This window comes from Sporofaciens sp. JLR.KK001, from assembly GCF_036941055.1.
In the GTDB taxonomy this organism is placed as follows: Bacteria; Bacillota; Clostridia; order Lachnospirales; family Lachnospiraceae; genus Sporofaciens.
The window spans coordinates 57,672-115,342 of record NZ_JAYMNO010000002.1; the positions used below are offsets into that span (position 1 = coordinate 57,672).

Sequence of the window (57,671 nt, forward strand, 5' to 3'; positions counted from 1 at the left end):
GTATGTACAAGATAGCAAAAGCAATATTAAAAAACGATGAGGACACCGCCGACGCCATCCAGGAAACTGCCCTGACATGCTGGGAAAAGATCGGAACATTGAAAAAGGATAAATACTTTAAAACATGGCTGATACGGATCCTCATCAACCATTGTAATCAGATATACAGACAAAGAAGCCGCATGATCTCAGAAGTCGTTCTGCCGGAAGCAGGAAGCGCCGAAGACAGCTATGCGGCCGTAGAGTGGAAGGAATTCCTCCAATGCCTGGACGAGAAATACCGCACCGTCACGATCCTGTATTATGTGGAAGGCTTCAAGATCCGGGAGATCGCCCAGATCCTTGATATAAATGAGAAGACGGTAAGCGGCCGTCTTGCAACGGCTCGCGACCGAATGGAGAAGCAGTATGCAAAAGAAAAACCGCCGGCAGTCATCTATAAGCTGACCGGAAAAAATATGAAGCAGAAGGAGATGTATTATGACAAGGCTTGAAGATATGATGAACAAAATCGGCAGCGATAACAAAGTGCCGAATCGTATATGGGAAAAATTAGACTATGCACTTGACACTCTCCCGGATCATGAAAAAGATCACGCACCGGGCAATAAAACCTTCAAATATGCCGCAGCAGCCGCGGCATTGACCATGGCAGCCGGCATTACGCTGTGTTACTCTAATCCCGCACTGGCGGCTAAGATTCCGTTTATCGGGAAGATATTCGAAGAAGTAGAGCATGAGATCCCATTTTCAGGAGATTACAGCGAGAAAGCCGGGATTCTCGCAGAGACGGCCGGCAAGGACGAAGACGGGAACCCCATAGCGGCTCCCGGCATCGAAGTATCCGACGGGGGAATCACGGTTACCGCCTCAGAGATATACTGTGACGGACTGTCCGTGTTCCTGACCGCACAGATCGAAGCAGAACAGGGCGGCCTTCTGAATATACCGGGACATTATATCGGCGACGGGGACGGCACGGCTGCCATGATGTATCTCAGAGGCGAATGGAATCTCTCCGAAGACAGCGAACCGAACGCCCTGTCGAATGATAATCTGGAAGGCAAAGTAATCGACGACCACACATTTGTAGGCATGCTGAAACTCAACCTGCCGGATTATAAGTCTGAGAACGGGGAACTAAGCCTGCGCCTGTCCAGTATCGGGTGGGATGATACGACGATGGCAGATGCGGAAGATATCTCAGAATCGCACCGGATCGACGGGCAGTGGGACTTTGATATTCCATTCAGTATAGACACGGAATCGGTCAAAGAATATCCTGTCAATAAGGAAGGGAACGGCTATACCCTTAAGAAGGTATTCGTCTCTCCGTATCAGGTCGTGTCCTATGTGGATGTCCCTTCCGTCAAACGAGAAGTCACACGGGAAGAATACGAAGAAGTGATGGCGGAAAAGACAGGCGGAACCGAAGATCCCGGCATAAGCTACGAAGAATACGCCATGCAGGCCGGACAGACGTATCCGTTCTGGAGCACCGTCATCTGCAATCAGGACGGACAACTGCTCTTCTCCAATCCCGCCGGAAACGGCAAGACCGTAGCCGCCGTGGACGGCAAGAAGATATCTGCACTGCACATCTTTGTATTTGACGATATGGACGCCGACCTTGAAATCGAAAAAAGCCGTTTGGATAATGAGAACGGCGCCGTCGACCTTGCGAAGGCGCGCGAGAAAGCCGTGATTGCAGCAGAGGTTCCGATCGATTAGCAGAACGTCTGCAAAAACGGGGCTGCCGTGAGTATTCTCCGGCAGCCCCTTATAATAATATTTTTACTATTCTGCAGTAATCTTCTGAATCATAATCAGCGTTCCAACCATCAGTACAATTCCGATCGGAAGACAGATAAACGCATTCTTCACAAATCCGGCGATCAGATAGGTTACAAATGATACCGCCGCAACCGTAACCGCATATGGCAGCTGTGTTGTCACATGGTTAACGTGATTACACTGTGCGCCCGCGGACGCCATGATCGTGGTATCAGAGATCGGCGAGCAGTGATCGCCGCACACCGCACCCGCCATACATGCGGAGATGGACATGATCATCATCGTCTCATTGGTTCCCGCAAATACATTTACAACGATCGGGATCAAGATTCCGAAGGTTCCCCATGACGTACCCGTTGCAAACGCAAGGAAACAGCCAACCAGGAAAATGATCGCCGGAAGCAGGTTCACCAGCCCGTCTGACGCAGATTCCATCACACCGGCCACATACTCTGCCGCGCCGAGGCTGTCCGTCATCGCCTTCAGTGTCCATGCAAATGTCAGGATCAGTATCGCCGGAACCATGGCCTTGAACCCGTCAGGAACACACGCCATGGATTCACTGAACTTAAGCACTTTCCTTACCGCATAGAACACGATCGTAATTACGAGTGCAAAGAAGCTTCCAAGCATCAGGCCTACGGACGCGTCACTGTTGGAAAAGGCTTCCACAAATCCGGCGCCTCCGAAGAATCCGCCTGTATAGATCATCCCGATCACACAGCAGACGATCAGCACAACGATCGGAAATACCAGATCGACCACCGTTCCCTTACTCTCGTCTACGTCTTCCTCCGCATTGGCATACGGTCTGTCCGGAGTCGTATAGAGATCGCCGCTTAACGCATTCGTCTCATGCAGCTTCATCGGGCCGTAATCAATCTTCATAATAACGATCGTCACCATCATCACGATCGTCAGTATCGCATAATAGTTAAACGGAATCGCACGGATGAATATAGAAAAACCATCCTCACCCTCTACGAACCCGGTCACTGCCGCCGCCCAGGAAGAGATCGGCGCGATAATACATATCGGAGCCGCCGTTGCGTCGATCAGATAAGACAGCTTCGCCCGGGAAATGTTATGCTTATCCGTCACCGGACGCATCACGCTTCCCACCGTCAGACAGTTAAAATAATCGTCAATAAAGATCAGCACACCCAAGAGGATCGTCGCAAGCTGCGCGCCTGCACGGCTCTTAATGTGTACGCTCGCCCAGCGTCCGAATGCCGCGGAACCGCCCGCCTTGTTCATCAGGCAGACCATGACTCCGAGCACTACCAAAAATACCAGAATACCTACATTGTAGCTGTCCGACAGCACGCCCACGATACCGTCCTGGAATACATGGGTGATCGTAGTCTCGAACGTGAAGCCTGAATAGAACAGCCCTCCGATCAGGATTCCGACAAATAACGAGCTATACACTTCCTTCGTGACCAACGCCAGCGCAATCGCCACCACCGGAGGTATCAGCGCCCAGAATGACGCATACATCTTCGGCACATACTCTGCTTCCTCTGCCGCAAACACCGTTATAGAACTGCAGGCAAGAATACACAGAAGCGTAAATACACTTAAGATTACTCTTTTCTTTCCTTTCATTGTTAAAACTTCCTCTCTTTCCCTTCTTAGAATCCGCACAGAATACCTCTGTACCGTTCCCCGCCTTTACTGCATATAAAAAGCCATGAACAACACTTTACCGGGCGCGTTCATGGCATAACAATACCTATTGCTCTGTATAATCTTATACCTATGATAGCGCTCCACTGATGTGACAGTCCGCAGCATATTCTGCCTGCGTCCCAGGAGTGCAGTCCGGGATCTCCAAAGAACGGTTAACTGCCGTTCCTTATCTTACACTCCTTCGGCGGTCTCCCCTTTCAGCCAAAACAGTCTCCCAAACTATCGCTTTGACATACTGATGAAACCCGCGCCTCTATCAAGTCCGTTTATTCACATAGTGCATTTATATCACTTTTCGACAGGCTTGTCAATCATTTTCCTGCATTTTGCCGACGCCAATCTTAAACTCCATGTAAGATTCTCCCTTCATCAGTCTGGAATATTTGTGAGCTGTATGGATTTACTCTATCATAAGAACTGTAAAATATCAATCCGTATAAAAGTCAGCACTTGATTCTGTTTCCCCAAAAGGATATACTGAATACAACACCGCCGGGAATCTGATAAGCATCACATCTAACCGGGGTTTTGAGAATAGCAGAAGGAGGATATATACATGGGACTTTACCTGAACAGCAGACGCCCAAGGAATAATTATCTTGAGATTGTAAGATCAGATTATTTTACAGATAAAACTATGATGCTCAAAGAACTGTTCCCCCTTCTGGGAAACGGTGACATTGTATGCTCTCAAAGCGACGAACAGACTGGACAAAGCAGCAAATATATCTGTATTACAAGGCCCAGACGTTTTGGAAAAACGGTTGCGGCAAGCATGATCGCTGCATTTTTCGAAAAAGGATTTGACAGCCGCAAAATTTTTGGCGGCTTAGAGATAAGTACATGCAGACAGTATGAGGAACACTTGAATCAACATAATGTGATCTACATCACTCTTAGCGAATGCCCTGACGAATGCAGTACCTACCGTCAATATATTTCCCGTATCAAGAGACGGATCATGAACGACTTAGCTCATGAGTTCCCGAATGCTTGCATTGATACCGAAGATGCACTGTGGGATGTTTTCAACAATATCTATGAATTAGAAAGAGAAGTAAAATTCATCTTTGTTCTGGATGAATGGGATTTTGTATTTCACAGAGATTTCCTCACGGAGAATGATAAGCATGAGTATCTCAGCTTCTTAAGTAATCTCCTCAAAGATCAGCCCTATGTGGAACTGGCTTATATGACAGGAATTCTCCCAATTGCCAAGTATTCCAGCGGTTCAGAATTGAATATGTTCCTGGAATACACCATGGCGACTGAAGAAAAATACTGTGAATACTTCGGATTCACAGAGACAGAAGTAGATGCCCTGTACCAAAAATATATTACCCGTACCAGGAATGCAAGGGTTACCCGTGAAGGGCTGAGGCTGTGGTACGATGGTTATCACACCAGGACTGGGAGACATATATACAATCCCCGTTCCGTTACTGCGGCGCTGACAAATAATAATCTTGGAAATTACTGGACAAGTTCCGGCCCGTATGATGAGATCTTCTATTACATCAGCAAGAATATCGATGATGTCCGAGACGCACTTGTACTCATGATATCCAAAGAAGCCGTACCCGCAAAGGTTCGGGAATATGCCGCAGTTTCCATGAATCTCACAACAAAAGAAGAAATCCTCTCCGCAATGGTCGTTTACGGTTTTTTAACCAGTGAAAATGGCAAGGTATTTATTCCGAATAAGGAATTGATGGATCAATTCGAGACCATGCTGTTAAAAGAACCTTCCTTAGGGTATGTTCACCGTCTGGCGAAAGAATCCGACCGAATGCTCCTCGCTACTCTTGCGGGAGATACTGATACAATGCTTGAAATACTGGAATACGCCCATAATACAGAAATCCCGCTTCTTAGCTACAATAACGAAACTGACCTGACGGCAGTTGTAAATCTGATATACCTCTCCGCACGGGATACTTATAGGATCGAAAGAGAAGACAAAGCCGGCATCGGTTATGCAGATTTTATCTTCTATCCTAAGAATCCAAAAGACGACGGCATCATAATAGAACTGAAGGTGAACCATACACCCGCCGAAGCGATCCAACAGATCAAAGACCGGGGATATGCCCTTAGATTCAGCGGAAAGCTGGCAGAAAAAAATGAATATACCGGACGGATCCTTGCAGTAGGAATCACCTATGACAAAGCAATAAAAACTCATGACTGTAAGATAGAAGTTCTAAAAACTTTCTAAGAAGGTTATTTCTTCCACTCATATGTCAAAAACAGAGCCGCGCCTACCGCGCAGCTCTGTCCTTCAGCGGATCATCTGATCTCCTGATCTTCCGGCTTATTGATCGAAACACTCCATATCAACATCACTTAAAATTCGATCCCGCGCCCCAACGCATCCTTAAGGTAGGTGTTCACTTCCTCCAGCTTCCGGATCATCTCCATCTTCTCCTCCCAGTCTTCCCCTTCCATCTCTTTATTCACCAAACGCTGCTGAATATTCTTGATTTCTTTGATCATTTCTTCTGTCATAATAATTCCTCCCTATGATCTGCCGATTTCTTACAAGAATATTTTAACACATAATCTGCCTCTAATGTATCGAAAATTTACTCCAAACCTCATTTTCCACCCCTATTTCGGATGAAACGAACCGTTCTCCGCCTGTTCTGCTATAATCCTTCAAGGCCGCATAGACATATTTCGCCCCAATGAGGATGACCGGCGCATTCACAAATACAAGCGCAATATTGATAAAGTCCGTAACATTCCAGAGATTATCTAACTCCTGTCCCGAGAGAACGCACAATACACCGATCGGAACAAATATCAGAGACCCGAGCGCGCGGACCAGGTTGGTACATTTTGCGGATTTCGTAATCCTTGTTCCGGCGATAACCGCAAAAGACACAAGCCCCAGTAAGGTAGTGAATGCAAACAACGCATAACAGATACAGACGATAAACGCTACTATGGAATCGCCTGCCGTTCCCGGCACTAGAGCCTGGGTAGACTGAAGAAATACATCAATAGTAGAAGACTTCAGGGCTTCCCAGTCATAGGCTGCATTGTCCCAAAGGTGCGCCCCGCATACCACATATCCGGTAAGCGTACAGATAACGATCGTATCCAGAAAAACGCCGATCGCCTGTATAAATCCCTGTGAACAAGGATGATCCTGTTCCGCAACTGCCGCCGACATCGTAATCGTACCCTGGCCGGCCTCATTCGAAAGCAGCCCTCTCTTAATACCCTGGGACAGCACGACGCCGAATCCTCCGCCAAAAACTGCCTGCGGTTTAAACGCGCCGATAACGATCGCCTGCATAAACGACGGAAAATACTGGATGTTAAGGATAACCAGGATGAGAATGATTCCGCCGTAGATCACTGCCATTACCGGAACCATCTTATCTGTGATAGCGGTAACTCTCTTTATCCCTCCGAAGACTACCCCGGCAATACCCACGATCAGAATCACAGCAATTACATAATACAGCGGAGAAGTTCTGTTGGTTTCAGCCCCGGTCAATGTCTCCACCGCTTTTCCTGTAGCTGTAAATACATGGAAGGTCTGAATCGGAATACTCGACATCGCATAAGCGATAAACGCCACGGCTAACAAGACTCCTACGCCTTTCTTATTCCCCAATAGCTTCTGCCCGTAATAGGGAAGGCCTCCCACATATTCGTCCCCGTCTTTTTCTTTGAAAATCTGCGACAGCGTAGCTTCGATGAATGAACTCGCCATCCCGAATAACGCGGATATCCACATCCAGAATATAGCTCCCGGGCCGCCGACTGCCACGGCTCCCGTTACTCCCGTCAGATTGCCGGGTCCTACGCGCATCGCCGTACTTAACAGAAACGAAGCCAACGGGCTTACACCCACGTCGCCTTTCTTTTTCTTCGTCAGGCTCTTCATTCCCGCCTTAAAAAACCGGAACTGAACGCCTCTTGTCTTCCATGTGAAGAAGATTCCCATCCCAACCAGCAATATAATGGCAAACGGGAAATTGCCTATAACAGGAATTCCCGAATACCATTCAAGATTCGTCGGGAAGCTCCACAAAAAGTCTGTAACCGGAGCCATTGCGATAAACCAGCTGTCTACTATATCAAATATTTTCTGCATATTATATCTCCTCTTATCCTCTTACTCTACATTCCTTTACCGTTATCTCATTCTGTTTTCCATGCAATGATCATAGATCTCTCTGCCTGTTGCGAACCACACGTCCTCATGCCCTGTCATAAACTGCAGAAATTCCCTTATCAGCGCTGTCCGTCCCGGGCTTCCTGCCGTCTGCGGATCTAACTGCATGGTATAGCAGAGGTTGTGATGATAGTGTCCTGTGAATTCATCCTTCCAGTTGGAGAGGACATTGCTGTAATTAGCGATACGCCCCTGTCCGGCCGGGAACGCCGGCCTGTAGTTGAAAGCGAAATACGGAAGATCAAAATTAGCCCACTGCATCGGGATCTGAAGTATCTCGTCCCCCTCTTCGCTGACCTTCATAAAATACGGTCTGTCGTCGTCAAATAGATCGCTTGAATATACCATCCCGCATTCTCTTGCAATATTAAGGGTCTCAAGCATCAGGTCTCCGAGCGGCGCACGGAACCCTTCCGGCTTCTTTCCGCATGCTTCTTCAATAGCCTTTGCCGCCTTGACGATCCGTTCTCTCTGCTCGCCATAGCTAAGAAGAGAAAAGTTCTCATACTCATACCCGTGGCAGGCGATCTCATGCCCTCTGTCCACTACCTCTTTGACCGCTTTCGGATAGACTTCTGCCGTCCTTCCCGGCACGAAGAACGCAGCCTTGATCTGAAATTCATCGAACAGGTCAAGAAGTCTCGGAAGCCCGTGGGTCATCCCGTACTGCCCAAGAGAAAGGGTCTTCGGCATATCTGCAGCCTTCTCATCCAGAGAGAGCCAGAAAAACTCTGCCGAAAGATTCACCGTTATAAATGCCGCGCACTTTTTGCCTTCCGGCAGTTTCATACCTTTTGCGTACATATTCTATGCCTCCTTTCCTCCGCCGTCAGGCGTATTCCTTCTGCTTCCCGGTTTGTGACTCTGCTGATTCTTCCTTGGATATGCCTGTTTCCAATATTTTGCGATCTCCCTGCCGGTCGCTATCCATACGTCCTCATGCGACGTTATTTCCTTAAGAACCTCTTCCAGTACAAGAATCCTTCCCGGCGCTCCCGATATCTGGGGATGCATCAGGAATACGATACAAAGCCCCATATCATAATAGCCCCTGAATTCACGGATATCGTTATCCTGCACATTCCTGTAACAGCTGATCCGGTCAAGGCCTGACGGCTCCGCCGGATATACGCTGTACGCCTGCGCCACATAATCGTCCAGTTCCCATTTGGAAGGGATCTCAACCAGGTCTGACTCCTCTCCGTCAAGAACCGTATAATACGGCTTGTCATCACCGCGCATGGAACTGGAATAGGCGAATCCCATCTCCGACAAGATATACGGAGTACGCACATGCCAGTCTCCCGACGGGGTACGGAAGCCTTCCGGTTCCTTTCCCGTAATCTCCTTGATGATCCGCTGGGTTTTCCCGATAATCGCCCTCTGCTCTTCTACCGTCTTCTCCACAAACCGCTCATGGGTATATCCATGATTCCCGATCTCATGCCCGGCATCCGCGATCCTGCGAACCACTTCCCGGTTATGCTCTGCTACGAAGCCCGGTACATAGAATGTCGCCTTCACCTTGTACTTGTCCAGCAGGTCAAGTATCATATCCACACAGCGGTTCGGCCCGTACTGCCCGATAGAACGGGCGCGTATCAGCTTCCCGGCGTTCGGCTCGTCCGCCGACATGTTCCGCCAGATAACGTCCCCGTCCAGATCAAAACTGAACATGACCGCGCTTCTCTTGCCTTCCGGCCACTTTACTCTCTCCATCATATCGCTCCTCTCTGCTCATACGTCTGATTCTCTTTTCTTATAACTTAGATGCTTAGTCACTTAGTCTCTAAGTTATTTATAAACTACACCCGTTGATCCGTCAATATCTTTTGTCATTTTCAACTTATTGTTTCAGACAATCGATCGAATCCTGAAGATGTTCATACATCAGCCTTCCGGCACGCTCTTTGTCCCTGTCTCGGATCGCCTGAATGATCCGGCGGTGTGACTCCAGCTCTTCTTCACCGGAAACCTTCTCCAAAATATCGGAAAATTTCCCGTACATCATATCGAAAATCGCGTTTAACACGATTTCCAACGTCTGCGTCATGAACACGCTGCCCGTCTTCGCAGCGTATAATTTGTGCAGCTTGAACTCTCCCTCTGTCCTTCCCGTCTCCTGAAAATGCTTTTCAAGCGCTCTGTATGCATTCTCCAGGTCTTCGATATCCCTTTCCGAAGCATTGCGGATGATCAGCTCCACCCCTCTCACTTCAAGAGGCTGCCGAACCTCATAAGCCTCTATCATGGAACAGCGCTCAAGATTCTTGCTGAGACTGTCTGTACTCCCAATTAGCTGCGACTGCTTCCTTAAGAACCTTCCCTTCCCCTGATGCGATACAATGACTCCTCTGCTCTCCAATACGCGGAAGGCTTCCCTCAGCACGTTCCTGCTGACATCAAGCTGTTCCATCAGCTCCCGCTCCGGCGGCATCTTGTCGCCGGGCTTTAGATGCTCGTCATCGATCATCTGATACAGGTCTTTTACCACTTCTTCATACAGCAGCGTTCTCGCTGCCCTGTTCCCAATCCCCATCTTCAATCTCCAGTCCCATCTCTCATCTGCAGCCCGTACACCACATGGCTGAGCACATACTGTCCGCCGTTGACAGCCGTACACCCATACATTTTTATATGACCATTATACCTTCTTACTGCTCATCCTACAAGTCCATCCTATGACCGATCCCTCCCCCAAAAAAAGAAAGGCTGTTATATAACAGCCTTGTCTGTATCGTATTTATTTTACCGCACCGGCAACCACGCCTCCGATAATCTGCTTCTGGAGTACCACATACAGAATCAGGATCGGCACGACGCACAGCAGAAGTCCTGCCATAATGGTTCCGTAATCCGCCGAATAGGTCCCGTAGAAGCTATAGGTAGACAACGGCAGAGTCAGTAGCTTCTTATCCGTCAGCACCAGAGACGGAAGCAGGAAATCATTCCAGAATGCCAGTGAATTCAGAATCACCATCGTGGATATGATCGGCTTCAAGAGCGGAAGCACGATCTTAAAAAATGTCTGGGAATGGGTACAGCCGTCAATATACGCGGCCTCCTCAAGCGCCATGGGCACATTGCCTTTGATAAACCCATGGAACATGAACACAGACATCGCCATCGAGAATCCGGTATGCATAAATATCAAAGTAAGCCTGTGGTTCAATATATTCAGCGTTCCGCCGTAGATACTGACAAGCGGGATCATGATCGCCTGGAAAGGAATGATCATGGACGCTACCATAAGGGCAAATGTAAGCTTCGAGATCCCGTTATTGTGACGAACAATATAGTATGCAAGCATTGCCGCAAACAGCGTCACAAGTACCGTTGCCGATACGGTCACAAGCAGCGAATTCTTAAAAGCATTGATGAAATCCATCTGTGTAAATGCCTTAACAAAATTATCAAAGGACAGTCCCTTTATAGTGAACAGCCATGAAAACGGACTCTTAATGATATCTCTCTTCTGCTTCAGAGAATTGATCACTACCATGATAAACGGGAACATATATGCTATGAAGATAATGACCAGCCCCGCCATTGCAAGCGCATTCATCACTTTTCTCTTCGTACCGCCGACTGTTGTCTGTTTCATTATGCTTCCACCTCCTGTTTCTTCGTTAAGTAAACTTGAAGACCGCTGATCACCGCAACGATGATAAACAGGATCAGCGCCTCCGCCTGGCCTACGCCGAACTGCCTTGACGTGAACGCCTTCTCATACACATGCATCGCCGCCATCTCCGTTGTTCCATAAGGCGCGCCCGCGGTCAATGACAGGTTCACATCATATACCATGAACGCACGAGACAGGGTCAGGAACAGGCAGATCGTGATCGAAGACATCATAAGCGGCATGATAATATTCTTAAGCTTGACGAAGCCTGACGCCCCGTCGATGCTTGCCGCCTCCATCACATCCTCGCTCAGTCCCATGAAGCCCGCCACATAAATCAGGATCATATAACCGGACAGCTGCCACACAGATACGACCACCAGCGCGATAAAAGCATTGGTCGGATCAGACAGCCAGGAGACCTCGAACAGCTTCCAGCCCGTACTCTCTCCGATATTTACAAACACTCTGGAAAATACAAACTGCCAGATATATCCAAGCACGATACCGCCGATCAGGTTCGGTGTAAAGAAGCCTGCACGGAAGAAATTCTGTCCCTTGATCCCTCTTGTAAGAAGATAGGCAATGCCAAACGCAAGTACATTTACGATCAATACCACGAAGATCACATACTTGAAGGTAAGGAGCAGCGACGTCCAGAATTGCCCGTCCTGCATCACACCGCCGAAATTCTTAAGGCCGATAAAATTCTTAACCTTCGATACACCGTTCCAGTCTGTAAGTGTCAGATAGACACCATATACAAAGGGTATAATGACAACTGCAAAGAAGCAAAACATCCCTGGCAATGCAAACATGCAGAAATCCTTCCCGTTATTTTTTGATCTCATATTCCGCTCCTCCTATTCCTGCTCATCCCAGTATTCCTGAATAGACTCTGTAAGCTCTTCCCTGTCGCTTCTATCCACAAGGTACTTCTGCATTGCCGCTCCTAATACCGCCCAATGATCGTTCGGCACGATCGCGGATGCATTGAATGCCTTTCCTTCATGGACCTTCTGGTATATGTCCGCGCTCAGCGGATCGCTTGGTTCATATGGGTTATTCTGAAACGGCGGAATGATATTGCAGGTCTTAACAAGCATCTGCTGTCCGATCTCGCTGAACACGATCCAGTTCAAGAATTCCTTCGCAGCCTTCTGCTCCTTCTCTGTCGCGATCTGCCCGTCCAGCATCACCTGCTTGGACGGAGACGCCTGGATCTGCTGATTCACAAAATCATCCTCGTCATCGTTCAGGAAATACGGCAGGAATCCATATTCATCCTCTTCTTCGGCGCCGGCCTCTGAGATGTTCGGCCATGCCCAGTTCCCGTTGAACCAGAATGCAGTCTTACCGTCCGCCAGGTCGATCGCCATCTCATCGTAGTCCGCCCCGAGAGGATCTCCCTTCGCCACGTTGTATTTCTTCAATATGTCGAATGTATCAAGGAACTCTGACAGCCTGTCATAGGATGCAAGGTCAAGCTTACCCGCTTTGATCTTCTCGATCACTTCCTGCGCTCCTTCGCTGGTTCCCTCGTATGTCTCATAGATATACTGAAGCTGATGGGCGCCGAGCGACCAGTCTTCCTTCGCCATAGATACCGGCTTCTCCATCCCTGCGTCCACCAGACGGTCAAGAAGCTTCAAGAAATCCGCCTGGGTCGTAACGGAATCAGCGTCAAAGCTCTCGCCAAGCATCTCCTCGATCACCGCCTTGTTGTAAATGATGCCTCTTCCTTCGATACAAAGCGGAAAACTATATACCTTGCCGTTCACCTCAGTAATATATCCTTCCGCTTCCTCAACCCACGGTTCCTCCGTAAGATCCGCCGCCTTCTCTTCGGCAAGTGCGATCACGTCCGTCGTGTCCAGAATCGACGCTGTCGGAGGCGTCCCGGAATTATAGAGGCTTACCACCTTCGTATACGGAGAATCGCCGTCCGTAACCGGCATTACTTCTACATGGACGCCGGATTTCTTCTCATACTCGGCTCCCATCTTCTCCAATGCCACCTGGATCTCAGCCTTGGAATTCAGAAGCGTGATATTGGTTCCGCTTAAGGACGAATCGTACTCGAATGTATCCACCGACGTATCGATCGGCACTTCCTTCTCCTCCTCGTTGGGATCGTCCGGATCGCTGGCGAACCCAAAGCGGCAGCCCGTCAGCATGGTCGTCAGCAGTACCGCCGCCAGCACCGGCGGGACTGCCTTTGTCACCAATTTCTTTCTCATGACTCATTCCTCCTGTTTTGTAATATTTGCCTTGAATAACCGGTAAAGTAACCGGTTATTTTATGTGTATAATATCATTATTACATACATCCGTCAATTGTCAAAATCAACTTTGTGAATTCCATCCAAATCCAATATTTTAAAATTGTATATCTTCCACAAAACCGGTTACTTAACCGATTATTGATTGTCTGTTTCACTGGCTTTTGATATACTAGTGTATTATGATACGGTTGAAAAATACCAGAAAGGTTATTGTTATATCAGACATTATGAGACACAAAAAGAATGTTACATTCAACGATATCGCCAAGTACACCCATTTCTCCAAGACTACGATCTCACGGTATTTCAACAATCCGGATTCGCTGACCCTTGAAAATCAGGAAATTATTGCGAAGGCTCTTGTGGATCTCGATTATAAAGAAAATAAAGTCGCACGTATTCTCGCCAACGGGAAGACCGAATTTATCGGCATTATCATCCCGAATCTGTTCTTCCACTATTATTCCGAGATGCTAGACCAGATCCTTGCCACGTACGAAACCTTCGGCTACAAATTCCTTGTCTTTATCGGAAACGGACAGGAGGAAACGGAGCGCAACTATATAAAGGAACTGCTCGCTTACAAGATCGAAGGACTGATTATCTTAAGCCATACCATTCCTTCCAGAGAATTGTCAGAGCTTGGAATCCCTATCGTGACGATTGAGCGCGAGGACAGATATGTATGCAGTGTGAATACCGACAACTACATGGGCGGCTACCAGGCAGCCAGCCTTCTGGCCAGGCATCGCTGCGATGTCATCATTCATATCAATTACATTAAGGCAACCGTCCATTCCGAGATCCCTGCTTACGGACGTATAGAAGGATTTCTTGACTGCTGCAAAGAACACAGCATCCGGCACGAGATGATCCTGAAGGAGATGGATGATACTTACGAATCCACCTCGCGCTATCTGTCAGATGTTCTGGAAAATATTGCCGGGAAATACCAGGGCCTTAAAAAAGGATTGTTCGTATCCAACGATACGCACGCAAACGTCCTGGTCAATCTGCTCGTGAGAAGGCACGGGAAGCTTCCTGATGATTTTCTTCTGGTGGGCTTCGACAATTCGCCGATCTCCCGGGAAGCAGTCATTCCCATCAGTACGGTCGGACAGCAGGTTGATAAGATTGCCTCTGAGGCGGTCAGTCTCTTGGTGGAACAGATGAATGAACGCAAAAAGAGGCGCCCCATTCCGCTTGAGGCGCCGATCCATAAGGTGATTCCACCTATACTTTTCAGACGGGAGACTACCGAGAGGTAGCCTCCCGTCCGGCTTATCTCAGTCCCATGATCCGGAACTCTTCCGCTTCCTTCCCAATCTGGCAGAGCAGCCGCTTCATACCTTCCTCCTTCACATTGCCGTCAAGACTCATGGTAATCTGCTGTCTTCCATTCTTAATCTCCAACTGCATCCCGCAGATTCCTACCCGGTTCAGCTTCGCCATATTCACGAAAAGATTCAGATCGCTGTTCTCTAAGCTGCAGCTAAAACCGATCTCCACATTTCCATGGTCCGCATCTGCCGAAAGCCCCGCCTTATCAAGCGCATCTGCTATAACCTGCTCCTGCAGACTGCCTAACAGACCATATTCATATCTCCTGCAGACACTCATGAGATGCTTAAGGAATGTTACATACTCCTCACGGATCCCGGCGTACACGTCCGAAGAACGCCGTTCGATGACCGCACGCTCCCGTTCCGGCACATACACATCCCCGCCCAAGACAGCCTTCACCTCTGCCACATGCTTTGCGCATTCCATCCTTCTGATAAATAACGGCTTGATTGCACTGTCAATGGAATCAATCTCTACACGGATTTCCTCTAAAGTCATATCTCTTATACTCCTTATCGAATAGCGCTCTACATATTCATCCGCGCAACAACCTCTGCCGCTCTCAGGCTTCCTGCCACGCCGCCGATCCCGGTCTCGCGCAGGCTTACATCCATCTTATCTCCGACTTCCTTCATCGCATCGATCACCTGATCCACAGGGATCTGACTCTCTATCCCGGCCAACGCCATATCTGCCGCCGCGATCGCGTTGAACGCTCCTCCAACATTTCTCTTCACACACGGAACTTCTACCAGACCGCCCACCGGATCACAGACCAGCCCCATCAGATTCTTAAGCGCCATCGCACAGGCATGGCCGATCTGGGGCGTACTCCCGCCCTTAACATGACAGATGGCAGACGCCGCCATCCCGGAACCGGAACCCACCTCGGCCTGACATCCGCCCGATGCGCCCGCAAGGTATGCGCGGTTCGCAATGATCTGCCCGATTCCCGCCGCAACATACAGCGCTTCGATCATCTTCTCTTCCGGGACGTCATACTCTCTGTAATAGGTCACAAGAACCGCAGGCATCACTCCGCAGGCTCCCGCCGTCGGCGCCGCAACGATCCTCTTCATGCAGGCATTGTTACATCCCATCTTAAGCGCATTGCTCATGACCTTCGCCATAAAATCACCGCACAGGGTATCGCCTGCCGCCCGGTATGCATCGACCAATCCTCCCTCTTTTCCCACCATCCGGCTTCTGGACATAAGTTCCGGGTCATAGGCGTCCAGGCCGTCCAGCATCGCCTGCCACATGCGCTTCATCTCTTTCCAGGAATCCGCTTCCGTCACACCGCGCTCATCCGCATCCTCAAGCTGTACCGCCTTCCAGAATTCGATTCCTTCCTTCTCGCACCTTGTCTGTGCTTCTTCCATTGATTGATATGACATATATTCTATATCCTTTCTCTCTTCTCTACATTATTGACGAAGTCTAATTAATTAGCCAGCAGAAACTTCACTCTGATGATTCCCTTCTTGCTCTCCAAATCCTCCATGGCCTCTCTGGGCACGATCTGATCCGTCTCAACCACCATGACCGCATAGCCGCCCCGCTTGTCGCGGAACACCTGCATCGTGGCAATATTGATCTGTGCATCACTGAGCGCCGCCGCTACCTCCTTGATCCTTCCCGGCTCGTCCACATTACGGATGATCAGAGTATTACTCTCTCCGCTGAAATTCACATCAATCCCATCCAGCTTGCAGACCCGGATCCTTCCGCCCCCGATGGAATACGCCTGGATCTTCATGGTATTCACCCCTTCGGCTTCCATGATGATCTGCGCCGTGTTCGGATGCGCTTCCTTGATCTCCTTTGGCTCAATGGTGAATTCCATCCCCTCTTCCTTTGCGATCTCGAAACTGTCCGGAATCCTCATATCGTCCGGTTTCATTCCCAGAAGCCCCGCGATCAGCGCCTTATCCGTTCCGTGTCCTTTTCCCGTCGCCGCAAATGATCCGTGCAGATATACGGCTGCCTTCTCCGGCTGTCTTCCGAAAAGCTGTCTGGCAATCATTCCGATCCTTGCCGCTCCCGCCGTATGAGAACTGGAAGGGCCTACCATAACAGGTCCTAAAATGTCAAATATACTTCCCATTCTTCTCTTCCTCTTTCTTCTTCATAGTTTGACATGTATCTTCTTCTATTATACTTGCAGCATCAATTGTTGACAATCTTCAAAACATAACTTTTTATTATTTTTTATATCCATCCGCCGTCCCTCCGCATACAATGCAGTAACTACTATAAATATGACAGAGGGACGATTATTATGTATATGATTCTACCTTGTATCCTGTTTCTGCTCATCATCTGCTCCTTTCTGATGATATGGCGCAGGAAATGCATCACCCGGAAAATCTGCTGTATGCCTATCCCCGAGAAGCTTAAGAAATTAAATGAACTTACGCATCCTTTCGGCTTCGAATATCTTTTGTCACAGGACATCTTTACCTCCTGCGAAGATGCCTGGCAGAGAGACTTAGGCTACTGCTGGTTCTACGACCGCCATGCCGCTGCCTTTGGCATGGTGCTCGACTGTGAAACCATTTACTTTGATTACGAAGGCTGTACCTGGCTCATTGAATTATGGAAGGGACAATACGGTATCAATATCGGAGCCGAGATTGGGATCTACCGTGCTGACTCTCTTGTCCCAAGGAACCAGAGACATTCCACGCTGTTCCACACTGTACCGGACGAAGATCTGCCGTTCTTCGAATATACTCTGTACCGCGGGGATACTCCCCTATACAGGATTGCTAAGCGTCATTGGTGGCTGACCGGATTCCGTATGGGCGAATACAGCGAACCCGGCGATCTCTTCTTAAGAGTCTCCATCACCTTCCCTTCAACAGAAATGCAGGTCGCATTCGTGAAAGGCCTGATCGGCCGCAATTATACGCCTGAAGAGATCTGCATCCACCGTCAGGAGGTTTCTTTCAACCTCACTGTGCCGCACACCAGACAGCCCCGGAAAAAACGCCCCGTCCGTGCCGCTTATTCCCAATGGAAGAACCGGATATTCCTCAGGCTGTACTGCCATGTTACCAAACATTTCTGCCTGACGTTGGATAAATTACTGTATCTGTATGAGTATCTGCCGTTTGCGTTCCGCCATATGCTGCACATTCGTTCGTCCCGCCGGACACGCCGTCTTAAGTTCCGGCAAGGCAGACACCTCCGCCGCAAGAAATCTGGGAGAGGACGCAGACATGTCTGCTGACAGCCGGTTAAACGCCGCCTTCGCACATGCTCCCACATTTCCCCTCTGCCGCTCCTCCCGCTATGTCCTGTTCAGCGATTGCCACAGAGGCTGCGGCACCAATAACGATAATTTTCTGAAAAACCAAAACCTGTACTTCGCGGCTCTGCAGCACTATTATAACCGCGGTTTTACCTATATCGAGCTTGGCGACGGCGACGAACTGTGGGAGAACCGCTCATTTGAAGCGATAAAAGGAATCCATAACAATACCTTCTGGCTGCTGTCACGTTTCTATCAAGAAGACCGGCTGATCATGCTGTACGGGAATCACGATATCGTCAAACGTAAGAAAGCTTTCGTCCATCGCTCCTGCTCTTCCTACCTCTGCAGCACCAGCCAGGAACGAGAACTGTTCCCCGGTATCATCTTCTATTCCGGGGCAATCCTCAAGAATACAGACTGGGGCAGGGACGTTTACCTGACCCATGGCCACCAGGCCGACTTCTTCAACAGCGTCCTGTGGCGCACGTCCCGTTTCCTGGTCCGATATATCTGGAAACCTTTGGAAGCTACTGGTTTCCTGGATCCTACCAGCGCCGCGAAGAATAACACGAAAAAAAAGAAGGTGGAACGTACCCTGACCGAATGGGCCGGGAAGAACGACTGCATCCTGATCACCGGACATACACACCGTCCGATGCTGGACGAATCCGTCTCCTACTGCAACACCGGAAGCTGCGTGCATCCCCGGTGCATTACCTGCATGGAACTTGAACAGCTTAAGCTATCGCTGGTCAAATGGACGCTTGGAACACATCCGGACCGGACCCTCTATGTGGCGCGCGAGGTGTTGGCCGGACCGTTCTATCTGAGGTAAAGAGCTGTCAAGTCTTCCAGAGAGCATATGGACTTGCAGCTAAGATTCCTGACAGAGCGCATAGACTTGCAGCTAAGACTATCATATCAGCCCCATGCTTCTCAACAGATAGAGCCACCCGGTCAATGTAAATGCACTGAATAAGGTTGTCAGCATCACGACACTGGAAGACAGCACACCTTCATGCCCCATATTCTTCGCCATCACGAAACACGTAACCGTGGTGGCCGAACCAAGCATAACCAGGATCGCCACCAGCTCTTCCTCCCGGAACCCCAGCCTTACCGCAGCCGGGAGAAATACCGCACAGAACCCGATCAGCTTGATAAATGCCGCAGTAACCGCAGGCTTCACTTTGGCAAATGCTCTGCGAAGATCGAATACCGCACCCATCGCCATCAATCCCATCGGGGTCGTCACTCCTCCGACGCTCGATATCATCTTCCCCATGATCTGCGGCATGGGGAGACGAAGCGACGACCACAAAAGCCCCGCCGCGATCCCAAGGATGATCGGATTCGTCACGATTCCCCAAAGCGTCGTCTTCATCACATCCCGGTCAAGGCCCCTCTGCCCCGGCTTGAAAAGCGACAGGACAAGCACCGCCATCACATTATACAGCGGAACACTCCCTATGATCATAAGCGGCGCCATCCCCGCCGTCCCGTAGATATTCTGGATAAACGCAATCCCAAGAATCGCCGCACTGCTCCGGTAAGACGCCTGAATGAATTCACCCTGAATAGATCTGTCCTTCCACAGAAATGATATGCCCGCCGACACTGCTATGCTGATCACCGTCACTCCGAAGCAGAACGATACAAACTTCATATTCCACACCCGGGCAAAATCTACCGCCGCCAGATCCCCGAACAGAAGGACCGGCAACGGCACCCGGAACACGAACCGATTCATCTTCGATGCAAATTCGTCGTCCATCCATCCGATCTCATGCAGCACATATCCAAGAACCATCATCAAGAATATTGGAACCGTCGCGTTCAGGCTGAATATTAGATTTTCCATATGTCATACATTCCTTTCCGTTTCTCTTCACGATTCCGGCAGATATTTATACTAAATACTTACAGATTCCAGAATATGCCCGGTAAAGCTCCTCATAGGTCATCCGGCAGTTCGCCGGACTTGTGGACGGCAGCGCATACGCCTCCATCCCCGTCTTCGGATAGCAGTACCTCTTGTATAACTGCGCCGCCTTAGTTCCGGTCGTGAAGATCGCTTGAATATCCGCATATTCCAATATCCGGCTCATATCATTCGGCACCGGATTGCGGATACTGCTGTCGTCCGCACCTTCGATCTCACATCCCGCCAGCACGTCCCACACCGCGATCTTATTGCGAAGCGCAAACGCAATCTTGTCCTCCCGTGCAACCGGAAGCTTCTCCCCGCACACATCCGACACTACCTTCCAGAAACGGTTGCGCGGATGGCCGTAGTAGAAGCCTGTCTCCCGCGACTTAGGGGACGGCATGGTTCCAAGCATCAGGATGCGCGATTCCTCGTTAAAGACAGGGGCAAAATCATGTGTAACCTTCATCATCCCTATTGATCTCCTCGTAATTGATCAGAATAAACTGTCTATATTTTAAAATATATTTGTCTCCGAGCCGTAAAAAATCTTGCAGATTTTCTTATAACATGCAATTCCATACTTGTGAATAGTCTGCATCCCATCCTGCTTCAGAATATCAGCATATCCGTTGGCTTCAATCTGTTCCATTGCAGCATTACATGCCCGATCATACGCCCCATTCTCCGCATACTTAATTTCAAATACACATCCGATCTTCGCCGCCGGCACTTCCAGGCATATATCTGTGTAACCATTGCCTGATTCCGCATTCGATATAACGCTCCAGCTTCCTTCTGCACGCAATAATCCAAGCAACATGCCATGGAAAAAGTTTTCTTTCATTTCTTTTCTTGCATACGTGTCTCTGATACTAATTGATACAGCCATAAATTCATTAAATAACCGTTGGACTTCCTTATACTCTCCTGATTTTACAGCCTCGCAGAATTGCTTCCATCTGGATGTATCACTCATAATCCTCGTCTTAAACCAGAAGCGAATCTTTTTCTCATAGATTCCCTTTACTTCTTTATTGGGAATCACAAGCTTATGAACTCCGTTCTCTGGCTTATATGCATCCGTCAAATATCCTGTCGCAAAAAGAACGCTCCAGAGATAAGTCTGCCGCTCCTCCTGATCTTCACTGTCAAGATCCGTATAAGTCAACTCCGAAACCAGAACCTTGTCCACAGATTCGCCAGAGATCAGAGCTTCCATCTGACGTTTCGTTGTTTCTGTCGCGTCTGCAAGAATGTCCTGTACGATCGCGTTACTGCTGCTGTTCGCCCAATGCGCCTCCATCGGAGCATCCGACCATACCCGAAGCTTGTCACACTGGTTGATCACATCCCATGGACAATACATATCCTCTTCTCCAAAATGATATCCATCATACCATTCCTTTATCTCATCAAAAGACTTCTCAATTCCATAATAAGAAAGCATATCTCTCACTTCGCAATCTGTAAAGCCAAAGTATTCTGCAAACTCCATATCGGATATTGTTCTGACTTTAAAATTATTCAATCCTGTAAAAATACTCTCTTTCGCAATCCTCAAACATCCTGTGATAACAGCAAAATAGAGATTAGGATTCGTCTTAAATGCCTGACTGAATATAGATCGGACCAACCTCACCATCTCGGAATAAAAGCCGTCTTGATATGCTTTATCCAAGGGTACGTCATATTCGTCGATCAGGACGATGACCGGAATCCTATAATGCTTGAAAAGCAATTCTGTTAGTAATCTCAAACTCCTATGAAGATTGACTGCTTTCTCAAAATTTTCCTCCATCAGACCATTCAGCTTATTCTTATCAATCTGTGTCAGCCTGTCACTCGTCAGAAGAAAATCCAACCTCCTTGCCTCTTCACCAATTATACTTCCCAGCATATCGTATGCAGTCCGAAAATCTATACCTTCAACATCCTTAAGGCTGATAGAGATAACCGGATATTGCCCCATATACCGCTCACAGATCTCAGTCTCCTTCGAAACCTCCAGACCGTCAAAAAGCGCCGGATCCATTCCAATCTCGAAAAAGCTCTTCAGCATATCCATATTCAGGCTCTTCCCAAACCGCCGGGGCCTTGTGAATAGGTTGACACTTCCTCTTGTATTCACGAGGTCACAGATAAAACCTGTCTTATCGATATAGTAGAAATTATCTCTCTTGAAGTCCTTAAAATATTCAATCCCTATCGGTAGCTTCTTCATCATCCCGCCAATATCCTCCTTGTGGACAGTATAACAACTTTGGACTATAGATTCAATGTGAAATTCTTTGCCGGCTATGAATAAATCAAAATTCCATAATAACTCTTGATATTATTCTCCATCATAAATATAATAAATAAAGGGCAAAGACCAACAGGAGTAAAACAAAATTTATCTTTGTATTAGACGAATGGGTTTTTATTTTTCACAGAGATTTTGTGACGGAAAAAGACAAGGCCAACTACATTGATTTCCTGAGCAATCTGTTAAAAGATCAACCTTATGTAGAACTTGCATATATGACTGGCATACTTCCGATTGCCAAATATTCCAGCGGCTCCGAATTAAACATGTTCTATGAATACACTATGGCTTCCGAAGAGAGATTCAGTGAATACTTCGGTTTCACAGAAGAAGAGGCCAATATGCTCTTTGCCAGGTATCAGTCCCTGACCAGCACTCCCCATATCACTCTGACCGGACTGCAGATGTGGTATAACGGTTATCATACAAAAAGCTGAAAACGGGTCTATAAAACATTTTCCATTAAGAACACATACTATAAAGTATCCAAGAAAGGAAGTGTATATTATGCCGCCAGCATTACAGCCTCAGCCGGAAGTAATCACACTGGAACAGTACGAGGCTCTTCCAGATGAAAAAAGAATGGAAGTCTTCGATGGAATTGTCTATGATATGGCCAGTCCTTCACAAATACATCAGTCAATTTCTATGCAGCTTTCTACCGTTATAAATAACTATATACTCCGTAAAAAAGGGCCTTGCAGTATATTCAGCGCTCCATTCGATGTAAAGTTATCTGATAGCCCTCTGATAATCGTTCAGCCTGATATAATGGTTGTCTGTGATAAGAATAAGCTGGATGAAAAAAGGTGTAATGGAGCGCCAGATTTCATCATTGAAATCGTTTCTCCCGCCAACCCTTCCGATGACTATATCCGCAAGCTCTACTATTACAAGAATTACGAAGTCCGCGAATATTGGATTGTTGACCCCAGAAGAAAAGTTATTACTGTGAACTACTTTGAGAACAATATCGTAAGCGTTCAATATCCTTTTGACTCTGTTATCAAAGTCAACATTTTTGATGATTTGCTTATCAACTTTTCAGATATTGCTGATTTGCTGAACATTTAGCCACAAAGAAAAGGCATATGTACAGATGTAAATGTGTAAATGTGCATTAATGTGAAAAAATAAACTTTCATTGTATATTTTCTCTCTGCGTATTATAATAAGGAAGCACACTAATATGTGCAGCAACAACCGTACTAATCACAAAGGGTGACACCTGCGTGAGAAGGCGCACAGATTCCGATTTATGAATGATCAAATATAGGGATATTCTACCCTTTTCGAACCTGACGCCTGTACGTGTCAGGTCTTTTTTTATCCTGATAACACTGATGAATGATCAACCTTCGATCAGTCAAATACCCCGCTGCAAGCAACGGGGCATCAAATTTGTAGCGCTGCAGAGCAGCGGGGTATTTGACCCTCGCGGCAGTCGCCAAATGTGCATGCAAGCATGCCCGCTTGGCTCGTTGCTCGCGGGAATAACAAAGACATGAGGTGATATATGAGAAGCACTGACAACTTTACGATGCCAGATAATTTGAAGCATCTTATTGACAAATTAACTGACACCAGGCAACTGACGAAAGACGAATGGATCCGCCTGATCACCGGACGCACCCCTGATCTCGCAGAGTATCTCTTCACACTGGCAAGGATAGAGCAGCAACGCCATTACGGACACGGCGTCTATATCCGCGGACTGATCGAATTCACCAATTACTGCAAAAACGACTGTCTCTACTGCGGCATCCGCAGGAGCAATTCCCGCGCCAGACGCTATCGGCTCTCGGAAGAAGATATCCTCTCCTGCTGCAAGACCGGATATGAATTGGGCTTCCGAACCTTCGTACTGCAGGGCGGAGAGGATGCGTATTATACGGATGAGAAAATGGTCCGCCTGATCACACACATCAAAGGTCTCTACCCAGATTGTGCCGTCACGCTTTCCATTGGAGAGAAGTCCTTCGACAGCTATCGGCGGTTCTTCGACGCCGGAGCCGACCGATATCTTCTGCGGCATGAGACACATAATCCAGAGCATTATTCCCACCTCCATCCGCCCTCTCTTACCGCATCCGCCAGACAGGAATGCCTGTGGAACCTTAAGGAGATCGGCTATCAGGTGGGAACCGGATTCATGGTCGGATCTCCTTGCCAGACGCCGGAACACCTGGCAGAGGATATGCTGTTTATCAAAGAATTGAATCCTCAGATGGTCGGCATCGGCCCGTTTATCTCACACCATGACACGCCGTTTGCATCCTGGGAATCCGGCTCACTGGAACTGACTCTGTTCATGCTGGGGCTTTTAAGGCTTATGCTGCCGAAGGTCCTGCTGCCGGCAACCACGGCCCTTGGAACCATACATCCCAAAGGGCGTGAGCTTGGGATTCTTGCCGGTGCTAATGTCGTCATGCCCAATCTGTCGCCTGCCGGTGTCCGCAAGGACTATCTGCTGTACGACAACAAGATCTGTACCGGAGACGAGGCTGCCGAGTGCAGAAAACATCTGGAAGAACGTATGGAATCCATCGGATATCATGTGGTCACTGCACGGGGAGATTCTCTGAATCTGTAATCTGCGCTGTCCATTCCCTGATATCCGCCTCATCCCTGATGTGCAAAACGCACTCCCTCGGTAAATGGCTTTTAACTTGGCAATCACTTTCAAATGGATTGAAAATTATCATATAAACTTTAGGAGGAATCAATTATGTACGACGTAAACTCAAAACATCCGGAAGACTTTATCAACCACGAGGAGATTCTTGACACACTTGCCTATGCAGACGAGAACAAGAATAATACCGCGCTCATCGAATCTCTGATCGAGAAAGCGGCGCTTCGAAAAGGCTTATCCCACCGGGAGGCATCCGTCCTTCTCGCCTGTGAGGACGATGAAATGAACCAGAAGATCTTCCGTCTTGCCGAGCAGATCAAGAAGGATTTCTACGGCAACCGCATTGTGCTCTTTGCACCGCTGTATCTGTCCAACTACTGTATCAACGGGTGTACCTACTGCCCTTACCATATGAAGAACAAACATATTGCCAGAAAGAAGCTGACTCAGGAAGAGATCCGAAGAGAAGTGATCGCCCTGCAGGATATGGGGCATAAACGCCTTGCCTTAGAAGCCGGCGAAGACCCGGTAAATAATACCATGGACTACTATCTGGACTGTATCAATACTATCTACGGCATTAAGCATAAGAACGGAGCAATCCGCCGGGTAAATATCAACATTGCCGCAACTACGGTAGATAATTACCGTCTGTTAAAAGAAGCAGGAATCGGCACTTACATCCTGTTCCAGGAGACTTATCACAAAGAAAGCTATCTTGAACTCCATCCGACCGGCCCAAAGCATGATTATGATTATCACACTACCGCTATGGACCGCGCTATGGAAGGCGGGATCGATGATGTCGGCGTTGGCGTCCTCTTCGGTCTGGACAAATACCGCTACGAATTTGCCGGACTTCTGATGCACGCTGAACATCTGGAAGCCGCTTTCGGAGTAGGACCGCACACCATCAGCGTACCGCGCCTGCGCAATGCTGACGATATCGATGCAAGCTCATTTACCAACGGAATCGACGACGATACCTTCGCCAAGATCGTGGCATGTATCCGAATCGCGGTGCCTTACACCGGCATGATCATTTCCACACGAGAGAGCCAGAAGACGAGAGAGCGCGTCCTTCATCTCGGCATTTCCCAGATCAGCGGCGGCTCTAAGACCAGTGTGGGCGGATACTGTGAACCAGAGCCGGAGGATGCGAAGTCTGAACAGTTCGACGTCATTGACAACCGGACTTTGGACGAGGTTGTCCGCTGGCTGATGGAGATGGACTACCTTCCAAGCTTCTGTACCGCATGTTACAGGGAAGGACGGACAGGAGACCGTTTTATGTCTCTGTGCAAGAGCGGCCAGATTCAGAACTGCTGCCATCCGAATGCACTGATGACTCTGGAAGAATATCTGATGGACTATGCGTCTCCCGCCACGAAGGCAATCGGCGATAAGCTGATCGATCGGGAAGTGCTGAATGTACCGAATGAGAAGGCAAGATCGGTTGTGCTTGATAATCTGAAATTGATACGGGAAAATAATCGGAGAGATTTCCGGTTCTGATACAACATTAGAAAATATCCTGGATAAAATGAAAGGAGACTCTATACCATGAGTTTGAATAGCACCCCCTCTGCCGAGCGCCTGCACATCGGCATCTTCGGCAGGCGCAATGCCGGGAAGTCCAGTATTATCAATGCTTTAACCGGTCAGGAGCTTGCCATCGTCTCCGATATCAGAGGCACTACCACCGATCCGGTCTTAAAAGCTATGGAACTCCTTCCCCTCGGCCCGGTGGTTATGATCGATACACCCGGTCTGGATGATGAAGGGGATCTCGGCGCCCTCAGAGTCCAGAAGGCATATCAGGTATTAAATAAGACCGATATCGCGGTTCTTGTAGTGGACGGGACGGTTGGTATGACAGCGGAGGACATTTCCATTCTGGAACGGATCAAAGGAAAATCCATCCCCTATATCATCGTTATGAATAAGGCAGACCTGGCTGCCCATACCGCCAAAGATATAGAAGCAGAAGATCCTACGGCAGACCATACAACGGCCCCTGTCCTGTGGGTCAGCGCCGTGACCCAGACCAATATCCACGAGCTAAAAGAACAGATCGCCACTCTGATTCCTTCCGGTGATACCGGACGCAGGATTGTCGGTGATCTGATCAAGCCTTCTGATTTTGTAATTCTGGTCGTTCCGATCGATAAAGCAGCGCCCAAGGGCCGTCTGATCCTGCCTCAGCAACAGACCATCAGGGATATTCTGGATGCGGGGGCGGTCTCCATCGTCACAAGGGATACGGAGCTTTCACATACTCTGGCTTCTCTTGGCCAGAGACCGGCCCTTGTCATCACCGACAGTCAGGCTTTTGAACAGGTTGCCTGCGAGGTGCCGGACACGATTCCTCTGACCTCATTTTCTATTCTGTTCGCTAGATATAAGGGGAATCTTGACTCAGTCGTAAACGGCGCCAGAAATCTGGATCGGCTGGAAGACGGTGATACCATACTGATCTCGGAAGGGTGCACCCACCACAGGCAGTGCGATGATATCGGCACCGTGAAGCTTCCGAACTGGATTCGAAAATATACTGGGAAAGACGTTAATTTTGAATTCACCAGCGGGACGGAATTCCCTCTGGAGCTTGGCAAATACCGCCTCATTATACATTGCGGAGGATGTACCCTGAATGAGCGCGAGATGAAGTATCGCCTGAAATGCGCTGCAGATGCCGATGTACCGATGACAAACTACGGTACGGCGATTGCTTATATGAAAGGGATTCTGGACCGAAGTATTGCTGTATTTTCTAATCTTGATTAAGCTTCAGCGGATCTTTTGGATCGCTGCAGGAAGTCTGAAAAAGGGAGCACCGGCATCATCCGGCTGCTCCCTCATTTCATTATGATTCTTTCTTCTGTTTTGTCATGGTCTTCACTCCGTCTACTGCCAGGATCACCGCCAGTATGATCAGAAACGCCGCGATAACCGCACGCACACAGCACCAGGTCACGCCGTCCCCTCCTGCCTGGATTCCAGCGAAATTCGTCTTCAGCGTGAATCCAAGAGAGGTGATCGTGACGATAAGCATGAATGCCATCGGGAACAGGAACATCTTATTATTCTTTCCTGCCTTCCCAAGCCAGGTCGCCACCGCTAAGAGACCCAGCGCTGCAAGGAGCTGGTTCGCCGCACCGAACAACGGCCAGATATTGGCATAGCCCGTAAGTCCAAGCCCGATACCAAGAACCACCGTGATCAGTGTTGCCACAAATGGATTGGCCATCACCTTCTTATATCCTGCCACATCCTTATAGGTCTCACCGGGCTCCAGCCAGAATTCCTGGAACATATATCTTGCCAGACGAGTCGCCGTGTCCAGGGACGTCAGGCAGAAGACCGACACAGTAAGCACGAGCAGCGTATACGCGATCTCTTCCGTTCCCGCAAGCCCCGTAATCGTGCCAAGCATCTTCGAGATACCGGTCGCAAATACAACCGTAGGCGTCACCGTCTCTCCAGATGCATAATTTGCCCAGATATACCCTACTGCACACAGGGAAATGATAGCCAGTGCACACTCGATCAGCATACCGCCGTATGCGATCGGCTGTGCATCTTTCTCATTATTCAACTGCTTCGCTGTCGTACCGGATCCGACCAGTGAGTGAAATCCTGAGATCGCTCCGCAGGCTATCGTCACAAATAATGCCGGGAACATATATCCAAGAGAAGCCCCTGTAGGCGCCAGCGTATCTTTAAATCCTGCAAACGCCGGAATATCCATATGTGCGCCGCCTGTGAAGCCGCAGCCAATGATCCCTACTACGGCTACGATCATCATAAAATACAGCAAAAATGAACTAAGATAATCTCTTGGCTGCAGCAGGATCCATACTGGCGCTACCGACGCAGCAAGGATATAGATTCCTACGATGATCATCCATGCCGTATTGCTCAGATACAGCGGATGCCAGTTTAAGCCGATCACCATACAGACCACGATCGCCGCAACTCCGATCACAGTAGAAACCGCAAGCCCGGCATTCCGCCGATATACCAGAAAACCAAAAGCGATTGCTATGATGATAAACAGAATAGAAATCATCGCTGTCGTAGCATTTGCCGCACTTGCCGCATAATCCACCGCACCGCTTTCCGTATAGGTCGCCATAAATGTATTTGCTACGATCGAACCAAATGCCGCCACTACCAGGATCAATGTCAGATAAGAGAAGATAATGAAGAGCTTCTTCGCCTTCGAACCCATGGTACTGGCAATCACTTCGCCGATCGACTGTCCCTTGTTGCGGATGGACGCAAATAGCGCGCCGAAATCATGCACCGCACCAAAGAAAATGCCGCCGATCAATACCCACAAAAATACCGGAACCCATCCGAATACCGCCGCCTGGATCGGTCCGTTTATCGGTCCCGCACCTGCGATCGATGAGAAGTGGTGTCCCATCAGCACCGGAGCCTTCGCCGGGACATAATCTATGCCGTCCTCCTCCGTATGGGACGGCGTCTCCCTGGACGGGTCGATCCCCCACTGCTTTGCAAGCCATTTGCCATATGTAAGATATGCAATGATAAGGATTGCAATGCCCGCAATTAATACTAATACACCATTCATACGTCATTCCTCCTTAGTTTTTAAATAATAGTATATTTATATGCTATCAAGCCAGAACTTTGCCGACTTTTTATAGCCCTTCACAAGTTCTCTCGCCGCCCGGTTCCCAAGCAGCTTACGATTCTTCAGGTCGAATACCAGGATTCTTGCCTCACTGTATCCCCGAATTGACATTTTATAATTCTTCACATACCGGAAGGAACGGATTCTTCCTGCAGCTTCCTCTGACACTCCATTTTCACAGATATATATCATGGTCATGTAGGTGTACATGTGATTCTCCGGCGGCCATTTTTCACCATGCCGGACTAGCTCTGGCTCGATGTAATCTGTAACCTGTCTGCCGAATAAATCTACTGTCTCCGCTGTCAGTTCCATTCTATTGATACGAAAAAAGACATGCTCAAAACATTCCGCCCGCCACAGCTCTGCGCTCTTAACAAGGACGTACCGGGCATTAGCAGCACGGAAGCTGGCATATGCCTCATAGATATCCCCATTAATATCGCAAGCTCTCTCTACATCGTAGCTGGCTTGAAATGATTCAAGCAATGTCTCTAATAGATCTTTACCTGTCATATTCGATTGTTCTCCTCATTCCATAACAGCGCGGTGCAGCTGTATTGGTAATACTTTGTCTTTCAAACCTTCTATATATTACCACCTTTTAGGGAGAAATGCAAGATTTTTTAGAGTGTGCTCTGTTTTTATCGCTTACGTCCCAATACGCCGTTGTTAGGTTCATGCCGAGTTCCCCGAGAAATCGCAGAGATACCTTGAATCTATACAGCGATTAGGAAAATCTTAACAATTTCTTATTGGAAAGTGCAGGATTGCTTATGTGCAATTTAGTAAAATAGAACAAAAGGAAAGGAAAGGAAAGGAATGGAATGGACTGATATGGAGAATAAAATACTGATTGTAGATGATGAACAGGAAATAGCAGACCTTGTTTCCCTTTATCTTGAAAATGAGAATTTTACTGTATATAAATTTTATAACGCCAAAGACGCAATGGCTTGTATTGAAAGTGAAACCCTTGATCTGGCAATTTTGGATGTTATGCTGCCTGATATGAACGGTTTCCAAATATGCAAAAAGATAAGGGAGAAATATCGCTATCCAGTGATAATGCTTACGGCAAAGGGAGAGGAAATTGATAAAATAACAGGATTAACATTAGGGGCAGACGATTATATTACGAAACCGTTTTTGCCTTTAGAATTGGTCGCCCGTGTGAAAGCTGGGCTAAGGAGATATAAAAAATACAATGTGGAAAATGAGCCAGAGGAAGATATTTTGATTCATTCTGGTTTAGTTCTAAATGTGAAAACGCATGAGTGTACTTTAAATGAAAAGCCTCTTTCATTAACGCCTACGGAGTTTTCTATATTACGGATTTTGTGTCAGCAGAAAGGAAATGTAGTCAGTTCGGAGGAACTTTTTCATCAAATATGGGGGGATGAATATTTCAGTAAAAGCAATAACACCATTACTGTTCATATTCGGCATCTTCGTGAGAAGATGGGAGATTCATTTGAAGAACCACAATATATAAAAACAGTCTGGGGGTGTGGATACAAAATTGAAAATTAAGATTTCAAAGACAACTACACTAATTGGCACTTGTATCCTCGGCATTGCTGCTTGTTTTGGATTGTATTATCTGGTAGATAAGGTTTGGAACGGCTTTTTTGTGGACTGGTTCACGGCTAAGTACATGAATACGCATGAGGTTTATTCTGCTGATGTGGGAAAAGATATTCTTGTTACAGAGCCTTTGTGGTCGGAGCTGAAAGTATTTATCTTGACAGTTCTGATTATAATCGTACTTATCTGCATTGCAATTACTTTTGCAGTTGCAAATTTACATGCAAAGGCAGAAGTGAGAAAATCCATCACTGCGACCTCGGTGATGCTGCATGATTTTATGATAGAAGAAAAAGGAAATATAGATATTTTCCCAAAAGAGTATGCCGAAATTTCAGTCCAGATGTCTGAAATAAAATCCACGATGCAGCGGCATGAACAAATGTTAAAGGAAGAAGCAAGCAGAAAAAATGATTTGATTGCTTACCTTGCACATGATTTAAAGACACCGCTTACCTCTGTTATTGGATATTTAGCATTATTGGATGAAGCACAGGATATGCCGATAGAACAAAAAACAAAATATGTAAATATCGCATTAAGCAAAGCACTTCATTTAGAAAAGCTTATCAACGAATTTTTTGATATAACACGATATAATCTGCAACAAATTGATTTGGAAAAAGAATCTATAAACCTCTGTCATATGTTGGTTCAAATGACAGATGAATTTTACCCACTGTTAAATGCTCATGGTAATCAAACAGAGGTATGTGTTGATGAAGATGTAACGGTTTATGGGGATTCTATGAAGTTAGCCAGAGTTTTCAATAACATTTTAAAAAATGCGATTTATTACAGTTACCCAGATACTACAATTAAAATATGGGCTGAAAGCACAGATACGGATGTTTGGATTTATTTTTGCAATAAAGGAAAGACAATTCCCGCAGGTAAGCTAAATTCTATTTTTGAGAAGTTTTTCCGTATGGATGAAGCACGTTCGACGAATACGGGAGGTGCAGGATTGGGGCTGGCGATTGCAAAAGAAATCATAACACTGCATGGAGGTAAAATTACTGCCGAAAGTGAAAACGAATCAACAACTTTCCGTATCTCTTTACCTGTAACACATTAGTAAAATATATAGGCTCTCTTAGCATTTTCTTAGGAATTAGAAAATTGAATATTAAAGTATGGATAGCTTCTGTTCAGTAGAATGAATACTGAATAGAAGCTATTTGTTTTGTATGAGAAGCAGTATAGAAAAAAGGAGGACTTCATAATGAATCAACAAAAGAAAGTTGCCGTTTTTTTTGGCGGCTGCTCCACAGAATATGCAGTTTCGTTGCAGTCAGCATATGCGGTAATCAAGTGTATTGACACAAAGAAATATGTACCAATCTTAATAGGCATTGCCCCTCACTCTGGCAAATGGTACTGGTATCAAGGGGAACTGGAAAAGATAAAGGAGGATAATTGGCAGTCAGAAGAAAACTGTACGCCAGTATTTCCGTCTTTTGACAGAACAGTTCATGGGTTGTGTTACTTGGACAATCATCATTTAAAGATAATTTCATTCGATGCCGCATTGCCAGTTTTACATGGAAAGAACGGGGAAGATGGAACAATTCAAGGTGTTCTGGATTTGATGGGGATTCCTGTTATCGGATGTGGTTTATTATCTTCCGCTTTGTGTATGGATAAAGAACTGGCTCATCGTATCGTACAAATGAGCGGAATAAAAGCTGCACGATCTTTTATCGTTAAGACAAATTATTCAGAGGAAATGGTTCAGAAAAAAGCCCTGGAGCTTGGCTATCCTTTATTCGTAAAGCCTGTACGGTCTGGTTCATCGTTTGGGATTTCAAAAGTCTTACATGAACAGGATTTGATTTTAGCAATTGAAAGTGCCTCCCTACATGATTCTACCGTTATTCTGGAAGAGATGGTTGATGGTTTTGAGGTTGGATGTGCAGTTTTGGGGAACAAGGATTCCAATTTGATTGTGGGTGAGGTTGATGAGATTGAATTGTCGGATGGATTTTTTGATTACACAGAGAAATATACATTGAAAACTTCCAGTATTCATGTACCTGCACGTATTTCTCTACAAAAGGCAAAAGAAATCAAAGAAACAGCTCTTGAAATTTATAAAGCATTAAATTGCTGCTGTTTTGCAAGGGTGGATATGTTTTTGACTCCCGCAGGGGAAATTTATTTTAATGAAGTAAACACAATCCCCGGCTTTACGGAGCATAGCCGTTATCCCAATATGTTAAAAGAAGCAGGTCTGCCATTTGATGAAGTAATCGAACGCTTGATTGAAATGGGGGTATCGAAGTGACACAGATTGAATTGACAAAAGACAACACATATCATGGGAACTTAATACTTGTAACGCCAGATTATCCGCTTATGAAGTTCCCGTGCATGGAAGATATGCAGCCAGCAATTAAGGAACAGCCAGAAATACAAATGAATGAGCAGGCGGCTAATTTATTACAGCTAATATTAGCAAAAATTCATTGCAAAAATGAAATTGTAGCTGTAAGCGGTTTCCGCACACAGGAAGAACAGGAAAAAATATGGAATGATACGTTAGAGCTGAAAGCGGTCTTGATTTCACAAAAAAATATGTGGCAGCGCCCAGACATAGCGAGCATCAGACAGGACTTGCCATAGACCTTGCAGAGAACAAGGAACAGATTGACTTTATCTGCCCACATTTTCCATATACGGGGATTTGTGGGGAGTTCAGAGCAACCGCTCCCCGATTCGGTTTTGTTGAAAGGTATGTGTCTGGGAAAGAACAGATAACGGGTATTGAAGCAGAACCGTGGCATTTCCGCTATGTGGGTTATCCCCATTCTGGCATTATGGCAGAAAAGGATATGGCTTTAGAAGAATACATTTGCTTTTTAAAGGAAACTACCGATTTAAGACATCCTTATATTTATAACAGTTCTAAAGCGGACAAAATCGAAATTTCGTATGTTTTTTTAGATGGCGGTCACTCTGTAAAACTTGATGTATCGGAGATGTCGCCGTATATGATTTCGGGTACAAACGAGGGAGGGGCTATTTTAAGTAGATGGAGGGAATATTATGCGTCATAAAACATTTGCAGGAATAGATTATTTCCGCTTAATAGCTGCTTTCATGGTGATTGCAATTCATATATCGCCATTGTCAGTCTGGAGTGAGGGAATTGATTATTTAATTACCTATTGTATTGGCAGAATTGCTGTTCCATTTTTCTTTATGACGACAGGATATTTTGTATTAGCTCCCTATGTGCTTAGCAATTTTAAAAAGAAATATGCTCTCCGTAAATACCTTGTTAAAAATATAAGACTGTACCTTATTGTGACTGCTGTTTATATACCTATTTCAATATATTCTGGGAATATGCCAAAATCTATCATGGAGTTTATAAAGCAGCTTCTTTTTGACGGCACGTTCTATCATTTGTGGTATTTTCCCGCCGCAATTATTGGGTGTGTTCTTCTTGCGTATCTGACAAAAAATCAGTTCAGGCAGCAGTTTACTTTTCGCTCATTGCTTATGTGATAGGAGTATTTGGTGATTCCTATTATGGTCTTATAGAAAATGTGCCTTTACTACGCACGTTATATACTGGCATTTTCTATGTCAGCAGTTATACAAGAAACGGTATTTTCTTTGCGCCAATTTATATCCTGCTCGGTATGCTGCTGGCTGTTGACGAATTTCATTGTGGGGAACAGGTATGTAACCCTAAAGTAGGATAATACGTACTAAAAACCTTTTTCAATTGGTCATAACACCCTTTGAACCTTAAAAAAGTGCCGATTTTACGCCATTTTTGCTTGATTTTATTTGAGTGTGTATTATAATGATGATAGATATAAATATACACTCAAATAAAGGAGATTGTTATGCCAGCAAAACCATCAGGTACGATCAAAACATCACGTGTAAATGTTAAGCAGAAGAACGGTGATATCTACGTTATGGAGCGTCAGACCTTGTATGACCCGGTTAAAAAATATAACAAAGTTGTGAGCAGTAAGCTCATCGCTAAAATTCCGAAAGGTGAAAAAATTCAGGTGCCTACACGCCCAAAAAGACCTAATGGAAGCAAACTCCCAATAAAACCACAGAAAGTATCTGCTTCCAGAAAACGTGTTGGAATGATGGATATCATAGGACATATAGGATTTATTTCCGGTATTGATGCAGCTATATATGCATCCACAGATATCGGGACCGCCCAGAAGATCATTTCCCTCGCAAGATATCTTCTGGCAACAAATGGACAAACACTCCCGGGAATACAGACCTGGCAGTATACCCATCCGCTTCCCTATGTGAACGGCATATCAGAGGATGTATACCATGCCCTGTTCCATGACATCGGGTTGGATGAATCGCTGCAGCAAAATTTCTTTCACGAGCGCTGTGCATTGCTTGGGGACCATGGAGCGATTGCTTATGATTCCACCACCATATCGACTTACTCCGGACAGCAGCCGGAAGCACGGTACGGATACAACAAAGCAAAAGACGGACTGAAGACGGTCAAACTGCTTACGCTGTATTCTATTGAAAGCAGACAGCCGGTCGCATTTACCAAACAGCCGGGCAACCTGCCTGATGTGTCGTCAATCGAAAACGCATTAAAACAACTTTCTGTCCTTGGCGTGGATCATGCCGAGATCGTAACAGATAACGGTTACTACTCAGAGTCTAACCTTTCTGAGATGCTCCAAAAAGGATTCGGGTTTGTCACGCTGGCAAAAACAAACATCAAATGGATCCGGCCGGAAATAGAAGCACGTATAGAGGAACTTTCTTCTATATACAGTGTATGTCCGTTTGACCCCACAACCCATGGTGTTACAGTTATGTTAATGCATGATTTTGACAAGGTGCGCAAGTATGCCAGCCACAAAAGCGGCGCTGAAAAGGGCGCTGTTGAAAGATTCAAAAGACGGGTGTATCTTCACATTTATTTTAATGCTTCACGGCAGGCGGAAGACCGGATTGAATTTGAAACAGACCTTATGGAATTAAAGTCAATGATAGAAGACGGCATACCTGTAGATGAGCTTTCCAGGAGTGCGCAGGAGAAGGTAAAAAAGTATATGTCGATAAGCACCTGGGGAAAGAAGACAACCGTTCGTTTTAAGGACAAGGAATGTCAGGAGGCATACAAATATCATGGCTATTTCACCCTGGTCTCCAACCGGGAGAAAGACTGTTTTGAATGCTTAAGGATCTACCGGAAAAGGGAGACCATCGAAGCTTGTTTTGAAGCGGAAAAGCAACATGCGGATGGAAGCCGTATCCGTGTTTGGAGTCCAGATACTTTGCGGGGCAGAATGTTTGTACAATTCGTATCGCTGTGTTATTACGAGTATTTCAGTGATCAGCTACGTAAGATTAAGCCTACTCTGGGCAAACAGAATAAGGATGGTATCAGAACAAAAGAGACGGTTGACCTTGAAGAGAAACTGTTAAGATGGATGGAGAATACGCCGGTTTATCTTCAGCTGCAATGGTTTGACACTGTGGAAGAGGTAAAGGTATCGTCCGAACTGCGTAACAAACGATGGAACACGGAGATTACCGCGCGGGATGCTCTATATCTTGAGAAATTGGGGATGTCTACGCACTAAATTTTTTTAGTGTGTATTATACGACTTTTGGGATGTAAATGGGGACTTGCGTTAGCATCGTTACTTATGCTTTTAGAGGGATGGATTACTTATTCTTTCCATATCCAAAAGCATAATAGTATGTATTTCTTTTTGCTGCCAGTGATGTATTTTTTGTTTCAATTACTGCTTGAAATTTCTGGGAAAGCTCCCGCTTGGATACGGAATGGCTCAATGGTGCTGTATATTATTCATCCTGCGGTAATTGTTGCCCACCGGTTAATCGCTAAAGTGACAGGACTTACAAAAATACTTGTGGACAATTCCTTTTTCCAATATATTTCGGTCTGTCTATTGTCATTGGCAGCTATGTTTATTATTCAAATATTTTTTGAAAGGGGAGTTAGAAATGTATCAAAAAGGTAGGGCGTGGATTGAACTGGATATGGACAATCTGGCTTACAATATAAGGCAATTCAGAAAAATACTTTCTCCTAAGTGTGCGATTATGCCCGCCGTTAAAGCAAATGCCTATGGACATGGTGCTGTCCTTATTGCAAAAGCATTGCAGGATTTGGAAATTAAAGATTTTTGCGTGGCATCAGTAAATGAAGCGGCCCTGCTTAGAAAAGCAGGGATTTTAGGGCAGATTTTGATTTTGGGATATACCTCGCCAAATCAGTTTTCTGATTTGGTGAAGTACAAGCTTACACAAACCGTAGTTGATTACCCCTACGCAAAACTGCTGAATGACTTTGGACAAGCAGTCTTTGTCCACATAGGAATAGATACGGGTATGCATCGCTTAGGGGAAAGAAGCGAAAATATAAAGGAGATTTGTAAAATCTGGGAGTTTGAGAATCTGAAGATAACAGGTGTATATTCCCATTTGTGTATGTCAGATGGAGCTAGTGATGCGGAACGGGATATTACTCTGAAACAAATTGAGGAATTTAATATGGTAATAAACTCGCTGCATAGAAAAGGGATACATCATTTTAAAACGCACATACAAGGAAGTTATGGCGTACTGAATTATCCCGCTTTGAAATTTGACTATGCACGATTAGGAATCGCACTTTATGGTGTATTAAGCTCTCCGAAAGATAGAATTATTTCTAATACAAAATTGAAACCAGTTTTATCATTAAAAGCCAGAATTGCGTGTGTAAAGCGATTACATAAAGGCGAAGCGCTCGGTTATGGTCTGAATTATAAGGCTGGAAAAGAAATGCAGATTGCTACTGTTGCAGTCGGATATGCAGATGGGATTCCCCGCGAATTGTCAAATAAGGGATTTGCTCTGATAAACGGGCAGAAAGCAGCCATTGTCGGCCGTGTTTGTATGGATCAGTTAATGGTAGATGTGACAGATATTAAGGGCGTGTCTTGCGGGGATGAAGCCATATTTATTGGGAAAAGCGGACACAGTGAAATCATGGCTGCCGACCTTGCAGATAGTATAAACACTATATCAAATGAAATTTTAAGCCAATTAGGAAGTCGTTTAGGCAGAGTATCAATAAAAGAAAGTCAAGGGAAAGAGTTCGACGGATTATGATAAAGTTTGACAAACTATGGGAAACGGCTGATGCTGCCACTAGGCAAAGAAATGTGGCGAATTCCATGTAGGCAAAGAACGAATCCCCCGACTGTAATGGCGTACAGTCGAGGGATTCTTCTTTTCTTTTTATAGTGGTAAAGCCTCCACTAAAACCATGCAGTTGTTTGAGACAATTTCGGATGGGAAATATCTCATTCGTGGCTTTACAAATAAGGATATACGGATCATTCTGCACCCCAAAATCCATGCTGAGAAGAAGGTGCGTGGAAAAATGAGCCGCACACTGTCTAAACTCCGTGCACATGGCTTGATACGGAAGATCCCCCATTCCCGAAAGTATCTTGTGACAGATAAGGGACGCCGCATCATGGGAGCATTGTTTTCTGCACTTTTTCACACCTTCTTGACTGCCACAATAATTCTTTAAATCCATTGGCTGCTGGTTCCACAAGAAAGCGGAACAATCCCTTTTTATCTGAATTAACATAATAATTCTTAGGAACATTTATTACATTGCGGGCAGCCAAAAAGAAACGGAAAAGAGAATCCCTCAATTCCGTTTCTTTTCTTATTATTTATAAGCCTTTTTCTTTCTCATGACACTTCCAACGAAGACAGAAGCCATCAAAATCATTGTAACAAACAATACTATATTGGCCTCATCTCCGGTCTTTGGGGAAGTTACAGTTTGTCCATCGGCATTATTCGTACTGCCCTGATCCTTTGATGAATTGTTCTGATTACTTCCCTGATTCCCATTCCCCGGCTGATTATTGGAATCGTCTCCCTGGTTACCCTGGCCTCCCTGGTTATCCTGATTATCATCCTTGTCAGAAAAACTTGGTTTACCAGTTCCGGATGATGCTGTTCTATCGCTATATACTAACGCATATGGAGAGAACGAGTCTGTCTCGAATGAAATAACCCAATCCTTTACTTCTGATTTCAGTTCTTCCGCTTTTGATTCTGATTCATTACTGTTATTGTAATGAAGTATCTTATAGGTACGTCCGCTTTTGCGGAGAGCTTCCGGTATCTGGAAATTAATGGTAATCTTTTGATCTAATTTATTGATAGATATATTCTCTAATCCTGCTACCTTCTGCCCGTTTTGCAATACATCTGCCAGTATATTGATATCATAATACTGTCCAATAATTTCTTTACTTCCTAATTTAGCCTGAAATCCATCCTTTACTTCCTGCTGTACTGCCGAACTTTCCTGAACCGTAAGATTCAATTTAGAAGATACCTTATAGTTGTCTCCTAATTCAACAAATTTCTCGGAATTATTTTCTTTTACATATACGAGAGCATTATTCTCTATTACTGAACAAACTTCTTCCGATACAGTAATCTGGTCAGAACCAACATTAAATTCCGTCTTCTTATCTTCAAGGTTCAAAGCATAATCCGTGATATCTACTTTCCATGCTCCGTCTGTACCAGTAAATCCTGTTTCTGGATCAACAACCTCTATACTGCTAAGATAATATATGCTTTCTCCTGTCTTTGTTACACCAAGCGCATTGATTGTTATTTTTTTAGGATAATCCTTGATATCTTTTCCCGACTTCGCCCACAATTTTGCACTTTCCTGAATAGCATATTTAAGCGTATCTTTACTAAGTGTCAAAGTTCCTGCATCCATATCATATGTATAATAGTCTTCCCCTACCGAAAAATTATGGCACCGTTCACCATCAACCTCCAGATATTTCCATGCAAAGAATTCTATTGAACCGATTGATTGCAAAGCATAATAATCTGTTCCATTCGCAAACGTAAATGTAATATCCTGAGTTCCATCAAATTTTTCCGTCTTTTGATTTGCTTTCCACAGCCGACTAGTTTCATCAGCAAGAACCCGTATTACTATCTCATTCGATACAATCTCACTGTAATCTGACTTTAATGCAAATTTCACTTTTGCATTATAATCTCCCTTTTTCATAAAAGGATGATTCGCTATATCTGGATAATAAAAATCAAAAACAGAAGATACAATAACCTTATCCTTTAAAGTTGGGAATAACATTCTCGTGCCATTATTAATAGCAATACTTATACTTATTTCATCTTCCGTATAATCACCCAACTCAACAGGAAGCCTTAATTCCCCATTCTCCCATACAAAACTATTTCCTACTACTTGCGGAGGTTTTTTCGTACTATCTGTCTGACTCTCCTCTTCTGTTATTTCACTTTGCACAGCTTCCACTTCCTCATTTGGAATATCTTCTAACTCTTCTGCAAAAACAGTATGTGCAACAGTACCGACTAACGCACCAAGTAAAATCAATGTTTTAAAATATTTTCCTAATTTGCTCTTTCTTATCATCGTATTCCATTTTCCTTTCTTTTATAATTAGCTATACCAATTGAAACTGTACATAAAAATATCCATAAAATCAATTTATTATTATCACCTGTTTTAACACTAACAGCTTTTGTTGTTTGTTTAGTATATCGATCATTTGTATCTGTTTGCAATGAATTACCTGCGGACGTATCTATTGATACGTTAGTTGTAGAATCATTCGTACTATCTACAGGTTTATTTGACAAATTTCCTGTTGATGGTCGACTTGAACCGTTTCCTGGCTTATCTAATGGATAATCTTGTTTTTTAGCAACAATCACTCGACACTCGGCTACGAATCCACCATCTACAGTCATGCTCTGTATCGTCGTCTCTCCAGTTGCTATCGCCTTAATTACTCCTTCATCCGAAATAGACGCTATCGTTTCATCTTTGCTTATCCACTCTACTTCTTTATTCGTTGCATTTTCCGGCATCACACTTGCACTTAACTTATATTCGTTGCCAATATTAAGAGTCATTTCTGATTGATTTAGTGCTATACCATTTGTCGATACCCTCTTTTCCAAACTATCTTGCCAACTATCCAAACTTGGACTCACGACATCTCCAGTATCCATCACCGGATCATAAACTATATTATCTAAATATACAGCATCTGGAATGCTGCTATAATATTCTTTCCCATCACTTAACAAAATATTATGATACTCAGTACGACGAAGCAAACTAGCATCTGAATATTCTTCAACAGTATATTGCATCTCACCCGTATCATTTCCTAAAAAGCGGACTGTGTAATCATCTTCTGTAAGATAAAAATACTTTTCTGTTCCGTCAACATACATGTAAATGGAACTATAAGAAGAGTCAACAATATTATCTACTATTTCACCGCAAATATTTCCATCTGCGTCGTACACGTATACATCAACCGGGCAATGTACAGATATTTTCTTTGTATAATTAGTTGTCTGATTAGCAAATAAAGTAAATACATTATCGGAAAAAGTTCCACCCGTCCTTTTTTTCAGAACTTTACAAACTGTTTCTCCTACTATCATTTCGGCAACTTTATCAGCCTTTTTCCCCCAGACTTCTCCATATGCAGATTTAATATTATTCTCTGCAATCTTTTGAAGATGATTTACAAAAGTATTAATATCTGTATATGCTATTATGCCAGGAGCATATGATTTTTGCTTTCTTCCATCAATCATTATATAATAATTAAATGTACCAGAACCAGCGTATGGCGCAGTTCCTTTAAATGCATTATACCCCAGATCCAATGAATAATATATTGTATACTTTTTTCTATCCTTTCCTATTGCTGTAATCTGAGTAGTAGCCTTTGTATTACCTACTTTAGTTAACACATTTTCATTAACTCCCATCTTCTTAAGCATAGAACTTATAATGTCATCGTCTGTCAACCCTGTTTTCTTTCTTATCGTATTGATAACTCCATTATCATCGTTATGTACTAAACTTGTTGAAGCAACAATATCTGCCACCCACAAGGTAACACATTTTTTAATATTGTTCACCTCAGTTTTTGTAAAATATTCCATTAAACGAGTATCATCAAAAGCAATATTAAGTCCATCTAAACATTCTACTGCTTTAGAAATCTCCTCAGTTGAATTACGTTCTGCTTTTTTTGCTTCTTGTTGTTCTCTTTGTAAATCAATATTTCCTACTGGTATATGTAGTGTATCAAAATATCTTTCTTCATCGGCAATCACACCTGTTTCCATTGTCAATGATTGAGTAACAGATTCCGGCTTATAATCATCTTCAACATATATGTCAAACGAATATTCTTTTGTCTCACCCCATTTTAAAATTTCATTTATTTGTATCTCTATGGACGATTTATTAGGAGAAAGCACCCCTCCCTTTTCAAAATATAGACCATGGCCATACGCTTTCAAATACATATTTCCCAATGATAATGATATTAGATTCTTATCACTCACCTTATTTAAATCTGAAATTGAATAAGGTTCCCTAACAGCCAAACTATAACTTACCTTTCCTTTGAATTGCTTTGTATCTATCTTTCCATCTGAATAGATTAAATTATTTATATCTGATGATAATTCCCTTTTAAGATATACAACTTCTAATATATTATTCATTGATACAATTTCATTTTCTCTCAACAATGCAATTATAACTTTACTTTCGTAATTAATTAATATCTCAGTTGCAATACCTATATCAAAATCACTGCCAACCGGATAATCTTTATCGTCGATTTTTACCGTAAAATTATTTAAATTGACAGATTGTAACGTTCCTATAATAGTTTCAGTAAAATAAGTTTTTTCAAATCCCCTTTTTTCCATCTCACTTATTTCAGGAACCAAGTTTGTTTCCTCTTCGACTACATTATCATTATTAACCATCAAATTATTGTCACTTTCATCTGATAATAAAACTTTTCCTGTATTGTCTTCCTCTATGTATTCATCCTCCAATTCATTTTTCGATAAATCTTTTGCCCATATAGATATACAATTTGATAATATCAAAGTTACTATAAGTAAAATCGTAATCCATTTTCTTTTCATTTTTAGCATTTTCTCCCTTATTTATTCCCAAATAATCAACAAAAATATCATTATTCTATAAAATTCTTCATTATGACATCAACTGAAAGATAGCAAAATGGAGATTTTTAAATTGCTTATAATTTCCCCCTATTTTTTATATTGCCATCAAAGCTAGCACAACTAATATCATTGTCATCATAATAAAAAGTACTACATTCGTCATATCTACGGTCTTTGGAGAAATTACAGTTTGTCCATCGGCATCATTTTGACTGCCCCGATCCTTCAATGGGTTGTTCTGATTACTTTCCTGATTACCATTCCCAAGCTGATTATTGGAACCATCTCCCTGGTTACCCTAGCCGCCCTGGTTATCCTGATTATCATCCTTGTCCGAATTACATTCCATTTTCCTTTCTATGATATTTAATACGCCTTTCTTCTGGATGCGTATACCATAACTCCTATTGCGGCCGCGCATAACAACAGCCACAAATACACACTGGCATCATCGCCTGTTTTTACACTTTTTCTAACATTACCGCCAGCATTCCCCGCAGATACATTCCCATTTTGACCGGAATCTGTTCCCGGCGCCAAATTCCCCGGCACATCAGCCTGAGACATTTCTTTATCTGACATCACAAGCAAATAATCTGAAGCATGGCTGAATACCAGACTTACATCTCCATCCGAATTGATCTTCCCGGCGTTAGTGAAGACCATCTTCCCGGCGCTGTCATGATAATACAGATTCCCATACTTACCCGCATGTTCTGTTCCTACACCTATCGTCAATGTTGCCTTGAATCCAAAGTCACCTTCATGTACAAGCGTAATCTGCATACATGGATTACTGCCTGCAAGTGCCTTTACCGTCGAATTTGGAATATGATCTGTATTCTTAATCACTTTAAGATTGATATCCTGCAGGTTAGCCGCCATAATATCCTTACCGTTAACAGTCCAGCTATACCCTTCCATTACCAGGGTTACAGATACGTCTTTTCCTCTTGCCGCCTCCAGAATCTCTTTGGATATGACGGTTTTGCTTCCCATATTAACCTCGATATTCTCACCTTGCTTCGCGTTATTCACTGCTCTTACGATCGAATCAACCACACGGTCCGGAAGATAAGAGTCCGGCGTTTCGCCCGGTTTATTCTCTGAGCCTGATGTTGATCCGCCGGACGGCTTAGACGGCTTGTCCGGATCGGTGGAAGAGGCATCCTCTGCTTTTCCCCAAAATGTCATGTGGTCATTGACAACAAATGTCTTGTTCGGAGTAGTATCGGCATCCCAGGTTATCTCCCCAAAGCCTTCAAATGACGTCAGCGCCGTAACCGTCTCTCCCTTTTCCGCTACCTGACAGAATACAGTCCCTTCATCATCGCCGCCGATCAGTCTGGAACCATTGATGATATAACGCACCAAGCAATTCTCATAGACTGCATTCATAATGTACTCTTCTCCATTCTGTGCCGTTCCTAAATTGCCCAGATATGCATAAGAATCCCACCCTTTAAACCGCAATCCTTTATATACCGCCGGAGCGTCTGAAGCATTCAACTGCTTTATTACATCCTCGCTTTTTGTCCCCTTCTTCACAATATAGGTTTCGCTGCCACGGTGAGACCGTCCTTCCTGATCATAATAATTACGGTAAATGTCTAATACGATAATCCCCTCAAAGTCCGATATCAAAAAAGCACCTTGACAGCCGGAGGCTATCTCACCTTCATCATGCATCCATTCATTATCATACTCCCATCCGCTAAACGGATAATCCGCGAAAATATCTTCCGGCATAAATTCACACGCGGTCTTCATCAGCTCTCCATATGTCGTTCCATACTCATAAATAATTGACTTATATTGATTAAAATTCCATTCTCCTTTATTGTTCGGATATTTATAGGAAACTCCAAAGACTCCTTTATCATACTTTGCATACACTCTATAATATAGATTAACGATCTTCGAATCCTCTGTAATCTCCATACCTTCTCCGTTCATCCATCCAACCTGGGTTAACCCTGGATAATCTGAACCCATATCTGGAAATGTCACTCCGATCTCCTTCAATGTCTGCCGGCGCTGCACATTCTCCTTATTGATCACAGCAATCGAATGATATTTGCCGTTTTCATCCAATGCCATAAACTGGATCTCTGCGTCAAATTCCGGATCTACGAATGTATCTCCGCTAAAAACACGCACATAAAGCGGATAACCTGCTTCATACGTGTATGAACTGTCGTCTGTCTCATCATCATATGCACTTCCGATGGAGATCTCACTGACATACCACTCACATGGATACAAGTCTTCAGTCAGAAGTGTTCCATGGTATTTACTATCCTGCTCATTCCATTCCAGCTCAATTCTTCGTTCACTGGAATCAATATCAGAAGCCGCTGCACGAAAAGTTACTGAACCCCATCTCGGAAGTTCTATCCCTTCACCCGCTTTTGCACCGACAGCAATGTTGATCTCTTCCCCCGGTTCTATATTTTCTCCGGCCTTATCCATATCAACAGAAGTAATCTGATAATTATTTTTCCTAAAATCTTTATCGTCTACCTTCAATATAAAGCTATAATCTTCTGTATTATCCATTATTACCGGAACCGTCTCTTCAAAATCTCCCCGCCTTGCATAGATCTCCTGCAAGGTCAGCGCATATTCCCCGCCGGCAAACTCGTAACTATATCCATATGAGCCGGTCAGCTTGTCAAACACACTATGTGAAGCTCCCAAATCCGATGCGGAAAGCTCTACTTCAAAATATCTCCCCCTTCCGCCGATTCCAAACCGTACCCACACACTCTGTTCTTCTATCGGTTTCTGAATTTCAAGCTTCATAGACATATCACTAAAAGCAGAAAAATCCACCGTTTTTCCGTTTTGCAAAAATTCAAAAGACTTCACTTGAATCGTATCGCTCGCTGATTCCTCTATATCAACCCAGTATCTTTCCGATTCTTCACCAGAAACATAATCCGATGATTGATTGCCATGTTCATCAACCGCTATGATACTGTCTATTAATATTCTTCCTGACACCTTCCCGTCAAGCTCATATGTACAGACGTATTCTTTTTCACTGCTCCCTCTACTCCAATCCATATATTGAGAATACCCGGAACCTTCTGCCGTTATATTTACCCGAATATCCTTAATTTCAGAAGCATCGTACACATATACAGACAATGATATCTTTGTATCTCCCGACACCGTCGTATGATTCTGTTCAAATACAACCTTTTCAATCACAGGGGCGTCTGATTCAAATTCTCCCGCTCTCTCCTTCTGCTGCTCTGAATTTTCTCCGTCTGAATCCGCGTCTGGCATGTCTAAATCATTTTCCTCTGCATTTGAATCTGGATTAGGCATGTCCAAATCATTTTTCTCTGCATTTGAACCATCTTCTTTTAACTCCTCAGCATTCACATTAACGGCGTCCGCACCGTCTCGCGGCTCGTCAGCGTAGCTTCCAAACGGCCGTACCATTGAAATCAACAGAGCCAACAGCAGCACGAAGATCATTCTCTTCTTTCCTTGTTTTCTACACATTCGCATTTTCCACTCTCCTTAATCCTCACATATATACTTTACCTCAAACAAACAGCAATAACTTAATATATAGTTATTCACGTTTTATTATAAACCCTTTCCCTATATTATACAACACTAATAATTAAATATATAGTTATTAGTTTCTTTAATTATAGTGCATACTTACAATATAATGGTTCAAAAGCAGGTGAAAAAGATGGCCATTGATTACAAAATCTTAGGAGAACGAATCAAGACACAACGTCTCTCTAAGGGAACTACACAAGAACATTTTGCAGAACATATGAATGTATCTGTTGGATATATCAGTCAGATGGAAAGAGGAATCACTAAGATCAGCCTTGAACGGCTGGCGTCGATCTCGGAATATCTGAATTGTGACATGACTCTTCTATTAGAGGGCGTTAATTCTGATAACGATAAATATCTGACAAAGGATTTTGACACACTTTATCGTCAGCTATCCTCATCTGAGAAAAAAATGCTGGCGCTGCTTTTAAAAGAATATATTAAAAATCGCTGACAAAATCCAGACTTGTAAAAAACAATGCTCTTGTATATAATAGAAGTAGGGAATTCCTATTTCCCTACTTTTTATTTTGGAGGTGATTAATTATAATGGAAACAACATTTGTTAATGACGCAAGAGTTATGGCAAAAGGACAAGTGACTATTCCAAAGAATGTACGCGCGGCACTTGGAATTGAGACTGGCGACCGTGTTACTTTTATCGTTGATGGTTCGAACGTTCGTGTGGTTAATTCCGCTGTGTATGCTTTGATGCGATTCCAGGAACATATGAAGGGCGAAGCTGAGAAGGCAGGTTTTTTGAATGAAGATGACGTTGCTGACTGGATTACCGCTTCCCGCCGTGAGGACAATACACAATGACTGTGATGATTGATACTAATATATTTATTTCAGCTGCTTTATTTCCAAATGGCCGTGCCGCTGCTGCTCTTCTAAAAGCACTCACGCCACCATACCAACCGCTGACTTGCGACTATGTAGTAGATGAACTGCACCGCAAATTTCAAGAGAAATTTGCGAATCGAATAACCGAGCTGGAAGCTTTCCTATACTCTGTGTTACCAATCATTCACGTAGTTCCAACCCCTTTAGAAATTTGTGAATCTGAGAACAAGATACGGGATCCAAAAGACAGACCCATTCTGCGTGCAGCCTTATCTTCCAATGTTGATTTATTTCTTACCGGCGACAAGGATTTTTTAGAATCATCCGTAACTGATCCGCGTATTATCGGTGTATCTAATTTCCTTGCTCTGTAAATGGACAGATTTACAAAGTAACTCTGCAAAAGAGGCTGTGAATAGCCGCACGAAACGACTCTTCACAGCCTCTGTATATACTTAAAATAATCCCTTCACCGTCGGATAGATCTTCCTGAACTTCTGATATCTCTCCTCATACTTCGCTACCAGCTCCGGCTCCGGCTCTACCGTATCCACAACCTTAACGACCTTCTTCGCGACAGTCTCCACATCCGGGTACTCTCCGCATCCGACCGCGGCAAGCATAGCGCCGCCAAGGGCAGGTCCTTCCTCGCTCTCGATCACATCTACCTTAAGGTTCATAATATTGGCAAGAATCTTCTTCCACAGCGCACTCTTCGCTCCGCCGCCGCAGATCTTCGTCCGCTCGATCTTGATCCCAAGACTCTTCGCAACCTCCAGTGAGTCACGAAGCCCGAATGTCACGCCTTCTAATACCGCCTGGGTCATATCCTCTCTTGTCGTATCCATGGACATACCGATGAACATCGCCCTCGCATCCGGATTATTATGAGGTGAACGCTCTCCCATCAGATACGGAAGATAGAAGACCTGGTTCTCTCCAAGCTTCGTGATGTTCGCCTGTTCCGCCGCGAAATCATTCGTCTTCAGGATATCCTCATTCCACCATTTGTTACAGGACGCCGCGCTTAACATGCAGCCCATGAGATGATAGTGCCCGTCTGAATGCGCAAATGAATGCAGTGCATTATACTGATCTACGCCGAAAGTCTTGCTTGAAATGAAGATCGTTCCAGACGTACCCAGCGAAATATTACACATTCCGTCGCCGACTGTGCCGGTTCCCACTGCCGCCGCCGCATTGTCTCCTGCCCCGGCAATAACTTTCACCTCCGCGGATAATGAAAGCTTCTCTGCAATCTCCGGTTTCAGGGTTCCGACCACCTCATAACTCTCATAGAGCTTCGGAAGCTGCTCTTCGGTAATCCCGCAGATATCCATCATTTCCTTAGACCAGCAGCGGTTCTTCACATCCATAAGGAGCATACCGGACGCATCGGATACATCCGTGCAGAATGATCCTGACAGACAGTATGCCAGATAATCCTTCGGCAGCATGATCTTACAGATCTTTGCAAAATTCTCCGGCTCATGCTTCTTCATCCAGAGAATCTTCGGCGCTGTAAATCCTGCAAACGCAATATTGGCCGTATACTCCGACAACTTATCCTTGCCGATCTCCTGATTCAGATAATCCGTCTCCTCCCCGGTTCTTCCGTCATTCCACAGGATCGCCGGGCGGATCACGCGATCATCCTTATCAAGCGCTACCAGTCCATGCATCTGCCCGCCGAAACTGATTCCCGCAACCTGGCTCTTATCGCATTCGCTGACCAGCTCCTTGATTCCTTCCATGGACTGTTCAAACCAGTCCTCAGGCTTCTGCTCTGACCAGCCCGGGTGCGGGAAATATAACGGATATTCCCTGGATACGATCTTCTGGATCTTTCCCTCGCTGTCCATCAGCAGCAGCTTCACCGCAGATGTTCCCAAATCTACACCTATATACAACATTCTCTTTACCTCCACGGATTCTCGGTAGGATATCTCACGCCTGCCGGCTGGTTGTATCCGATCTCCTCTACCGGTACGCCAATGTACTTAAATACTTCGAAGAGAGCCTTGCCGTGATGTCCGAATGCAACCGCGCCGTGATGCGGGTAGCCTCCCTCGATCAGAACATGACGGTAGAATCTTCCCATCTCCGGGATCGCAAATACACCGATACCTCCGAATGACCGGGTAGCAACCGGGAGGACTTCACCATGCGCAATGTATGCACGGAGCTTGTTATCCGCTGTGCTCTGCAGACGGTAGAACGTGATATCTCCGGGAACGATATCTCCCTCCAGCGTCCCTTGCGTTACTTCCTCCGGCAGCGCTCTTGCCATGATCATCTGATATTTCATCTCACAGAAGGACAGCTTCTTAGATGCAGTATTGCCGCAGTGGAAGCCCATGAAAGTATCCTGCTGTGTATAATTATATTTGCCCTTAATATCCTCCTCGTACATATCCTTAGGTACAGAGTTGTTGATATCAAGAAGCGTCACTACGTCATTGCTTACTACCGTTCCGATAAATTCGCTCAAAGCTCCGTAGATATCCACCTCACAGGATACCGGAATTCCCTGCGCGGTCAGACGGCTGTTGACATAACACGGAACGAAACCAAACTGTGTCTGGAACGCCGGCCAGCACTTTCCTGCAAGTGCAACGTATTTGCGGTATCCCCTGTGCGCCTCGATCCAATCCTTCAACGTCAGTTCATACTGGGCAAGCTTTTCAAGAATCTCCGGCTTCTTGTTGCCTGCGCCGAGCTCTTCTTCCATCTCCTTTACGATCGCCGGAATCCTCTCGTCTCCTGCATGCTTGTTAAATGCTTCAAACAGGTCAAGCTCTGAATTCTCCTCGATCTCAACTCCCAGGTTATAGAGCTGCTTGATCGGTGCGTTACATGCAAGGAAATTCAGCGGTCTTGGGCCGAAGCTGATGATCTTAAGCTCGCTTAATCCAACGATCGCTCTTGCGATCGGCGCGAACTCGTGAATCATATCCGCACATTCCTCTGCATCTCCAACCGGATATTCCGGGATATATGCCTTGATATTGCGAAGCTGCAGGTTGTAGCTTGCGTTCAGCATACCGCAGTATGCGTCGCCGCGGCCCTGAACCAGATTGTCGCCGCGCTCCTCTGCTGCCGCAATAAACATCTTCGGTCCTTCGAAATGCTTTGCCAGCAGAGTCTCTGAGATCTCCGGTCCAAAGTTGCCAAGATATACGACCAATGCGTTGCATCCTGCCGCCTTGATATCCTCTAATGCCTGTACCATATGGATCTCGCTCTCTACGATACAAACCGGACATTCATAGATTCCTTCCTGTCCGTATTTCTCCGTATAAGCTTTCATCAGGTTCGCCCTTCTCGTTACAGACAGGCTCTCCGGGAAACAGTCGCGGCTTACCGCCACTACACCGATCTTCAATTCTGGCATGTTGTTCATAATTATCGTTCCTCCTTAAATTAAATATGTTAAATTAATATGTTTCTTGTGTCCCGCATATATTCCTGCAGACCGTCTTATAATGTTATATTCTCACCCTTCAGCCCGCAGAATGCGCCCGCAATCTTCGCATCCTCATGGGCGATCAGCCACTTGTTCTTAGCCGTGATCAGCTTATCCTCTCCGTCTTTACGCGGCTCAAAATCAAGCTCCAGATTCGTATCCTTCGGCAGTACGATCACACAACGAAACCCTTCTTCCCCTGCGCTGCAAGGCGCGTAATGAAGCGTCGTCGCATACAATTCTACCGCCGTCCCCGCCGGCATATAAAACGCCTCGATCTTCGCGGTATCATAAGTATGATCCGCCTCGATATCCTGCTGCCTTCCAAGCAGAAGGATCAGATCGCTCTGTGCAATATCCACTTCCGAAGAACGATGATACTCTACCGCATTAAGCTTCTTATTGTACCCGTTGCAGTACCCGACCTGGATAGGCAGTCCGCCGTATGCACGCACCGCAAGCTCCTTCGCCGCCGGCACTGCTTCTAACGCTTCTGCAGAAGGCACATAGACCACATCATCCATCGGACAAGGCTGCTGCTCCATCACCTTAAGCAGTTCAGAGAAATCATACCCTTCAAGGACCTTCCCATATGCACGAAAAGCAGCATCCGTTACTTTCTGAATCTCCATATCTTTCTCTCCTTCATCATGTTACTGGTTTACAAATTAGTTAATGTCATTTTATCAACTTTTTTACATGCATACAACTCAATAATTAGCCCTTTTATAGCATATTTTTGTCTTTTTATCCTATCATCATTTTTCTGTACTCGCTCGGCAGCATCCCATATCTCTTCCTGAATGCCTTCGCAAATGCCCTGCTGTTGGGGAATCCATTGCCATATGCAATCTCTCCGATCGGCATCCTTGTGTTCATAAGCTCTTTCACCGCATGCTCCAACCGGATATTATCCAGATATATCTTATAATTGGTCTTGGCGTATTTCTGAAACATCCTGGACAAATAAGTCGGTGAATATCCGAAATTCTCTGCCAGGCTCTCCAGGGAGATATCTTCCCTGTAATGCTCCTTCATATAAGCCGTGATTACCGACAGCCGGTCCAGCTTCCGGTTATTCCGGATCACTTCCTCATTCACATCCGTCTTACGGTACTTCGTCACAAGGATATACACCAGCATATAGAACTGGCTCTGCACCTTCAGCTCATAGCCACATGGTTTCTCCACATATGTGCGGTACATTTCCCGGATCAGATGCATCACCTCTTCATCCTGAAGCCTAGAACTATGGGAAAAATAGATGAATTTCTCATCCGTGTAATATTTCTTGAATGTAGTAAGGGGTATCTGCAGCACTACCGTCTGATTCTCCCTTGGCGAGAAAATGGAATGAATCTCATTGGAATTCACCAGCATGAATTCCCCTGGTTTCAACGGATAGCGCACCTCATTGACATAAAATTCCAACTCTCCCTCAAAGAGGGCAAAGATCTCGACCGATCTGTGCCAGTGCTTTTCACGGATATAATTGCCGTCCTTCCCCTCGAACAGGAACATCTTGAACGGGATATCATCATTTGGCATAATAATCTCATGAGAATACCCCCTGCTTATATCTTTCTGTTGCTTCATATCTATGATTCCTTCTCTGAACCCACACCCTCAAACTACTGTAAACTCACAGCCACTCCGTAGCTCCCACGACGCCGACTGCCCTTGCGCCGCACTCATTGGCGTATTGCACGCACTCCCGCAAGGCACGCCCTTCTGACAATGCATATAGGAAACCTGCCACGAAGCTGTCCCCTGCTCCTGTCGTGTCGATACACTCGGCTCCCGCCTTCGCCGGCGCCATAAAGGACTCCTTGCGGTTCCTCACAAGGCATCCTTTCCCGCCGCACTTGACGATCACATTTCCCACTCCCGCTGCAAGCAATGCCTCTGCCGCCTCTGCCGCAGTTCCTTTCCCGGTAACTAACATCGCTTCTTCTTCATTCGGCAGCAGATAATCAATATACGCAAATGCTTCCGCCATCTCTTCTGCCGTCTCGCCCCTCTTGCATTTCGTCATATCCGCACATATGATCTTATCCTGCTTCTTCGCCTGCACGAAAATCTTCCGAAGTTCTTTCGCCCCGATCTGAGGAAATACGAAGATGCTGGCAAAGCAGACAATCCTCGCGCTCTCAGAAAAGGGCATATGAATATCTTCAAGACAGAGCTTCCGCAGGCTCCCCCTGTCATTTGTCAGGAAATTACGTCTGCCGTCCCTCTCAACAAGCACCACATTGATCCCTGTTACAAGTTCCTCCCTCCGGCATCCTGCCGCAAGCTCAATTCCTTCCCTCTCGCAATGCCTGATAATATAATCTCCGGTATGATCATTCCCAAGTACCGTCTCAAGACGCACCCGTTTCCCCAGACGGGCAAGCACGGTCGCCTCATTCAGTGCGTCCGCCCCTACCGACATACGGATATCCTCAGCCCCGTAAGATCCAGTCTGGAATACCTCCTCACTTGCCGGACGGACTAATACGTCTACGATCGCCGCTCCTATGATGATAATCTCTGATTGCATCTTTTCTGTCATCTGCCCTTCCTCCTTATGACGTCTTGCTTATATCATACACCCATTAAAGCGACATCTCAAGAATATAGAGATGAATTGCAGCCAGGAGCAGCCCCCCCTTGGGGAAGTCAACAGTAACTTGAAATAAATCACACACCGAGCTATAATATAAACGTCATATAGTATATCAGGTGCACAGCCCTGTCTGAACTGTTACCATAATTTCACAAGTACGGAGACCAACATAATGAAAATAAAACGATCCCTGATAGTTCTGATCATCCTCTTCTTATCTGCGGGCGGGTACACTGCGCTATGTTTCTTTGCCGATACAGACCGCATGCTGCCTAAGACCACGGTAAATGATACCGATATCAGCAATATGACCTTAACAGAAGCCGCCCTGGAATTAGGCTAACTCTTAGAAGTGGCGACTTATCGGAATGTGTATACAGAGGATAAGAGCCAAATGTTTCATGAAAAGATCGGGATAAGTTCATATATAAAATAAATTAGAGCCTTAGGAGGAATATTATGAGTTTATTAAACTTATTCAACAAAAAAACAAAAGAACGGCCGTCTCCAAAAACCAACGAAGCAAACACGGCAGACAAATTCGGGATTTACTCTGGTATGCGGGTAGAAGTAACAACGGATACCGGCCAGATACTTTTTGTGGCAAAGCTGATGGAACTGCACGGAAAAAAAGCTGAACTGCATCAGTATTCTGAAATAGAACTTCCTGAGCAGGAAGAACCCCGCCATGTCAAAATCCGCGGATATAACGACCATAACCGAAAAGCTGTCCACATGGAAGGAATGATCACTCCCCTTCCCAAACATATATGGCAGATCGAGGAATTAACGGTAATCCGAACCGCAAACGACCGCGCCTTCTTTCGGCTGGACACGAATCTTGACGCCACCATTACCATGTTCAGCGGGCTGGCAATGGGAGAACGCCCCTGTACATTGCTGAATATCAGCGTCGGCGGAGCCTGTGTCAGTTCAGAATACGAATACCATGAAGGAGAGAAATTCTTACTGAAAGTAAAACTGATAGAAGACCGTCCAGAGTCTGCGATGTTCTGTCAGGTACTGCGTGTTATAGAAAAAGACAGACAAAAATACGAATATGGATGTCAATTCTTAGAACTTACGGAAGAAGATCAGGGGAAGATCATGCAAAATATATTTGAAGTCCAGCGCAAACAGCGGGCGCGAACCTAGTACACCGAATAATAAGTAACCAGCCATATAACTTGCCTGATTTTCCATCTGCGTCGTTGTCGTCAATCGGCGTAGCGCCCACTACGCCTCATTCCTTCGCCTTGCATATGAAAAACATTCTGCGTTATATGGCTAGGAACTTATTTTTCGGTGTACTAGTTATCAATAATTTGAACTGCAGCCGGACAGGCGCCGGCTGATGACCTCCCCCATTGTTCCGTCGGGAAAATTCATTACTGCCAGGTATTTTTACATCATCGTATCGTCTCTAAGAACCTCCGCCAGACTAATCTTACGCACATTCCGCCATGCCAGATAGTATGCCAGAGCCACAGAACCTAAAATAGCCAGCATAAATATAATAATCGGAATGATTGGGGCCTCGTCCATAAATCTCCCCACATCCATATAGCTTTTCTGCAGCATATATCCTACTGCAATAATCACAAGCGGAATGCTGATCAGGACCGGCCTTCCGGCTATCACCAGCGCTTCTATGCAAAACATTTTTTTGAATTCCTTCGGCGTCAGCCCAACGGACATATATCTGGCAAATTCCCTTTTCCTTTGACGTACAAACCCCAATGTATTGGAAAATACATTGCCAATGCCAATGATAGCAAGCAAAACACAAAAGCTGCCGAATAGTGTCATCATTCCCTGTATCTCCTTATTATTTGTTTCATATTCCCGGATACGGTTTTCATATTCTATGGTATATTTCCCGCTGACAAGCTGTTTCATCTCATCCTGCAGCGTATCTAACTCTTCCAACGTCACATTTTCTCTGCCCCTGGCACAGATATAACTGTCTTCTTCTGCTCCTCCTATCTGCCCTTTTATCTCCCTCCATAAGGATACCGGGATAAAATGCACCAGTTCATAATAATCTAGCGTTGCATATGATTCCCTTAAAACGGGAGGGGTTTCTGTATAAGACAGCACCGGTATCTCTGCTGTCATTTCTTCATTATCTCTCTGTTTGAGAGTGCTTACAGCCCTTTCCTCTCTGATATAAGGCACAAAATCAGGATGCCTGAAATCAGGATTGGTCACATCACGGATCTGGTTTAATATCACTGCCCCGTCCAGCCGCGGAGGGATTCCTATCTGTTCACAATATGCACAAAAACTGTTATCGTCCAGTATCACAATCGGCACATTTACCAGCCACCCTCCAGAAACCTTCGTTACATAATCGCCGGAAGCATGAGAGAATCCGTCAAAGGATTTCATTTCTTCGCTCATTTCTTCCTCTGTGACGATTCTCCTGGCTGATGCTTTCTGATATACGATGGCGCTTTCTATCCCATCCAGATTCTGAACCGCTTCTGTTTCCTCAAAATCCTCCACTTTCGTATCTTTTACAGTAACCATTACATCCCATACTTCCTGATACCTTTCAAAATAGGTTTCTCTTGTGCTGATTCCAGAAAGAGAAAAGAAACACTGCATGGCAGAAAATGCCATAAATGAAAATATGAGGGATAAGGAAGCCGTCCGCAAAGCCTTTCTCTGTGCTTTTAATGCATTGCCAGCCAGCTCTCCCTCCACCCCAAAGATCAGCATAAGCAGATGCGGAGCCCTCCTCTTCAACTGTAATTCATCGGTATTCTTAATCGCCTCAAGCGGTGTCAGCCTGCTTAACTTTCTGGCTGGCAGCCATGCGGAGATCCATATGGTTATGACGGTTACGAGCAATGTCAGCACCAGAACCAACGGATGATAGCCGAAAACTGATTTATGCCGGCCATCAATATCGCTGCCCAACACAGCATTTGTCATATGCACAAGTCCCATACTTCCTGCTATGCCTAACAGGTCTCCAACAAGAACCGGGGCCGCGCATAGAGCAGCCGCTTCCTGTAAAAGACACGCGCGAATCTGCTTGGGCGTAGCGCCAATGCTTGAGAAAATACCAAACTGATGGATTCTTGCGTTCATGGATACCGCAAAAGAATTATGGATAACGATAATCAGCGACAACGACGCCGTTAACATTATCACTATAAACATGGGGAACAACAGCCGAGGGGCGGTATCACCTGGCCCGCGAATCAGATACATTGCCAGAAGTTCATAGTTATAGTTAATTCTTTCCGGCAAGACCCCAACTTGTTTCGCAATGCGGGAAGTGTCGGAAAACACATATTTCATATCATCAAAATAAATATCTACCGTAGCTTCCGCTCCTTCATATCCTTCTCTATTTGCCACTGCATCCCTTACATTGGCAAAATTTTTTATGGTCTCTATATCCTCCTCCGCTAGTTTCCCAACGATCCGGCTCTGCCAGCTGCCTTCTTCCCGTTCAATCCTCTCAACCTCATATTTCCATGAATTATAAAACAAGCTGCACAATAAAGATAAAAGCAGGGATGAAATAAATGCCGCTATCATAACAGATACGCCGGATGAACGGTTGTTTTTTATATAACCCAATGAATAATCTTTCCACATATTACGTTGCTGCCACGCGTTTAGGGACAGCGTTTTCACCTCCTCTCGTCACTGATAATACGTCCGTCTTCAACCGTAATAATCCGTTCCGCCTCCAAGGCCACATTTTCATCATGGGTTATCAATAAAATTGTCTGTTCCAGATTA

General features: G+C 45.2%; 50 protein-coding genes, 1 pseudogene and 1 riboswitch (2 of these 52 cut by a window edge). Of the genes and pseudogenes, 24 read left to right on the plus strand and 27 right to left on the minus strand.

What is annotated here, in order from left to right:
• Both VSQ62_RS25500 and VSQ62_RS25505 read left to right on the plus strand, forming a co-directional pair.
• Positions 1 to 494, plus strand: partial view of an RNA polymerase sigma factor gene (locus VSQ62_RS25500; RefSeq protein WP_334637862.1) — the 3' portion only. Its footprint begins 76 nt before the window's first position; the window shows 494 of its 570 coding nt (coding positions 77-570); its start codon lies off the left edge, out of view; the stop codon is at positions 492 to 494.
• A complete protein-coding gene (locus tag VSQ62_RS25505; protein ID WP_334637864.1) occupies positions 481 to 1,731 on the plus strand; it encodes a DUF4179 domain-containing protein in 1,251 nt (416 codons plus the stop codon). The genes VSQ62_RS25500 and VSQ62_RS25505 overlap by 14 nt, the downstream gene beginning before the upstream one ends.
• A 66-nt stretch (positions 1,732 to 1,797) precedes the next feature.
• Here the strand turns inward: VSQ62_RS25505 and VSQ62_RS25510 are convergent, their stop codons facing one another.
• Positions 1,798 to 3,402, minus strand: coding sequence for a Na+/H+ antiporter NhaC family protein (locus VSQ62_RS25510; RefSeq protein ID WP_334637865.1), 1,605 nt, complete (start codon positions 3,400 to 3,402; stop codon positions 1,798 to 1,800).
• 149 nt (positions 3,403 to 3,551) lie between these two features.
• Positions 3,552 to 3,750, minus strand: a riboswitch (Lysine riboswitch).
• 292 nt (positions 3,751 to 4,042) lie between these two features.
• On the opposite strand from VSQ62_RS25510, the gene VSQ62_RS25515 reads away from it, so the two are divergent.
• Positions 4,043 to 5,704, plus strand: coding sequence for an AAA family ATPase (locus VSQ62_RS25515; RefSeq protein WP_334637866.1), 1,662 nt, complete (start codon positions 4,043 to 4,045; stop codon positions 5,702 to 5,704).
• A gap of 128 nt (positions 5,705 to 5,832) precedes the next feature.
• On the opposite strand, the gene VSQ62_RS25520 is transcribed toward VSQ62_RS25515, so the two are convergent.
• From VSQ62_RS25520 to VSQ62_RS25555, 8 genes are all read right to left on the minus strand, one after another.
• On the minus strand, positions 5,833 to 5,994 hold the full coding sequence (locus tag VSQ62_RS25520; protein ID WP_334637867.1) for a hypothetical protein: 162 nt from the start codon (positions 5,992 to 5,994) through the stop codon (positions 5,833 to 5,835).
• Between the two features lie 61 nt (positions 5,995 to 6,055).
• Entirely contained in the window at positions 6,056 to 7,597 is a 1,542-nt protein-coding gene (locus VSQ62_RS25525) for an alanine/glycine:cation symporter family protein (protein ID WP_334637868.1), read from the minus strand.
• 42 nt (positions 7,598 to 7,639) lie between these two features.
• Positions 7,640 to 8,482 carry a polysaccharide deacetylase family protein gene (locus VSQ62_RS25530; RefSeq protein ID WP_334637869.1) on the minus strand — a complete coding sequence of 281 codons (843 nt, stop codon included), beginning with the start codon at positions 8,480 to 8,482 and terminating at the stop codon, positions 7,640 to 7,642.
• Between the two features lie 3 nt (positions 8,483 to 8,485).
• Positions 8,486 to 9,400 carry a polysaccharide deacetylase family protein gene (locus VSQ62_RS25535; protein WP_334637870.1) on the minus strand — a complete coding sequence of 305 codons (915 nt, stop codon included), beginning with the start codon at positions 9,398 to 9,400 and terminating at the stop codon, positions 8,486 to 8,488.
• 124 nt (positions 9,401 to 9,524) lie between these two features.
• On the minus strand, positions 9,525 to 10,217 hold the full coding sequence (locus VSQ62_RS25540; protein WP_334637871.1) for a FadR/GntR family transcriptional regulator: 693 nt from the start codon (positions 10,215 to 10,217) through the stop codon (positions 9,525 to 9,527).
• A gap of 204 nt (positions 10,218 to 10,421) precedes the next feature.
• The gene (locus VSQ62_RS25545) at positions 10,422 to 11,282 is read right to left on the minus strand and encodes a carbohydrate ABC transporter permease (RefSeq protein WP_334637872.1); all 861 of its coding nucleotides are present in this window, start codon (positions 11,280 to 11,282) and stop codon (positions 10,422 to 10,424) included.
• Positions 11,282 to 12,154, minus strand: coding sequence for a carbohydrate ABC transporter permease (locus VSQ62_RS25550; protein ID WP_334637873.1), 873 nt, complete (start codon positions 12,152 to 12,154; stop codon positions 11,282 to 11,284). The genes VSQ62_RS25545 and VSQ62_RS25550 overlap by 1 nt, the downstream gene beginning before the upstream one ends.
• A gap of 12 nt (positions 12,155 to 12,166) precedes the next feature.
• A complete protein-coding gene (locus VSQ62_RS25555; protein WP_334637874.1) occupies positions 12,167 to 13,543 on the minus strand; it encodes an ABC transporter substrate-binding protein in 1,377 nt (458 codons plus the stop codon).
• Positions 13,544 to 13,815: 272 nt separating this feature from the next.
• Between VSQ62_RS25555 and VSQ62_RS25560 the strand changes: the two genes are divergently transcribed.
• Positions 13,816 to 14,856: a LacI family DNA-binding transcriptional regulator gene (locus VSQ62_RS25560; RefSeq protein ID WP_334637875.1), complete on the plus strand. Its 1,041-nt coding sequence runs from the start codon at positions 13,816 to 13,818 to the stop codon at positions 14,854 to 14,856.
• Between the two features lie 13 nt (positions 14,857 to 14,869).
• Here VSQ62_RS25560 and VSQ62_RS25565 read toward each other — a convergent pair whose 3' ends face one another.
• From VSQ62_RS25565 to sdaAB, 3 genes are read right to left on the minus strand one after another with little or no spacing between them, the layout of a single operon-like run.
• Positions 14,870 to 15,430, minus strand: coding sequence for a chorismate mutase (locus VSQ62_RS25565; protein ID WP_334637876.1), 561 nt, complete (start codon positions 15,428 to 15,430; stop codon positions 14,870 to 14,872).
• Positions 15,431 to 15,459: 29 nt separating this feature from the next.
• Positions 15,460 to 16,329, minus strand: a complete 870-nt coding sequence (gene sdaAA, locus VSQ62_RS25570) for an L-serine ammonia-lyase, iron-sulfur-dependent, subunit alpha (RefSeq protein ID WP_334637878.1) — start codon at positions 16,327 to 16,329, stop codon at positions 15,460 to 15,462.
• Positions 16,330 to 16,376: 47 nt separating this feature from the next.
• The gene (sdaAB, locus tag VSQ62_RS25575) at positions 16,377 to 17,039 is read right to left on the minus strand and encodes an L-serine ammonia-lyase, iron-sulfur-dependent subunit beta (protein ID WP_334637880.1); all 663 of its coding nucleotides are present in this window, start codon (positions 17,037 to 17,039) and stop codon (positions 16,377 to 16,379) included.
• A 174-nt stretch (positions 17,040 to 17,213) separates the two neighbouring features.
• Here sdaAB and VSQ62_RS25580 point away from each other — a divergent pair, with 174 nt between their 5' ends.
• The gene (locus tag VSQ62_RS25580; RefSeq protein WP_334637882.1) at positions 17,214 to 18,167 is read left to right on the plus strand and encodes a DUF4474 domain-containing protein; all 954 of its coding nucleotides are present in this window, start codon (positions 17,214 to 17,216) and stop codon (positions 18,165 to 18,167) included.
• Positions 18,157 to 19,026, plus strand: a complete 870-nt coding sequence (locus VSQ62_RS25585) for a metallophosphoesterase family protein (RefSeq protein ID WP_334637883.1) — start codon at positions 18,157 to 18,159, stop codon at positions 19,024 to 19,026. The genes VSQ62_RS25580 and VSQ62_RS25585 overlap by 11 nt, the downstream gene beginning before the upstream one ends.
• A gap of 81 nt (positions 19,027 to 19,107) precedes the next feature.
• On the opposite strand, the gene VSQ62_RS25590 is transcribed toward VSQ62_RS25585, so the two are convergent.
• Genes VSQ62_RS25590 through VSQ62_RS25600 form a run of 3 tightly spaced genes read right to left on the minus strand, consistent with a single transcriptional unit; the run spans position 19,108 to position 22,345 of the window.
• A complete protein-coding gene (locus VSQ62_RS25590) occupies positions 19,108 to 20,052 on the minus strand; it encodes an AEC family transporter (protein ID WP_334637885.1) in 945 nt (314 codons plus the stop codon).
• Positions 20,053 to 20,098: 46 nt separating this feature from the next.
• Positions 20,099 to 20,587, minus strand: coding sequence for a DNA-deoxyinosine glycosylase (locus VSQ62_RS25595; protein ID WP_502957876.1), 489 nt, complete (start codon positions 20,585 to 20,587; stop codon positions 20,099 to 20,101).
• A 48-nt stretch (positions 20,588 to 20,635) separates the two neighbouring features.
• Positions 20,636 to 22,345, minus strand: a complete 1,710-nt coding sequence (locus tag VSQ62_RS25600; RefSeq protein ID WP_334637889.1) for an AAA family ATPase — start codon at positions 22,343 to 22,345, stop codon at positions 20,636 to 20,638.
• A 164-nt stretch (positions 22,346 to 22,509) separates the two neighbouring features.
• On the opposite strand from VSQ62_RS25600, the pseudogene VSQ62_RS25605 reads away from it, so the two are divergent.
• The 5 genes and pseudogenes from VSQ62_RS25605 to hydF form a co-directional block, all read left to right on the plus strand.
• A pseudogene (locus tag VSQ62_RS25605) lies at positions 22,510 to 22,762 on the plus strand (AAA family ATPase); the annotation flags it as partial.
• Between the two features lie 171 nt (positions 22,763 to 22,933).
• Positions 22,934 to 23,500, plus strand: a complete 567-nt coding sequence (locus VSQ62_RS25610; protein WP_334637891.1) for a Uma2 family endonuclease — start codon at positions 22,934 to 22,936, stop codon at positions 23,498 to 23,500.
• Between the two features lie 442 nt (positions 23,501 to 23,942).
• Positions 23,943 to 25,019, plus strand: coding sequence for a [FeFe] hydrogenase H-cluster radical SAM maturase HydE (gene hydE / locus VSQ62_RS25615; protein WP_334637892.1), 1,077 nt, complete (start codon positions 23,943 to 23,945; stop codon positions 25,017 to 25,019).
• A 135-nt stretch (positions 25,020 to 25,154) separates the two neighbouring features.
• Positions 25,155 to 26,576: a [FeFe] hydrogenase H-cluster radical SAM maturase HydG gene (hydG, locus tag VSQ62_RS25620; RefSeq protein ID WP_334637893.1), complete on the plus strand. Its 1,422-nt coding sequence runs from the start codon at positions 25,155 to 25,157 to the stop codon at positions 26,574 to 26,576.
• Between the two features lie 48 nt (positions 26,577 to 26,624).
• Entirely contained in the window at positions 26,625 to 27,848 is a 1,224-nt protein-coding gene (hydF, locus tag VSQ62_RS25625) for a [FeFe] hydrogenase H-cluster maturation GTPase HydF (protein WP_334637894.1), read from the plus strand.
• Positions 27,849 to 27,927: 79 nt separating this feature from the next.
• Here hydF and VSQ62_RS25630 read toward each other — a convergent pair whose 3' ends face one another.
• The gene (locus tag VSQ62_RS25630; protein WP_334637895.1) at positions 27,928 to 29,661 is read right to left on the minus strand and encodes a carbon starvation CstA family protein; all 1,734 of its coding nucleotides are present in this window, start codon (positions 29,659 to 29,661) and stop codon (positions 27,928 to 27,930) included.
• A 36-nt stretch (positions 29,662 to 29,697) separates the two neighbouring features.
• A complete protein-coding gene (locus VSQ62_RS25635; RefSeq protein ID WP_286153130.1) occupies positions 29,698 to 30,240 on the minus strand; it encodes a DUF8052 family protein in 543 nt (180 codons plus the stop codon).
• A gap of 321 nt (positions 30,241 to 30,561) precedes the next feature.
• Between VSQ62_RS25635 and vanR the strand changes: the two genes are divergently transcribed.
• The 8 genes from vanR to vanT all read left to right on the plus strand — a co-directional run bounded on the left by vanR (position 30,562) and on the right by vanT (position 38,454).
• A complete protein-coding gene (vanR, locus tag VSQ62_RS25640; RefSeq protein ID WP_334638516.1) occupies positions 30,562 to 31,257 on the plus strand; it encodes a VanR-ABDEGLN family response regulator transcription factor in 696 nt (231 codons plus the stop codon).
• Positions 31,235 to 32,389: a sensor histidine kinase gene (locus VSQ62_RS25645; protein ID WP_334637896.1), complete on the plus strand. Its 1,155-nt coding sequence runs from the start codon at positions 31,235 to 31,237 to the stop codon at positions 32,387 to 32,389. Before vanR ends, VSQ62_RS25645 begins: the two co-directional genes overlap by 23 nt.
• Before the next feature lie 147 nt (positions 32,390 to 32,536).
• A complete protein-coding gene (gene vanG, locus VSQ62_RS25650; protein ID WP_334637897.1) occupies positions 32,537 to 33,598 on the plus strand; it encodes a D-alanine--D-serine ligase VanG in 1,062 nt (353 codons plus the stop codon).
• Positions 33,595 to 33,936, plus strand: a complete 342-nt coding sequence (locus VSQ62_RS25655) for a M15 family metallopeptidase domain-containing protein (protein WP_334637898.1) — start codon at positions 33,595 to 33,597, stop codon at positions 33,934 to 33,936. The genes vanG and VSQ62_RS25655 overlap by 4 nt, the downstream gene beginning before the upstream one ends.
• Positions 33,891 to 34,370, plus strand: a complete 480-nt coding sequence (locus tag VSQ62_RS25660) for a D-alanyl-D-alanine carboxypeptidase family protein (RefSeq protein ID WP_334637899.1) — start codon at positions 33,891 to 33,893, stop codon at positions 34,368 to 34,370. The genes VSQ62_RS25655 and VSQ62_RS25660 overlap by 46 nt, the downstream gene beginning before the upstream one ends.
• Positions 34,360 to 34,824: an acyltransferase family protein gene (locus tag VSQ62_RS25665; RefSeq protein WP_334637900.1), complete on the plus strand. Its 465-nt coding sequence runs from the start codon at positions 34,360 to 34,362 to the stop codon at positions 34,822 to 34,824. Before VSQ62_RS25660 ends, VSQ62_RS25665 begins: the two co-directional genes overlap by 11 nt.
• A gap of 347 nt (positions 34,825 to 35,171) precedes the next feature.
• Positions 35,172 to 36,914, plus strand: a complete 1,743-nt coding sequence (locus VSQ62_RS25670) for an IS1634 family transposase (protein ID WP_334635766.1) — start codon at positions 35,172 to 35,174, stop codon at positions 36,912 to 36,914.
• 388 nt (positions 36,915 to 37,302) lie between these two features.
• Positions 37,303 to 38,454 (plus strand): serine racemase VanT catalytic subunit, encoded by a 1,152-nt coding sequence (gene vanT, locus VSQ62_RS25675; RefSeq protein ID WP_334637901.1) that lies wholly within the window; start codon positions 37,303 to 37,305, stop codon positions 38,452 to 38,454.
• A gap of 574 nt (positions 38,455 to 39,028) precedes the next feature.
• Here vanT and VSQ62_RS25680 read toward each other — a convergent pair.
• The 3 genes from VSQ62_RS25680 to VSQ62_RS25690 all read right to left on the minus strand — a co-directional run bounded on the left by VSQ62_RS25680 (position 39,029) and on the right by VSQ62_RS25690 (position 46,917).
• The gene (locus VSQ62_RS25680; protein ID WP_334637902.1) at positions 39,029 to 40,798 is read right to left on the minus strand and encodes a sortase B protein-sorting domain-containing protein; all 1,770 of its coding nucleotides are present in this window, start codon (positions 40,796 to 40,798) and stop codon (positions 39,029 to 39,031) included.
• Positions 40,795 to 43,359, minus strand: a complete 2,565-nt coding sequence (locus VSQ62_RS25685; RefSeq protein ID WP_334637903.1) for an Ig-like domain-containing protein — start codon at positions 43,357 to 43,359, stop codon at positions 40,795 to 40,797. The genes VSQ62_RS25680 and VSQ62_RS25685 overlap by 4 nt, the downstream gene beginning before the upstream one ends.
• A 408-nt stretch (positions 43,360 to 43,767) precedes the next feature.
• A complete protein-coding gene (locus VSQ62_RS25690) occupies positions 43,768 to 46,917 on the minus strand; it encodes a hypothetical protein (protein ID WP_334637904.1) in 3,150 nt (1,049 codons plus the stop codon).
• 199 nt (positions 46,918 to 47,116) lie between these two features.
• On the opposite strand from VSQ62_RS25690, the gene VSQ62_RS25695 reads away from it, so the two are divergent.
• From VSQ62_RS25695 to VSQ62_RS25705, 3 genes are all read left to right on the plus strand, one after another.
• Positions 47,117 to 47,443 (plus strand): helix-turn-helix domain-containing protein, encoded by a 327-nt coding sequence (locus VSQ62_RS25695; RefSeq protein ID WP_334637905.1) that lies wholly within the window; start codon positions 47,117 to 47,119, stop codon positions 47,441 to 47,443.
• A gap of 92 nt (positions 47,444 to 47,535) precedes the next feature.
• Complete coding sequence (locus VSQ62_RS25700) at positions 47,536 to 47,811, plus strand: AbrB/MazE/SpoVT family DNA-binding domain-containing protein (RefSeq protein WP_334638517.1); 276 nt, start codon at positions 47,536 to 47,538, stop codon at positions 47,809 to 47,811.
• Positions 47,808 to 48,209, plus strand: a complete 402-nt coding sequence (locus VSQ62_RS25705) for a putative toxin-antitoxin system toxin component, PIN family (RefSeq protein WP_334637906.1) — start codon at positions 47,808 to 47,810, stop codon at positions 48,207 to 48,209. The genes VSQ62_RS25700 and VSQ62_RS25705 overlap by 4 nt, the downstream gene beginning before the upstream one ends.
• An 81-nt stretch (positions 48,210 to 48,290) precedes the next feature.
• On the opposite strand, the gene xylB is transcribed toward VSQ62_RS25705, so the two are convergent.
• The 5 genes from xylB to VSQ62_RS25730 form a co-directional block, all read right to left on the minus strand.
• On the minus strand, positions 48,291 to 49,748 hold the full coding sequence (gene xylB, locus VSQ62_RS25710; protein ID WP_334637907.1) for a xylulokinase: 1,458 nt from the start codon (positions 49,746 to 49,748) through the stop codon (positions 48,291 to 48,293).
• A gap of 5 nt (positions 49,749 to 49,753) precedes the next feature.
• On the minus strand, positions 49,754 to 51,238 hold the full coding sequence (locus tag VSQ62_RS25715) for an L-fucose/L-arabinose isomerase family protein (RefSeq protein WP_334637908.1): 1,485 nt from the start codon (positions 51,236 to 51,238) through the stop codon (positions 49,754 to 49,756).
• Between the two features lie 77 nt (positions 51,239 to 51,315).
• Positions 51,316 to 51,933 carry a DUF4867 family protein gene (locus VSQ62_RS25720; RefSeq protein WP_334637909.1) on the minus strand — a complete coding sequence of 206 codons (618 nt, stop codon included), beginning with the start codon at positions 51,931 to 51,933 and terminating at the stop codon, positions 51,316 to 51,318.
• 115 nt (positions 51,934 to 52,048) lie between these two features.
• A complete protein-coding gene (locus VSQ62_RS25725) occupies positions 52,049 to 52,897 on the minus strand; it encodes an AraC family transcriptional regulator (protein WP_334637910.1) in 849 nt (282 codons plus the stop codon).
• A 46-nt stretch (positions 52,898 to 52,943) separates the two neighbouring features.
• A complete protein-coding gene (locus VSQ62_RS25730) occupies positions 52,944 to 53,855 on the minus strand; it encodes a carbohydrate kinase family protein (RefSeq protein WP_334637911.1) in 912 nt (303 codons plus the stop codon).
• A 226-nt stretch (positions 53,856 to 54,081) separates the two neighbouring features.
• Between VSQ62_RS25730 and VSQ62_RS25735 the strand changes: the two genes are divergently transcribed.
• The gene (locus VSQ62_RS25735; protein WP_334637912.1) at positions 54,082 to 54,252 is read left to right on the plus strand and encodes a hypothetical protein; all 171 of its coding nucleotides are present in this window, start codon (positions 54,082 to 54,084) and stop codon (positions 54,250 to 54,252) included.
• Positions 54,253 to 54,368: 116 nt separating this feature from the next.
• On the plus strand, positions 54,369 to 55,064 hold the full coding sequence (locus VSQ62_RS25740) for a flagellar brake protein (protein ID WP_334637913.1): 696 nt from the start codon (positions 54,369 to 54,371) through the stop codon (positions 55,062 to 55,064).
• 249 nt (positions 55,065 to 55,313) lie between these two features.
• Here the strand turns inward: VSQ62_RS25740 and VSQ62_RS25745 are convergent, their stop codons facing one another.
• Both VSQ62_RS25745 and VSQ62_RS25750 read right to left on the minus strand, forming a co-directional pair.
• Positions 55,314 to 57,524: an ABC transporter permease gene (locus tag VSQ62_RS25745; protein WP_502957841.1), complete on the minus strand. Its 2,211-nt coding sequence runs from the start codon at positions 57,522 to 57,524 to the stop codon at positions 55,314 to 55,316.
• A gap of 35 nt (positions 57,525 to 57,559) precedes the next feature.
• Positions 57,560 to 57,671: the end of an ABC transporter ATP-binding protein gene (locus VSQ62_RS25750; RefSeq protein WP_334637915.1), read on the minus strand. Its footprint extends 566 nt past the window's final position; the window shows 112 of its 678 coding nt (coding positions 567-678); its start codon lies off the right edge, out of view; its stop codon occupies positions 57,560 to 57,562.

Excerpts from the sequence above, each read along its gene's own strand:
- VSQ62_RS25505 (WP_334637864.1), top strand. The coding sequence starts at position 481 with ATGACAAGGCTTGAAGATATGATGAACAAAATCGGCAGCGATAACAAA.
- VSQ62_RS25510 (WP_334637865.1), bottom strand. The coding sequence starts at position 3,402 with ATGAAAGGAAAGAAAAGAGTAATCTTAAGTGTATTTACGCTTCTGTGT.
- VSQ62_RS25515 (WP_334637866.1), top strand. The coding sequence starts at position 4,043 with ATGGGACTTTACCTGAACAGCAGACGCCCAAGGAATAATTATCTTGAG.
- VSQ62_RS25520 (WP_334637867.1), bottom strand. The coding sequence starts at position 5,994 with ATGACAGAAGAAATGATCAAAGAAATCAAGAATATTCAGCAGCGTTTG.
- VSQ62_RS25525 (WP_334637868.1), bottom strand. The coding sequence starts at position 7,597 with ATGCAGAAAATATTTGATATAGTAGACAGCTGGTTTATCGCAATGGCT.
- VSQ62_RS25530 (WP_334637869.1), bottom strand. The coding sequence starts at position 8,482 with ATGTACGCAAAAGGTATGAAACTGCCGGAAGGCAAAAAGTGCGCGGCA.
- VSQ62_RS25535 (WP_334637870.1), bottom strand. The coding sequence starts at position 9,400 with ATGATGGAGAGAGTAAAGTGGCCGGAAGGCAAGAGAAGCGCGGTCATG.
- VSQ62_RS25540 (WP_334637871.1), bottom strand. The coding sequence starts at position 10,217 with ATGGGGATTGGGAACAGGGCAGCGAGAACGCTGCTGTATGAAGAAGTG.
- VSQ62_RS25545 (WP_334637872.1), bottom strand. The coding sequence starts at position 11,282 with ATGAAACAGACAACAGTCGGCGGTACGAAGAGAAAAGTGATGAATGCG.
- VSQ62_RS25550 (WP_334637873.1), bottom strand. The coding sequence starts at position 12,154 with ATGAGATCAAAAAATAACGGGAAGGATTTCTGCATGTTTGCATTGCCA.
- VSQ62_RS25555 (WP_334637874.1), bottom strand. The coding sequence starts at position 13,543 with ATGAGAAAGAAATTGGTGACAAAGGCAGTCCCGCCGGTGCTGGCGGCG.
- VSQ62_RS25560 (WP_334637875.1), top strand. The coding sequence starts at position 13,816 with ATGAGACACAAAAAGAATGTTACATTCAACGATATCGCCAAGTACACC.
- VSQ62_RS25565 (WP_334637876.1), bottom strand. The coding sequence starts at position 15,430 with ATGACTTTAGAGGAAATCCGTGTAGAGATTGATTCCATTGACAGTGCA.
- sdaAA (WP_334637878.1), bottom strand. The coding sequence starts at position 16,329 with ATGTCATATCAATCAATGGAAGAAGCACAGACAAGGTGCGAGAAGGAA.
- sdaAB (WP_334637880.1), bottom strand. The coding sequence starts at position 17,039 with ATGGGAAGTATATTTGACATTTTAGGACCTGTTATGGTAGGCCCTTCC.
- VSQ62_RS25580 (WP_334637882.1), top strand. The coding sequence starts at position 17,214 with ATGTATATGATTCTACCTTGTATCCTGTTTCTGCTCATCATCTGCTCC.
- VSQ62_RS25585 (WP_334637883.1), top strand. The coding sequence starts at position 18,157 with ATGTCTGCTGACAGCCGGTTAAACGCCGCCTTCGCACATGCTCCCACA.
- VSQ62_RS25590 (WP_334637885.1), bottom strand. The coding sequence starts at position 20,052 with ATGGAAAATCTAATATTCAGCCTGAACGCGACGGTTCCAATATTCTTG.
- VSQ62_RS25595 (WP_502957876.1), bottom strand. The coding sequence starts at position 20,587 with ATGAAGGTTACACATGATTTTGCCCCTGTCTTTAACGAGGAATCGCGC.
- VSQ62_RS25600 (WP_334637889.1), bottom strand. The coding sequence starts at position 22,345 with ATGATGAAGAAGCTACCGATAGGGATTGAATATTTTAAGGACTTCAAG.
- VSQ62_RS25610 (WP_334637891.1), top strand. The coding sequence starts at position 22,934 with ATGCCGCCAGCATTACAGCCTCAGCCGGAAGTAATCACACTGGAACAG.
- hydE (WP_334637892.1), top strand. The coding sequence starts at position 23,943 with ATGAGAAGCACTGACAACTTTACGATGCCAGATAATTTGAAGCATCTT.
- hydG (WP_334637893.1), top strand. The coding sequence starts at position 25,155 with ATGTACGACGTAAACTCAAAACATCCGGAAGACTTTATCAACCACGAG.
- hydF (WP_334637894.1), top strand. The coding sequence starts at position 26,625 with ATGAGTTTGAATAGCACCCCCTCTGCCGAGCGCCTGCACATCGGCATC.
- VSQ62_RS25630 (WP_334637895.1), bottom strand. The coding sequence starts at position 29,661 with ATGAATGGTGTATTAGTATTAATTGCGGGCATTGCAATCCTTATCATT.
- VSQ62_RS25635 (WP_286153130.1), bottom strand. The coding sequence starts at position 30,240 with ATGACAGGTAAAGATCTATTAGAGACATTGCTTGAATCATTTCAAGCC.
- vanR (WP_334638516.1), top strand. The coding sequence starts at position 30,562 with ATGGAGAATAAAATACTGATTGTAGATGATGAACAGGAAATAGCAGAC.
- vanG (WP_334637897.1), top strand. The coding sequence starts at position 32,537 with ATGAATCAACAAAAGAAAGTTGCCGTTTTTTTTGGCGGCTGCTCCACA.
- VSQ62_RS25665 (WP_334637900.1), top strand. The coding sequence starts at position 34,360 with ATGCGTCATAAAACATTTGCAGGAATAGATTATTTCCGCTTAATAGCT.
- VSQ62_RS25670 (WP_334635766.1), top strand. The coding sequence starts at position 35,172 with ATGCCAGCAAAACCATCAGGTACGATCAAAACATCACGTGTAAATGTT.
- vanT (WP_334637901.1), top strand. The coding sequence starts at position 37,303 with ATGTATCAAAAAGGTAGGGCGTGGATTGAACTGGATATGGACAATCTG.
- VSQ62_RS25680 (WP_334637902.1), bottom strand. The coding sequence starts at position 40,798 with ATGATAAGAAAGAGCAAATTAGGAAAATATTTTAAAACATTGATTTTA.
- VSQ62_RS25685 (WP_334637903.1), bottom strand. The coding sequence starts at position 43,359 with ATGAAAAGAAAATGGATTACGATTTTACTTATAGTAACTTTGATATTA.
- VSQ62_RS25690 (WP_334637904.1), bottom strand. The coding sequence starts at position 46,917 with ATGTGTAGAAAACAAGGAAAGAAGAGAATGATCTTCGTGCTGCTGTTG.
- VSQ62_RS25695 (WP_334637905.1), top strand. The coding sequence starts at position 47,117 with ATGGCCATTGATTACAAAATCTTAGGAGAACGAATCAAGACACAACGT.
- VSQ62_RS25705 (WP_334637906.1), top strand. The coding sequence starts at position 47,808 with ATGACTGTGATGATTGATACTAATATATTTATTTCAGCTGCTTTATTT.
- xylB (WP_334637907.1), bottom strand. The coding sequence starts at position 49,748 with ATGTTGTATATAGGTGTAGATTTGGGAACATCTGCGGTGAAGCTGCTG.
- VSQ62_RS25715 (WP_334637908.1), bottom strand. The coding sequence starts at position 51,238 with ATGAACAACATGCCAGAATTGAAGATCGGTGTAGTGGCGGTAAGCCGC.
- VSQ62_RS25720 (WP_334637909.1), bottom strand. The coding sequence starts at position 51,933 with ATGGAGATTCAGAAAGTAACGGATGCTGCTTTTCGTGCATATGGGAAG.
- VSQ62_RS25725 (WP_334637910.1), bottom strand. The coding sequence starts at position 52,897 with ATGAAGCAACAGAAAGATATAAGCAGGGGGTATTCTCATGAGATTATT.
- VSQ62_RS25730 (WP_334637911.1), bottom strand. The coding sequence starts at position 53,855 with ATGACAGAAAAGATGCAATCAGAGATTATCATCATAGGAGCGGCGATC.
- VSQ62_RS25735 (WP_334637912.1), top strand. The coding sequence starts at position 54,082 with ATGAAAATAAAACGATCCCTGATAGTTCTGATCATCCTCTTCTTATCT.
- VSQ62_RS25740 (WP_334637913.1), top strand. The coding sequence starts at position 54,369 with ATGAGTTTATTAAACTTATTCAACAAAAAAACAAAAGAACGGCCGTCT.
- VSQ62_RS25745 (WP_502957841.1), bottom strand. The coding sequence starts at position 57,524 with ATGTGGAAAGATTATTCATTGGGTTATATAAAAAACAACCGTTCATCC.